The following is a 57,671-nucleotide window of genomic DNA, read 5'->3' on the forward strand; positions in this document are numbered from 1 at the left end:
CGGACGCACCTCTACTGCACCAACTTCCCACAGACCGCCCCCGCCCAGCCGTACAGAGTTTTCGGGGTGGGACGGAGCTACTGCGACTAGATAATCAACTAACACAACAATTGAAAAAACTCAGTCAAGAGTCTGGTAGCACTCTTTTTATGACATTACTAGCGGGTTTTACTGTGTTACTATCTCGTTATAGTCAACAAACAGATGTGGTAATTGGTTCACCCATTGCCAATCGTAACCGCACGGAAATTGAGGGTTTAATCGGCTTTTTTGTGAATAATTTGGTATTGAGGCTCGATCTGTCCCAGGAACCCTCTTTTGAGGATTTTCTGTTCCAGGTACGAGAAGTTACCCAAAACGCCTACGACCATCAAGATTTACCCTTCGAGATGTTAGTCGAAAAATTACAAATTGAGCGGCATTTAGATCGTAATCCTTTAATACAGATAGTTTTTGCCCTTCAGAATGCTCCTAGTTCTCCCTGGGACTTGCCTGGGATAAAAATTGAGGATATACCAGCGGGACGGGATTCGGTACGGCTTGATCTAGAAATTCACCTGTGGGATACACCCGAAGGACTGGGGGGTTTTTGCTCTTATAACAGGGATTTATTTGATGGCTCAACGATCGCCCGTCTATTGGAACATTTTCAGAATATTCTCTGGGCGATTATTGCCAACCCTCAAGAATCGGTAAGCTCGTTACCTTTATTGTCAGAACAGGAACAAAAGCAACTTTTAGTTGATTGGAATCAAACCCAAGCCGATTATCCCCAAGATCAGTGCATTCATCAGTTATTTGAAGCGCAAGTTGAACGAACTCCCGATGCGATCGCCGTAGTCTTTGAGGAGCAATCATTAACCTACAGTGAATTAAATTGTCGCGCTAATCAGTTAGCCCATTATTTACAAACTTTAGGAGTCCGGCCAGAGGTCTTAGTCGGTATTTCCCTAGAACGTTCTTTGGAAATGATTATTGGCTTATTAGCCATTCTCAAGGCCGGTGGTGCTTATCTCCCTCTTGATCCTGACTATCCTACCGAGCGTCTTCAGTTCATGTTAGAAGACAGTCAAGTTCTTTTTTTGATTACCCACAGTTCTTTATTAGCAAAATTGCCTCCCTCTCAAGCGACTCTTATTTGTTTAGATCACATCCAAAAGCAGATTTCTCAATATTCTCCCGATAATCTTCAAAGTGAGTTAACTCCTTCCAATTTAGCTAACGTTATTTACACCTCTGGCTCTACGGGTAAACCTAAAGGGGTGATGGTTGAACATCGGGGCTTAGTTAACTTAGCGAGTTCTCAAATTCAATCTTTTGCAGTCAACCATAACAGTCGTGTGCTGCAATTTGCTTCTTTTAGTTTTGATGCTTGTATTTCAGAAATTTTGATGACCTTTGGTTCTGGAGCGACGCTTTATCTTGCTCAAAAAGATGCTTTGTTGCCAGGTCAGCCATTAATTGAACGGTTAGTAAAGAATGGAATTACTCATGTGACTTTGCCGCCTTCAGCTTTAGTGGTTTTACCCAAGGAATCATTACCCAACTTACAAACCTTAATTGTGGCGGGTGAAGCTTGTCCTCTTGATTTGGTGAAACAATGGTCAGTCGGTAGAAACTTTTTTAATGCCTATGGGCCAACGGAAGCAAGTGTTTGTGCCACGATTGGACAATGTTATCAAGATGATTTAAAGGTCACGATTGGTAAGGCGATCGCTAATGTACAGATTTATATTTTGGATGCCTTTTTACAACCAGTACCCATCGGAGTACCAGGGGAATTATACATTGGTGGAGTCGGAGTTGCGAGGGGTTATCTAAATCGTCCTGAATTAACGGCGGAAAGATTTATTTTTAATCCTTTTGATCCCCCCCTAACCCCCCTTGATAAGGGGGGAGAAGAACCCTCAAAACTCTATAAAACGGGAGACTTAGCCCGTTATTTACCCGATGGCAATGTAGAATTTTTGGGACGTATTGACAATCAGGTAAAAATTCGGGGCTTTCGCATTGAAACGGGGGAAATAGAGGCTGTTTTAAGTCAATATTTCCTCTTAGCGGAAAATGTCGTCGTTGCCAGGGAAGATAATGCTGGGAATAAACGTCTCGTTGCTTACCTGGTTCCTGCCCTGCAAAATGAGGCCCTACCAGAGCAATTAGCCCAATGGCAAAGTGAATATATTAGTGATTGGCAAAGTCTCTATGAAAGAACCTATAGTCAAGGGCAAGACAGCCTAGCTGATCTCACTTTTAATATCACGGGTTGGAATAGCAGTTATACCCGCCAACCCCTTCCTGCTTCAGAAATGCGAGAGTGGGTCGAAAACACTGTCAGTCGCATCCTAGCCTTGCAACCAGAACGCAGTTTAGAAATTGGTTGTGGTACAGGTTTGTTGCTCTCCAGGGTAGCAAAGCATTGTCTTGAATATTGGGCAACGGATTATTCCCAGGGGGCGATAAATTATGTTGAACAGGTTTGCAATGCCGTTGAAGGTTTAGAACAGGTTAAGTTAGTCTGTCAAACGGCGGATAATTTTGAGGGCATTCCCCCGCGTCAATTTGATACCGTCGTCTTAAATTCGATTATTCAGTATTTTCCCAGTGTGGATTATCTGTTACAGGTGCTTGAAGGGGCGATCAACGTCATTGGCGAGCGAGGTCAGATTTTTGTCGGGGATGTGCGGAGTTTACCGCTATTAGAGCCATATCATGGGGCTGTGCAATTAGCCCAAGCTTCTGATTCCAAAACCGTTGAACAATGGCAACAACAGGTGCGTCAAAGTGTAGCAGGTGAAGAAGAACTGGTCATTGATCCCACATTTTTCCTGGCTTTAAAACAACATTTTCCTCAAATTAGCTGGGTAGAAATTCAACCGAAACGGGGTGTAGCTCACAATGAGTTAACCCAATTTCGCTATGATGTCACTCTCCATTTAGAGCCTATCAATAATCAACCATTATTGAGCGGCAATCCAACGGTAATTACTTGGTTAAATTGGCAACTTGACCAATTGTCTTTAACACAAATTAAAGATAAATTATTGACAGACAAACCTGAATTTTGGGGAATTCGTGGTATTCCTAATCAGCGAGTTGAACAGGCTCTCAAAATTTGGGAATGGGTGGAAAATGCCCCTGATGTTGAAACGGTTGAACAACTTAAAAAACTGCTCAAAGAACAAGTAGATACTGGTATTAATCCTGAACAGGTTTGGCAGTTAGCTGAGTCTTTAGGTTACACCGCTCACCTTAGTTGGTGGGAAAGTAGTCAAGAGGGTTCCTTTGATGTCATTTTTCAGCGTGATTCAGGGTCAGAAGCCGTTTCAAAGCTTGCTTTTTGGGATGAAAAAGCCCTTAAAACAAAACCCTGGACTGATTACACCAATAATCCTCTGCGTGGTAAGTTAGTCCAAAAGTTAATTCCTAAAGTACGAGAATTTCTGCAAGAAAAGCTACCCAGTTATATGGTTCCCCAGGCGTTTGTGTTGCTGGATTCCCTTCCTTTGACTCCCAATGGCAAGGTGGATCGTAAAGCATTGCCTTCTCCTGATGCGGCGACTCGTAATTTAGCTAACAGTTTTGTCTTACCCCGCAATCCGATTGAAGCCCAACTTACTCAAATTTGGAGTGAAGTTTTGGGACTGGAACGCATCGGTGTAAAGGACAACTTTTTTGAATTGGGAGGACATTCTCTCTTGGCTACCCAGGTTTTATCAAGAATTAATTCAGCCTTTGGACTTGATCTTTCCGTACAAATTATGTTTGAATCCCCCACAATCGCGGGCATTGCAAGCTATATTCAGGCCGTGGAATGGGCTGCCCAGGATAGCTCAGAGAGAAAGTTAAATCATGAAAATACTGAGGTAGTGGAGTTCTAAGTTATGACAAAAACAATTGTTGAATTTGTTTGCTACTTACAAAGCTTAGGCATTACCCTAGAAGCCGATGAAAACCGCCTCCGCGCTCAGGCTCCTGAAGGTGTTTTAACTGCTACCCTCCGTCAAGAAATTGGCGATCGCAAACCCGAATTACTACAATTTTTACAACAGGCTAAACAGTCTAAAAGTACCGATTATTTGCCCATTCAACCTGTTGCTAGAGACGGCCATTTACCTCTCTCTTTTGCTCAACAGCGTTTATGGTTTTTACATTATCTTTCTCCTGATAGTCGTTCCTACAATACCCTGGAAATATTGCAAATTGAGGGGAATCTCAATCTGACTGTGCTAGAGCAGAGTTTGGGGGAATTAATTAACCGCCATGAAATTTTTAGAACAACATTCCCTACTGTTTCAGGGGAACCTATTCAGGCGATCGCGATGCCTAGTTCTTTTCGCTTAAAAGTTGACAATTATCAAGATTTATCCCCAAATGAACAATCAACCAAAATTCAACAAGTAGCAGAATTGGAAGCAGGACAAGCTTTTGATTTAACGGTGGGGCCACTGATTCAGTTTAAGCTATTGCAATTGAGTCCCCAGAAGTCGGTGCTGCTGTTGAAAATGCACCATATTATCTATGACGGTTGGTCTTTTGGGATTCTGATTCGGGAATTATCGGCTCTATACGAAGCATTTTTAAAGAACTTAGCCAATCCTCTCCCTGCGTTGTCTATTCAGTATGCAGATTTTGCGGTTTGGCAACGTCAATATCTCTCAGGTGAGGTCTTAGATAAACAACTCAATTATTGGCAAGAACAGTTAGCAACAGTCTCTCCTGTTCTTACTTTACCAACGGATAGACCCCGTCCGGCGATACAAACTTTTCAGGGAGGAGTTGAGCGTTTTCAACTGGATCAAAATGTCACTCAAACTCTTAAAAAGTTAGGTCAAGATCAGGTTGCAACCCTCTTTATGACGTTGTTGGCCGCTTTCGGCGTTTTGCTATCTCGTTATAGTGGTCAATCAGATCTGCTGGTAGGTTCTCCGATCGCCAACCGTAATCAAGCAGCGATCGAACCTTTAATTGGCTTTTTTGCTAACACTTTGGCTTTAAGAGTTAACTTATCGGAAAATCCCAGTTTTTTAGAATTATTAAAACAAGTCAAACAGACAACTTTAGAGGGTTATGCTCACCAAGACCTCCCCTTCGAGATGTTGGTAGAAAAACTACAACCTGATCGTGATTTGAGCAGAAATCCTTTAGTACAAGTTATGTTTGCGCTACAAAATATCTCTCAAGATACTTGGAATCTTTCGGGTTTAAGTATTGAAAGTTTATCTTTATCAGTGGAAGAAACCGTCAGATTTGATCTAGAAGTAAACTGCTGGCAAAATTTAGAAGGTTTAGTAATAGATTGGACTTACAGCAGAGATTTATTTGACACTGCAACAATTGCAAGAATGGGAGAACATTTTCAAAACCTACTTCAGGCAATCATACTCAATCCACAAGCTAAAGTTAAAGAAATTCCTTTATTAGAACCCAAGGAACGTGAGCAATTATTAATATCTTGGAATAATACCAAGACTGATTATCCTCAAGAGCAGTGCATTCATCAATTATTTGAAGCGCAAGTTGAACGGACTCCCAAGGCGATCGCTATCGTCTTTGAAACCCAACAATTAACTTACCGTGAATTAAATCATCAAGCTAATCAGTTAGCCCATTATTTACGAACTTTAGGCGTGGGAGCAGAAGTTTTAGTCGGTATTTGCCTAGAACGTTCTTTAGAAATGATTATCGGCTTATTAGCCATTCTCAAGGCTGGCGGTGCTTATCTCCCTCTTGATCCTGACTATCCCCCTGAACGTCTTCTATTTATGTTAGAAGATAGTCAAGCTTCTTTTTTGATTACCCACAGTTCTTTATTAGAAAAATTGCCTGCTTCTCAAGCAACTCTTATTTGTTTAGATCACATCCAAGAGCAGATTTCTCAATATTCTCAAGATAATCTTCAAAGTGAGTTAACTCCTTCCAATTTGGCTAACGTTATTTACACCTCTGGCTCTACGGGTAAGCCTAAAGGGGTGATGGTTGAACATCGGGGCTTAGTTAACTTAGCGAGTTCTCAAATTCAATCTTTTGCAGTCAAAAATAACAGTCGTGTACTGCAATTTGCTTCCTTTAGTTTTGATGCTTGTATTTCAGAAATTTTGATGACCTTTGGTTCTGGAGCGACTCTTTATCTTGCTCAAAAAAATGATTTATTGCCAGGTCAGCCATTAATGGAAAGGTTAGAAAAGAATAAAATTACCCATGTTACTTTACCCCCTTCAGCTTTAGCTGTTTTACCAAAAAAACCGTTACCCAACTTACAAACTTTAATTGTGGCGGGTGAGGCTTGTCCTCTGGATTTAGTCAAACAATGGTCAGTCGGTAGAAACTTTTTCAATGCCTATGGGCCAACGGAAGCAAGTGTTTGTGCCACGATTGGACAATGTTATCAAGATGATTTAAAAGTGACGATTGGTAAGGCGATCGCTAATGTACAGATTTATATTTTGGATGCCTTTTTACAACCAGTACCCATCGGAGTACCAGGGGAATTATACATTGGTGGAGTCGGAGTTGCGAGGGGTTATCTAAATCGTCCTGAATTAACGGCGGAAAGATTTATTTTTAATCCGTTTGATCCCCCCCTAACCCCCCTTGATAAGGGGGGAGATAAATTTGGAGAAAACCTGGATAATGATAAAGAAATATCATCAAAGTTGTATAAAACGGGAGATTTAGCTCGTTATTTACCCGATGGCAATATTGAATATTTAGGACGCATTGACAATCAGGTAAAAATTCGCGGTTTTCGCATTGAGTTAGGAGAAATTGAAGCGGTTCTGAGTCAATGTCCCGATGTGCAAAATACGGCGGTGATTGTCCGTGAAGATACTCCTGGCGATAAACGTTTAGTTGCCTATGTGGTTCTTACTTCTGACTCCCAGATAACTACTAGCGAACTGCGTCAATTCTTGGCTAATCAATTACCCGCCTATCTCGTTCCCAATACCTTTGTTATTTTAGATGATTTGCCCCTAACCCCCAATGGTAAATGCGATCGCCGTTCCTTACCTATACCCGATGATCAGACCAGAAAAAATATTCCTAAAATTGGCCCGCGTAATTTAGTGGAATTACAATTAGCTCAAATCTGGTCAGAGATTTTAGGCATTAATGATATTGGTATTCAGGAAAACTTCTTTGAATTAGGCGGTCATTCTTTGTTAGCAGTCAGTCTGATCAATCGTATTGAACAAAAGTTAGACAAACGTTTACCATTAACCAGTCTTTTTCAAAATGGAACCATAGCAAGTCTAGCCAAATTACTAGCGCAAGAAACAACTCAGCCAGCCTCTTCACCGTTGATTGCTATCCAGTCTCAAGGTGATAAAACTCCATTTTTTGCTGTTCATCCCATTGGTGGTAATGTGCTATGTTATGCCGATTTAGCTCGTAATTTAGGAACGAAACAGCCGTTTTATGGATTACAATCATTAGGGCTAAGTGAATTAGAAAAAACTGTAGCCTCTATTGAAGAAATGGCAATGATTTATATTGAAGCAATACAAACTGTTCAAGCCTCTGGCCCCTACTATTTAGGAGGTTGGTCAATGGGAGGAGTGATAGCTTTTGAAATCGCCCAACAATTATTGACTCAAGGTCAAGAAGTTGCTTTACTGGCTCTAATAGATAGTTATTCTCCCAGTTTACTTAATTCAGTTAATAGGGAGAAAAATTATGCTAATTCCCTGACAGAAGAATTTAATGAAGATCTCAATATTGCCTATTCTTTCATCAGAGATTTAGCAAGTATCTTTAATCAAGAAATCTCTTTCTCTGGGAGTGAACTTGCTCATTTTACATCAGACGAATTACTAGACAAGTTTATTACTTGGAGTCAAGAGACGAATCTTTTGCCGTCAGATTTTGGGAAGCAGCAGGTTAAAAACTGGTTTAAAGTTTTCCAGATTAATCACCAAGCTTTGAGCAGCTATTCTCCCAAGACGTATCTGGGTAGAAGTGTTTTCTTAGGAGCGGAAGACAGTTCTATTAAAAATCCTGGTTGGCATCAAGTAATCAATGACTTGCAATCTCAATGGATTAGCGGCGATCACTATGGTTTAATTAAAAATCCAGTCCTCGCTGAAAAACTCAATAGCTACCTAGCCTAAAACTTTCAAAAAGACCTGATTATTGTTTAAAATGAATGATCGTTCACCGGTCAGAGGACAAGTATGACAACCCAAACAGCTTCTAGTGCCAATGCCCTTGCTTCCTTTAACCAATTTTTAAGGGATGTAAAGGCGATCGCCCAACCCTATTGGTATCCCACTGTATCAAATAAAAGAAGCTTTTCTGAGGTTATTCGTTCCTGGGGAATGCTATCACTGCTTATCTTTTTGATTGTGGGATTAGTCGCCGTCACGGCTTTTAACAGTTTTGTTAATCGTCGTTTAATTGATGTCATTATTCAAGAAAAAGATGCGTCTCAATTTGCCAGTACATTAACTGTCTATGCGATCGGATTAATCTGTGTAACGCTGCTGGCAGGGTTCACTAAAGATATTCGCAAAAAAATTGCCCTAGATTGGTATCAATGGTTAAACACCCAGATTGTAGAGAAATATTTTAGTAATCGTGCCTATTATAAAATTAACTTTCAATCTGACATTGATAACCCCGATCAACGTCTAGCCCAGGAAATTGAACCGATCGCCACAAACGCCATTAGTTTCTCGGCCACTTTTTTGGAAAAAAGTTTGGAAATGCTAACTTTTTTAGCGGTAGTTTGGTCAATTTCTCGACAGATTGCTATTCCGCTACTGTTTTACACGATTATCGGTAATTTTATTGCCGCCTATCTAAATCAAGAATTAAGCAAGATCAATCAGGCACAACTGCAATCAAAAGCAGATTATAACTATGCCTTAACCCATGTTCGGACTCATGCGGAATCTATTGCTTTTTTTCGGGGAGAAAAAGAGGAACAAAATATTATTCAGCGACGTTTTCAGGAAGTTATCAATGATACGAAAAATAAAATTAACTGGGAAAAAGGGAATGAAATTTTTAGTCGGGGCTATCGTTCCGTCATTCAGTTTTTTCCCTTTTTAGTCCTTGGCCCTTTATATATTAAAGGAGAAATTGATTATGGACAAGTTGAGCAAGCTTCATTAGCTAGTTTTATGTTTGCATCGGCCCTGGGAGAATTAATTACAGAATTTGGTACTTCAGGACGTTTTTCTAGTTATGTAGAACGTTTAAATGAATTTTCTAATGCCTTAGAAACTGTGACTAAACAAGCCGATAATGCCAGCACAATTACAACCATAGAAGAAAATCATTTTGCCTTTGAACACGTCACCCTAGAAACCCCTGACTATGAAAAGGTGATTGTTGAGGATTTATCTCTTACTGTTCAAAAAGGTGAAGGATTATTGATTGTCGGGCCCAGTGGTCGAGGTAAAAGTTCTTTATTAAGGGCGATCGCCGGTTTATGGAATGCTGGCACTGGGCGTTTAGTGCGTCCTCCCCTAGAAGAAATTCTCTTTTTGCCCCAACGTCCCTACATTATTTTGGGAACCTTACGCGAACAATTGCTGTATCCTCTAACCAATAGTGAGATGAGCAATACCGAACTTCAAGCAGTATTACAACAAGTCAATTTGCAAAATGTGCTAAATCGGGTGGATGACTTTGACTCCGAAAAACCCTGGGAAAACATTCTCTCCCTCGGTGAACAACAACGCCTAGCCTTTGCTCGATTGTTAGTGAATTCTCCGAGTTTTACCATTTTAGATGAGGCGACCAGTGCCTTAGATTTAACAAATGAGGGCATTTTATACGAGCAATTACAAACTCGCAAGACAACCTTTATTAGTGTGGGTCATCGAGAAAGTTTGTTTAATTACCATCAATGGGTTTTAGAACTTTCTGCTGACTCTAGTTGGGAACTCTTAAGTGTTCAAGATTATCGCCTTAAAAAAGCGCGAGAAATGTTTACTAATGCTCCGAGTAACAATTCCATAACACCCGATATTACTATCGATAATGGATCAGAACCAGAAATAGTCTATTCTCTTGAAGGATTTTCCCATCAGGAAATGAAACTATTAACAGACCTATCACTCTCTAGCATTCGGAGTAAAGCCAGTCGAGGGAAGGTGATTACAGCCAAGGATGGTTTTACCTACCTTTATGACAAAAATCCTCAGATATTAAAGTGGCTCAGAACTTAACTTTAAATGACTCTAACAAAGGGGCGATCGCGCCTCTTTGAACTGAACTTAGTTTTTCTTGTGTTAAGTAGCTGATTATAAATAGGGTTGGCTGAATAAATGTGAAATGTAGGCAAGGTAAGGTTTTTGTGGCTTTTCTCGCTCCCACAGGTGCAAGATTTTGAGAGAATTGTGCTTCCAAACCTTGCGTCTTCATCGGCCCGCGTCCTGTAGGGGCGAAGCATTCGGGCAATAACCTATCGGTGAAACCGTAGATTTTCTATCCGAATGCTTCGCCCGTACTTTTTCAGCAAACCCTAATTAGGGTTTGGTTAATTTTTTAGTATTTTTGCTTGGGGGAAGTCCAGATATTCTTGTTCTGTTAGGGCAAATTCTGGATCAATGATTTTTACTTCATTATAGGTGAGTTGATAGAGTTTGTAAACTAAGTGATCGATCGCCTTTTCTAATTCGCTCGTATCAGCATGGCGATCGCCTTTTTTAGCAGTGAGAACTTTGTCAACAATGTCAATAATTATATTTTTTTGATGTAAATCTGTAGCTATAATAGGTAGCTTTCTAATATTAATTGGTTTAACTTCGGCAAAAGTTCTATTTTCTTCTTGAGTTAACTGTTTATAAATATAATCAATTAACTTTGAATTTAAAATGCCAACAAGAAATTTGTAATCAAAATCTATTTTATATTCTTCTTTAATCTTCAATATGATTACATTATTCATAGCGTAGTATGAATCAGTATCAATAGTCGCAATTACACGATCCGCAGTCTGTCTAATAATAATTTTATCTTCTTCAAAAAGTTCTTTGTATCGCGCCCAATGCAAACACCACCAAGGTAAAATTCCTTTTTTTGTTTCCCGTTTACTTTCCAATTTATCCTTGTATTTTTCCAAATATGACAAGCAATTTGGATAGTCATTGATATTGACTGATTTTGTAGTATATATGACTTTAAAATCACTTTCATATGTGACGTATTTATTGAAATTGCTTCCTACTAATACATTTCTTAATATAGATGGTTCTATTCCAAGCTCATTTGCTTCAGAAGAATGAATTCTGAATATTTTATCACCAGTAGGTTGAATACCGTTTGCAACCTCAAGAGCAATTTCATCAATTAATTTTATACTGCTAGAATTTCTATCGTTAATAGAGGCTAACAATCTATTAACTCCAAAAACTGAAGATGGAGTGTCTAATACATCAATTTTTGAGTATTTAGAAAATTCAGTTTGTTGAAATAGAATATTAGATTTTTTAAATGATCTTAAATCTGCATATTCAATAAAATAATTAGGATTGACTTCTTTCTTAAATAAAAGAATTGTAGTAGGAACCTCTGCATCATCAAAAACATTATCGCCTAAGTTTATTACTAAATCAATTGAAGATAAAGCAAGAAGGTTTCTTCGCGATTTTTCATACTCATTCTGAAACAAAAAATTATTTGGTATAATTAAACAGTTACATGAATTTTCTTTTGCGATTAGCAAAGTTTTTCCGATAAAGTAATTAAAAGTATCTGTCCATCTAGTGTGACAATCTGAATATTCAAGTTTCATAAACTCTTTTTCGATATCGCATAAGATAGCCCCATAAGGAGGATTCCCAATCACCACATCAAACCCAACAAAATCCCCGTCATCATTCAACACTTCAGGAAACTCAAACCGCCATTCTAAAGCATTATTATACAGCCTACCGCTTTCAATATCTGCAATTTCAGCAGTTAGCTTGTCAATCTCATTATTTAACTTAGTTACTTTTTTCTCCCGCGCTTTTTGCTCCGTCTTAGTCTCCTCAAACAATAAACCCTGATTTTCCAGATTATAAAGTTCCCCTTGTAATTGACGTAACTTCACCTTCTTAGGATCACCAATTAATAAATTGGAACTAAAACCAGCCTTAATCTTAGCAATCAGCGTTTCCATCTGCCGCTTTTGTTCCTTATTTTCCGCATTGCGATAAGTCTGTACCGCATTGCGATATTCCTCAATACTAAACTTCTGCTTCTGTAAAACCTGTTTAACATCCACATCCAAAGCAAAGCGACTAATCAAAGAATTACCACACTTGATATTAATATCAATATTTGGCAAAGTTTCTAAATTGCCATCCTCTCGATAATAAGCATTTTTTAAAAGCTCAATCCATAACCGCAACTGACAAATTGTCACGGAATTAGGATTAATATCCACCCCAAATAAACACCCTTCAATAATCGTCTGTTTCTCATGAAATAAGGCTTGCTGTACCCGTTGCTTTTCTTTATTATTCGGATGATAAGCAAATAAAGTCCCCTCATCATCATAAACCAATAACTTATCGTTTCGCACCTCTACCCGATAATCTTTTAGCGACTTACCCGAAGTATCTAATAAAACCCGTAACTCACTCTTAATCGCGATTATCTCATTCAAAGCTGAAACCAAAAAATGTCCCGAACCCACCGCCGGATCACAAATCTTCAGGCTATTAATAATAACATTTGCCTCTCTTTTGTCCTCAATTCGTTCATATAAATCATCTAAAGTTTGACAATTCCAGCCTTTTACTTCATTAAACTTCTGCACGATCGCTCTTCGTATCGTTTCCCGACACATATACATAGTAATAAAACTCGGTGTATAAAAAGAACCGTCCTTATAACCATTAATCTTTTCAAAAATTAACCCCAACACCGAAGCATTAATTAACTTTTCGCTATCTTCTTGAGGATTTTCTAACTCATCTCGATCGAATTTATAAGCATCCAAAAACTCAAACAAATAAGCCAACGCATTTAACTCACCTACTCGCTTATTACCCTGATTATCTTTTAGCACCGTCGCTGTAAAAATGGGTAAAGTTCGCTCCCGCAAATTGCCAATAAAAATCGTTTGCTGTTCCGTCTCCGTTGGTTCAAATAGCGAACTATTTAAATAAGGTACATGAGCAAAAGTCGTTTTAACCTTAGCCTCGCGCTTATTTGTCTCCCTAGCTAACACATCAAAAAACAAACTATCGAGATCATCATAACTGGGAACTTTCGCCAAATTGAGAAAAGCAAAATCTCGATCGCCTTGATGATATTTAATTAACTGCGCTTCCAATAGTTTGAGAAACAAAACCCGATTAATCCAATTAATTGATAACCGCAACGCCACATTATAAAGCCGTTCCTCATCCGTAGTTCCAAACTCTTCAGGATTTTTTAATTGTGCAATTTTATCTAAACTATCCAACCGACTAATCGCATTTTCAATTAGGGAACCATCACAGCGATCGCCTTCTTTCATTTGTCCGATTAACTTCTTCCCTTTATCCTTAATTTCCGTCAAACCGATAATATACAAAAGCTCATTATAAAAAGGCTTATTTAAAGTATTGCTATCATTAACAAAAGGTAACTTAAGTAAATGTTCTGGCGAAAGAATCTTGTAAATATCAAGCAAATCTAAATTTTCCAGTTCTCGCAGATCAAAATGAGTAAATTTAATTTGCTCAATAACTTTAGTGATTGCTGGCTCGGCAATTTGTTGATAGAAAAAATCCGTTTTTGTACTACTCAGTCTCCCTTCTTCAAAATCGCAAAACTGGTTAACTAGAGCCTTATTAGCAAAAAACAACTCCTCAAAAATCTTCGCATCGAAAATAAACCACTCATAAATATTTGTCACGATCAAGTGTTTAATCTCAAGATTTTTATCCGTCACCCTTTCGCGGAGAAAATATAAAACTAACTGCTGAAAAGCCTTAGTGTTGAGATGATCCAGTCTTGGCATTTCTGCATTTATTGTCCGAGTAGGTTTCTTCGTCTCAAAAATGACCCCCACTGGACTTTTAACATCCTGGTTATTATGAATCACCAGATCAATGCGCTCTTTTGTATTGATAAAATAGCGATCAGTATAATAGGTATTTTTTAAAAAATCTATCAGCAAATTTTTATTAAACTCTTCCGACTTTTTGCTGTCACATTGCTCCAACAAGCGCGTCAAATTAGCTTGAAAAACCTGAATTGTTTCAGTATCAGGCTTAATTTTCAAGTACACCCGATTTAAGGCTTGTTTGAGTTCTCGCTTATTGATGATCATAAAAGTTTACCTCTAGGGAAACTACCGACTAATCTTATTATAGCATTGCCAAATGATCGGTTAAAATAAAAGAACAAAAGTTGCAATCGAGGTCAATCTGTCGAAGCCAAGAATTTCTAACAGCAATGGGGAAAAAATCCCCCGTTAAGCTACGCTGTGACGGGGGGAGTATGTCACTGTTGTAATGCTTTTAAGAAGCGTCCCATCGTGGCAAATAAACCCGACTTTTTGGCTTTGTTAGCAGGATTAGAACTATCATCGGGATTATTGCTAGAAGCTTTCAGAATCAGATTTTCTAAAGCTTCGCCCATGGGTTTAGTGGATTGTTCGGAAATTAACTCGTAACCGTCTTCTTTTTCTAGCCAAACTTGCCACAAGGAAGGATAGGAACGATAAACGATCGCTGATTCCAAGGGACGAAAATAATAACAACTTTCTAGGATACTTAAAAATCTTTCTCGCAATTGTCGGGCTGCGTAACCGATACCCACTACCGATACATCTTCTAATTGAGGAATTAGAAGAACTACGGGACGATCTTCGGCCAGGTTACAGAGTTTTTCTACGGAATTAATCTCCACCGAGGAGGGACAAACAACTAAAAAAGCTTCATCTTCGGGCTTAATTTTGTTTTCGATGGGAATAAAACGACTACCTAAATCTCCCAGTTGAAAAACTGTTTCTCCCCAATCCCGTCGAGCTAACATGGCGGCTCCAGTATCGGGAAAAATTACCCTTAAACCAGAACCATAACCGTCAAAAATAGAGGTAAAATCAAGGGCTAAAGCTTGCGCTTGTAGAGCAATTTCTGGAATAACTAATTCCACTTGTATGCGTCTAGCTCCCGATTCTAGAGCCAGTTGGGTGGCGGCTTTCGCTTGCAGGATTGTTTCTTCTAGGGAATTGGGTAGGGTCATTTCAGTTATCAGTTATCAGTTATCAGTTATCAGTTATCAGTGACTACCTCTGGTCGTCGGTGGCTTAAAATCAGAAAGATTTTAATTTTTATAAAAGGTAGGGTTGATTCATGAATGAACCCTACGTCCTGTAGGGGCGAAGCATTCGGGCAATAACCTATCGGTGAAACCGTAGATTTTCTATCCGAATGCTTCGCCCGTACTTTTTGCCGCAAACCCTACTTAAGTTTAGATGAAGTATGACGATATCTGGCATCATCCCCAGCATTAAGATAAATCCTATAAAATACCTTTAGTTTTTAAGAAGAAAGTCGGTAATCGGGGAAAAGGTGAGGAGAGAAAGCTTACGAAAGCTGATAGGAGCCGTGACGTTGGGCATAATAACCGAGAATTGCCGTGACCAGAGGGCGATCGCTTTCCTGAAAAGTCTCGGTATAGTTAATTTCTAGACTACTGATCTGACTTTGGTGATAATCGAATTGTTGGAACTGCTGGGGGGTGAGATGGGTTTCCACACCTTGAACCTGTTGTAAATGGCTGGCTAATTCTCGATAGATAGCCAAGGGCATTCGCGGATAAATAATAGTTTGTTTTTGTTGAATAGCAATCGATCGCACGGGTTTTATTCTCCTGATTCGGGAATATTATAACTGATCGAGGCCTGCGGTGCGGTGGCGGGTTCGGGGACACCATCCCCTAGGCGACGGGTAATAGTTTGACCGTATTGTTCTAAGACAATAGAGGGGTTATCGGGATTAGTATTGATCGCTTTAACTAAAATTAAACCATTAGAGAGGGTAGAACCGGGGATAACTCGACGTTCCGTGGCTTCTCCGGGGGCTTTCACGATCGCCATAGGGGTGGTAGGCAACCGGAGAATGCCCGATACTTGCACTTCTTCCGCTTCCGTCGGTTGCGGTGGTGGTGGCGGCCCTTTCACTATCGGTGGTCTGGGGGTGGGAGGATTGCCCATTGGTGCGGGTGCGGTACCCACCGGAGTCCCAGCCGGGGGTTCTTCCGCCACTGTGATTGTAATATTTGGTTGTACGGGAAAGGGGGCAAAGGGATCCCTGCGACCGCGATTAATTTCTGCCCGTTTTTGGTCGGGATCGGTGGCGGGAATCAATCCAGGTATCCTGAGGGTGGCTGGTTCGGTAGCCGGTTGCCTAGGATTGCTAAAGGCGGGTGGTTGGGCAGCCGGGGGACTGGGAGAGGGGGTGGGGGTTTCTTGGGTAATCGGTGGGGATTGATTAGCTTGGTCAGAAGCTGGACATCCCACCAACAATAAAGCGACACTCCCCACCGATAGGATTAGCGGCAATTTTTTCATGGGGAAACAAAGACAAAATGGCCCGGTCGGACAGCCTTAGATAATAACATAACATTCGTTTCCCAGAAATCTAGGCTGATTACACGGGGAAAGTCAGGAACTTTGCCCCGTTAGTCCAGTTTTAATACTGACTACCGGATTTGCGATGACCGATGGCGGTGACACCGTTACCATCCAAAACTTGACCCCGCTCGACCGTGGCATAGACTAACCAGCGATCGCCGCAGAGTTGTCGCTCTTTGACCGTACACTCTAGATAGGCGAGACTTTCGCTTAAAATCAGACAGCCATTTTCCCCGACTTGGGTTTCTAATTCCGTAAAGACATCGCTGCCGGATTTGATGCAATTGGAAAAATGGCGGCGTAAATTGCGCCCTTCCTTGAGAATATTCAAGGTAAAGGCGGTTCTGGAGTTAATTAGGCGATCGGCGGCTTGTTCGTCAGCAACGGCGATAATTAGCCCCGGGGGGTTAAAACTGGCTTGAGATACCCAAGAGGTCAAGAAACCAGCATGATCCTCGCCCTGACGAGTGGTGAGAACAGAAAGGGAACCGACGATCCGACCAACGGCCTGGGCAGTGCGATCGATTTGTGTTTCGGTCATTCCCTGTTGGGGAACCCGCAATTTTTTGGTTTTTTTCAAGGTCTGGGCGAAGGTTTCTCCGGCTGAATAACCTGCTTGTAAACTGCTTTCTGTGGGGCTAAAACGCACGCGCAAAGACTCAAAACCGAGGCGATAATTGGCATCTTTGAGTTTAGTTTCAATTAAATCTACAGCTTCCCCACTCCAACCGTAGGAACCAAAAACCCCAGCTAATTTAGTTTTTGCTGCCGTGGAAAGAACGATTCCTAAAGCGGTTTGAATTTGGGTAGGAGCGTGACCAGCTAAGGTGGGAGAACCGATAATAAATCCGTCACAATTTTCGATCGCTTGACTAATTTCGGTGGGGGTGGCAAACTCACAATTTATTGATTCTACGGCCAGATCATTTTCTAATAATCCTCGTTCGATCGAGCGGGCGAGGGTGGCAGTATTTCCGTAGGCAGAAGCATATAATAAAGCCACTTGTAGGGGTCGAGTTTTTTGTTCTTGACACCAATAGCGATAATCGTGGGCAAGACGACTAAGACTATAACGAATTATCGGACCGTGGGCAGGTGCATAATATTGGGCGGGAAATTCTTTAATTTTGTCGAGGGCTGTTTCTACTGTTTTAGATTGCACGGCATGGAGACAATCAAAATAATAACGACGATCTGCGTCTAATTCTTTCCAATTTTTATCCCAAATATCGTCACTGCACAGATGCACACTAAAGAATTTATCGCTGTATAAAATTTGGGTTTTTTGGTCAAAAGTGCAGATTCCATCAGGCCAGCGGGGGGTAGGGACATTAATAAAACTGAGTTGATGACCCTGCCCTAAATCAAGGATTTCATCGGTTCGTATGCCCAAAATTTGGGCATCAGGCAGGGCATTTTTCAGGGTATTGACGGCAGCTTTAGAACAGAGGATGGTGATTTGATGGGTTTCGGCTAATAATGCCCTTAAAGTGACGATACGGTTGGGATTAACGTGACTTAGAATTAGATAATCAAGACGATGTAAGGGGACATATTGACGAATTTCTTCTAAATAAATTTCGGTGAAGGATTCTCCAGGAGGATCGATTAAGGCGGTTTTATCGCCCCAGATAAGATAGGAATTAGCGGTGGTTCCCCGTTGACGAGCATATTCTATTTCAAATTTTAATCTGTCCCAAGTACGCGAGCGAAAAACCCAAGTTTGATCGGCAATTTCGGCGGTTTGAACATCGCGGGGGCGATTATTGATAGCAGTATTAGCAATTAAGGTAGTAGTGGTCATAGTTGTTAATTTGGGTGTGGGGTGTTGGGTGTGGGGTGTTGGGTGTGGGGTGTGGGGTGTTGGGGGAGTAGGGTTTTAGGGGAAATTACTCTATCTCCCCATTACCCTATTACCCCATTTTCCTATCCCCTTCTCACTGATAACTGATAACTGATAACTGATAACTGATAACTGATAACTGACTAAATTTTGTTGTTTATTTCAGTTAAGTCTTTAACTAAATGTTGACGATAACGCTCAGAAACTTTTTGTTCGGGATCGATACCTTCAAAGGTGGGAGGAAGCCAAACTCTTAACACCATTAATGTGCCGAGAACTATTAGAAAAGCACAGGCGGCTAATACTTGTGTCCAATTAGTTTCTAGGACTCCTCTGACAATTAATTCTCGCAAAACCGAGACGATCGAAACTTCCACAGCAACACCGATAGAAACTCGTTTTTCTTGCAAATAAATAATTAACAATCGGAACAATTCTACTAGAATTAAGAGGAATAAAATATCGGCGGTAATAATCCGAAATTGAATCGGTGGCAGCAGAGACATAAACATTTCTCTGACTTCTAACACCATGAAGCTAAATAAACCAATACAGAGAGAAATGACAATTAAATCTTGAATCATTTCTAAGACTTGTACTACTCTCACCATCATTGGGGAAGGTTTTTTAATTGGTTCGTACATTTTATTGCTCCTAAAATTGATAAAATTTGGTGTTAGGAAAGTGGGGAAGTAGGGTGATGGGAAGAATAAATAAAAATAATCTCCTGCCTCCTGCCTCCTGATAACTGATAACTGATAACTGATAACTGTTAATAATGGTTGCCAACTTTGCGATGATGGACAGCAGTTAAGGTATCTAAACGAGCAACTCGTCCGCTATTAACGGTACAATAAACTACCCAATGATCGCCGCAATCTAAACGACTGGTGACTTGACATTCTATGTAAGCTAAGGCATCGGCTAAAATTGGTGATCCATTGTTAGCAGTGTAGGTTTTAATGCCTTCAAAACGATTGGCACCGGGAGAGAAACGCTTGAGGAAATGTTTCATTAATTTCTGGTAATTATCCTCAGCTAAAACATTTAAAACAAAGGTATCGCTAGGCTGTAAAAAGGATACCATTGCTCGATCTTTAGCCACTGCAATCGCCACACCTAAAGGATTTAAACTTGCTTGTGTCACCCAAGAGGCAATCATGGCACTAGATAAATCGGCTTTTTGGGAAGTAATTAGGTATAATCCGGTGCTAATACGTCCTAGAGCCTTTTCTAAGTCGTTATTAATCGATTTAATTTGTTTAATTGTTTTTTCTCGGCTTAACCATTGGCCGAGGTCGGTTCCTGCTTCATCGGCAATTAAATCGAGGGATTGATTGGTATTGTCTTTAACTAAAAGAGGAGGAAAAGCTTCGATCGCCCCGATTTCCTGTAATTTATTTCTTAAGGGGAAAATTGGTTCATCTTCCCCACCTCCTGACTCAAATAATCCCACCGCTTGTTTGCCATTAATTGAAGCAATAATCGTGCTTAAAATCGTCTGGTTAATCGGGGAAGATTGGGGAGGCATTCCGATGATAACTCCCTTAGATTGATTGATCAATTCTCTGACTTCGTGGGGATCAGCATTATTCATATCGACTAATTCTGTCACCACATCAGTTTTAGTCAAACCCTGACTAATCATAGTAGCTAAATGTTCGCTTTGTCCGTAATCTTGGGTAAAGAATACAGTCACTAAAGTATCAGCAGAAGTTTGTTCTTGACTCCAAGTTTGATAGCGTCCCACCCAATCAGAAATATGGTGTTTTAATAGGGGTCCGTGACCGGTGGCAATGAGATTAATCTCAAATTTCTCGATCCTTTTAATTGCCCCTAAAACCGAACGAGCATTCGGTCGCATCAGACAGTCATAATAGGTTTGAAAATCGCCTTCTAGCAGGTCTTTTTCTCGATCATAGGTTTGATCGTCACAAAAGTGCATTCCGAAGGCATCACAGGTAAAAAGGGTGGCAGTTTTAGCATCAAAAGTGAAGATAGTATCAGGCCAATGAAGATTAGGGGCCGCAACAAATTCTAAGACATGGCCATTACCTAAATCTAAAGTATCACCACTTTTAACTATTAACTGTTTAAAGGGTCTGTGTACCATGTTTTCGAGGAATTGCATGGCAACTTTTGCCCCCACCACGGTAACTTCTGGGACTAATTCTAAAACTTCTTTGACTAAACCACTGTGGTCGGGTTCGGTGTGACTGATAATTAAATAATCAAGATGATTGATGTGGATTAGTTTAGTTAATTCCTCCAGATAAAGGCGATCGAATTTGCGGTGAGATGTATCAATGAGAGCGGTTTTTTCCCCTTGAATAACAAAAGAGTTATAAGTGGTACCGTTTTCTAAACCAAATTCGATATCAAAGCGATCGCGGTCCCAATCCAAACAGCGCAGGGTAAAAGTATTTTCGGCGATTTCTTGGATTTGTGTGGTTAAACGGCTGGTTTTAGCCGGTTTTGGGGTGATTAAAGCAACCATAATTTCTATCTCCCACAGGATTTGATGCGGAACTGCATTTGCTTAATTCCTATGGTGACTTGCTTTCAGGGATTTGTAAAATACCAATTACTCAAGTCAATGATTAGTTAGATTTATATAACCTTTTCTCTATGGTTGCGGATATTAATTTGAGTGCTGGCCCTACCGAATCAAGACCTGAATACTGATTGTGCATCCTATCCACCGGTTAGCTTAGTCCTCGGTTTTACCTACTGCACTTTTGCCTATTTGTCAAGCTTTTTACATAATTCTTAATATTTCCCTCGTTTTTGCTTTCTCGCTCTCCCGGGGTGTTTTGTTTTCGATGTCAGTCTATGGGTGAACCTGTAACCGCTCAACTAAACTTACTCAAACTTACTTAAAAGCCTGAAAGCTTAGTCATTCGTAGTTCGACAGGCTCACTAACAAGTGGGTCAAGCACTACAGGATTAAACGGCAAACCCTTTATTCCCTGGTCAATGACATCAGGAATTACTTTTCTAATGATGTTAAATGACCCATTGACATCGGCATTTAACAACTGATTTGTTCCCATTTTATAAAGTCCCCTAGTTAACCTTTTTCCCTTAAATAATGGTTTTTCTTCACCATATTTAGGTAACTCATCCCTATCTAAAGCACTGGATTGTGAGGTATAGGATTCTTCAGTTATTATGACTTTTATTCCTTTTAATTGAGCTTTGTAGGTTAACATTTCTATTAATCTATAATGGGGAATATTAACAAATTGTTGATTATTCCTTTTTCCTAGATTAAGAGATTGTTTTATCCGCTCATTATGCCCAATTATTAATGTCCCTATTTGATGAATAATACACCAATCTATTACTCTTTTACTGGCTGTGTGTAGATAATTTTCTACTCGACAGTTTCGTTTATGGGTTAGGAGTATCAATCTCTTAGATGAGTGTTGATTATTTTGGGTTTTCAGTTGAGATTGTAAGTGGGAACGTTGTTTGTTGTAGAAGGTGTTAATTGCTTTTAACGGTCTGCCATTTACCAAAAGAGGTGCTACACCTGTTTGATTTGTAGTTACAGCCATTAAGTTATTAACTCCTAAATCTATCCCAGCTATCTCTTGTTTATCTGTGGTTTCCGACCGTCTTTCATAGACTATTTCAATGACATAACAGCTACTTTTGGGGACAATTCTCACCTCAATTATTTCTCTTCGGGAAGTGGTAATTTTTAAGTCGCTCATAGACAAGTGACAAATTCCTTCTTTTAGAGGTTTTTTATAAATTGATTCCTGAGAATATATTAGCAGGTTTCTTCCTTTGGTTTTGTCCTTATACTTAATAATTTTAGGTTTTCCTAAAAATTTTTCAGGGTGTTTTTTCCAAGCTCTAAAAGCGGCAAAATAACTAATCCAAGCCTGATCTAATCTTCTGATTATCTGCTTGCTCACTTTCGTGGGTAAAGCTAAATAATCTGAGGTTTTAGATACCAGATGATAGAGTTGATTAAAACTCAGTTTTTGGGAGTTTTCAAAGAAATATTGGCGATAATGGTAGTTAGCTAGATTGAACAAATTTTTTGACAAAAAGGCATAATGGTCGATTTCTGACCAGAAGGGATGGTTTTGACTGATAATATGACGTTCAACTAGCTTCATATCTTGATTATACCTGATAACGTTCTTAAAATCTATCGGTGGCCAAAGTTACTTATTTTAGTTACCTAGCTACAGAAATGAGTAGCTTTAAAAAGCTTTAGGTAGGTTTTTGGTTTCTGTGGTTAGCCCTTAACACAAGTCCAGAAAAAGGGTTTCTTCAAGAAACCCTTTTTCTCTGTGTGGCCAGGTTAATTTATCAGTGTGAAATCAGCCGCTATCAGGGTAGGAACAGTCAACAAATTGGCAAATTCAAAGCCACTTCCTAAACCAGCAGCACTACCATTTTGATTGTAGTAGATACTGCCACTGCTGTTACTGTAAACGATAAAAGCACTGCTAGTGGCGACTAAATCATCGTCAGCGACGCTGGCAAATTCAGCCGGTTGACTGAAGCCATTGCCAATGATACTTTGTAAGGCAGTAAAGATGGCTTTACTTAATACTATTTTATCACTGCCGGGGGTGAAATCGCTGATGGCATCGATGCCTAAATTACTACTATTGAAGATAAAATTATCGCTACCATTACCACCAGTAAGTAAATCATCACCAAAACCACCAATTAAGCTATCGTTTCCGTCTTGACCGGTTAATTGATCGTTGCCACCACGACCAGTTAGAGTATTATTAAGGCTATTCCCGGTTAGTCGGTCATTACCGCTATCGCTAATAATATTTTCGATGGTGTTATTTGCCGAAAAAGTCAATTTTAGATTATTGGTAACGGCGGTTTGGACAGCAGTAGTCCCCAAGTTAACTCTTACTGCGGTATTTGTCCCAGTAAAGTCGAGGGTATCGATACCGCCGGTGGTAGTTTCTTGGATGGTATCGCTTGCTAATTGGGTTGAAGCATTGAAACAGTAAATATCGTTACCATTAGCACCAGCGAGGATATTGTTACCGCTATTTCCGGTAATTTTATTGTTAGCAGCGTTACCCGTACCATTAATATTATTACTGCCAATTAGTCTGAGGTTTTCCACATTATTGGGTAAGGTTCGAGTAATGCTGCTTTGTAGGGTGTCAGTAATAATTACCTGTCCAATTGCTTCGTCGGGATTGATGGTAGCATTAACCGCATTTGACAGGGTTACTGTAAAAGCTTCATCAGGTTCATTGAGGTTATCATTGAGGATGGGAATGCTAATAGTAGCGGTGGCAGTATTAGGTGCAATGGTGATAGTTCCAGTTTTGCTAGTGTAATCTACATTGGCGGTAGCGTTAATGGGTGCAGTGGTATAGTTGACGCTAATTGGTTGTGTACTTGGATTATTTACAGTGACGGTGAGGATTGCATTACTATTTTGACCTTCCACCACGGTGATGTCATTGATGGAGAGTTGCGAGGTGACAGTGCTATCGTCATCATTAATCGTACCTTGTCCTTGATTATCGGTTATCGTAACATTACGACCATTGGCTTGTAAGTTACTCAGATTGACGAAGAAAGTCTCGTTATTTTCAACTTTAGTATCGCCATTGACAGCAACAGTAATCGTCTTAGAAGTCTCCCCAACATTGAAGGTTAAGGGAGTAGTAGCAATCGCTGTATAATCATTATCTGCTGTGGTAGCGGTTCCATTGGCTGTAGAGTAATTGAGGGTGACAGATGTATCAACTGGATTGGAAAGGGTGACGGTAAAGACTGCATTGGTAGTCCCGCTATTTCCTTCGCTAACAGTTACGTCATTGATTGAAATAGAGGCACTGTCATCATTATTAATTGTCCCCGTAACTGGAGTAGTCGTACCTATCGTATAATCAGTCCCCGCAGTGAGGGTTAAAGCGACGGTTTCATCCGCTTCAACAGTAGTATCAGCAGTCGGGTCAACTGTTACAGTCGCAGTGGATGAACCAGCAGCAAAGGTGACACTGGTGGGAATAGAAGCGTAATCGGTTCCATTGGTTGCTGTCCCACTAACTGTATAGTTAACAGTTAAAGAATTAGTGGTTACTCCGGTGCGGGTGAAGGTATAGACTAAGTTAGTTGTCCCATCTTCGGTAACACTACTAGGAGCAACCGCAAGGGTGATGGTGGGAAGAGTAGGACTAGAAACATAGCTAAAATAACTAGCAGTTAGACTTAATGCTGTTTGATTACTGATATAAGCAATCAGTTCATCTGCTTCGCTGCCTGGTTTGTTGATGTAGAGCTTAGTAGTGGAACTAGAAACTGTTAAGAGATAGTCACTACTTGAACCCCGTAGCTGAATTGTGTCATCAGTGGTGCTAAAGTCGGTAATTTGCGCGTAGTCGCTAGTACCTTCAGTAGCTGTCAAACCGTCATCATAGAAGGTCTTTGTCGTATCTGCAAGGATAAAGCGATCGTTTCCTGAACCTCCTACTAAATAATCATATTCTCCTGTACCGCCATCTGTTCCTTGTAGGGTGTCATTCCCATTACCACCATAAAGCTGATCATTATCAGCACCCCCATTGAGGACATCATTACCATTCTCTCCATAAATGTAGTCACTACCAGCATTACCTGAAATGGTATCGTTACCCCCTCTACCATAGAGTTGCTCAACAGCTGTACCGCCAAAAATGACATCATTATAATCAGTTCCCTTAAACCCGTTAAAACTCTCAATCGAAGTAAAGGTATCAGTTTCCGTACCGACAGTAATCGTTCCACTCCCAGCGGTGTCGTAGGTCATGGTTAAACCACTACTACCATAGCTGTAGTCAGCATGATAGCGATCACTACCAGCACCACCATTTATCGTGTCATTATCGCCTTCATCGCCGGTAAAGTAATCATCTCCTGAATCACCATTGAGGAGATCATTACCATTACCACCATAAATGTTATCATTACCTACACCCCCATTCAGGACATCATTCCCATTCTCTCCATAAATGTAGTCAGTACCAGCATTACCTGAAATAGTATCGTTACCACCTCCACCTTTGAGTCCATCATAATATTCACTTTCTGTCCCGCCAAAAATGACATCATTATACTCAGTTCCCTTAAACCCGTAAAAACTCTCAATCGAAGTAAAGGTATCAGTTTCCGTACCGACAGTAATCGTCCCACTCCCGGTAGCGGTATTGTAGGTCATGGTTAAACCGCTACTAGCATAGCTGTAGTCAGCCTCATAGCGATCAATCCCACTACCACCATTTATCGTGTCATTACCGTCCTCACCGTCCTCATTGGTAAAGTAATCATTTCCTGCATCACCATTGAGGCTATCATTCCCACTACCACCATAAAGTTGATCATTATCAGCACCCCCATTGAGGACATCATCACCATCTTCTCCATAAATGTAGTCACTACCAGCATTACCTGAAATAGTATCGTTACCACTTCCACCTTTGAGTCCACCATCATAATATTCACTTGCTGTACCGCCAAAAATGACATCATTATACTCAGTTCCCTTAAACCCTTCAAAACTCTCAATCGAAGTAAAGGTATCAGTTTCCGTACCGACAGTAATCGTCCCACTCCCGGTAGTGGTATTGTAGGTCATGGTTAAACCGCTACTAGCACTACTGTAGTCAACCTTATAGCGATCAGTCCCACTACCACCATTTATCGTGTCATTACCTGCATCATTCGTAAAGTAATCACTTCCATCCCCACCGTCAAGAGAGTCATTACCATTACCTCCATAAATATTATCGTTTCCCCCCAAACCACTTAAAGTATCATTGCCATCTAACCCAAAAATATTATCACTTGTAGATGTTCCCGTAATATTATCATTCCCATTAGTCCCCGTAAAATCCGCCTGTTCTACTTGAATAATTTCCCCATTGACTATAATTGTTGTCTGGTCATTCTCTCCTCGTAAAGCGTCTAAGGTTGCCGCATCCAGACTATTACCTTGCACCAACTCCGCAAAAATTGCTCCCTCATCTCCCGCGCTATCTGTCTGATTAATTTGAGCATCCACATAATGCCCAATTTCTTCTAAAATTACATTAACTATCGATGCTGACGAGGCCGTATTTAAAAAAGATGCTGATAGATAAATCTTATTGGTACTGCTGGCATAAGCACCATTCGCCGTCCCCAAAACTTCATCACTGAGTACCTCAATTGGGGGAATTTGACTAAAATTTCGGCTTTGCCACTGTTGTCGTAATTGCGTCGCTTTAACCACATCATAACTTGTGCCAAAAGCGATAGCCAAATTCGCCCAAAAGCCATCAGATTGAGCGAAATTGAACAAAACATCGTCAACAGCAGGAAGAATCGACAAAAGGGTAGAAGTCATGACATTAACAGCAAAAGTTTATTGATAACAGTTTTAGCCTAACAATCCCCAATCTTTCAAGGGGGATATAACAAAAATTAACATTTATTACAAGAAAACGGGTTTCTCGAAGGAACCCGTTTTCTAGATATTAGGATAAGATTATTGGATTCTTGCCAAAGACTGCTTAAATTCTGCGAGAGAATTAGCGGTAGCTGCTAATTTAACAATCTCTTGTAATGTAGATAGTACCGAAACTTTATTCAGGTATTGTTCCACATCTAAAGGAACTTCACCTAAGCGAGCTTGCAAAACTGTTTTGACAAAATCACGAGCATTTTCTAACGCGCCAATTTCCTTACCAATTTCCTTGCCTATTTCCTTACCAATTTCCTTGCCTATTTCCTTACCACGTTCCATTCCTCGTAACTCCATATTACTTACTAAAGGCATGGTTTTTTCCTCCTCAAATTGTTTGATTTTACTTTCTAAACTTGACTGCAATTCAGGGGATAAAGTCATCATATTGTCGATGATTTCAAACAGTTTAATTATCTGTTCCCTCTCGAACTCCTTTTCATACAATCCCCTGATTAACCTCCACTTCCACTGTTCCCGTTCTGGCAGCTTCCCAGTAGTCGCTTTTGTTTTCAGGTGTGCCATGACTATTATAGCAAAGGGATTGCTACTTGCTTCCAATTAGTCACTGATAACTGATAACTGGTAACTGATAACTGAATAGAGTTTGTCAGCGAAACGTTTTTTTGTCTTTGCTGAAGCGGTAATCCGTTTGAGTTCTTTTTCTAGGGATTCGGGAATTTTTGTCCAATCAATCAATTGGTGAACTTCGGGAAAAAAGAAGCTTAAAAACGCTTCAAAATACTCGCTTAATGCTTCTTTCCAGGGTTCATCATAATTAGCGGTTGTTAGGTTCATTGGAGAAGAAAATTACTGAGACTATTGTTCTAAAAGTTGATGCAACTCATCAAAAGAATTAACGGTTAATGCCGATTTCAGTAACTCGTCTAAAATCGATAATACAACAATTTTATCCACAGCTTGCTCAATGTCTATTGGAATGTCACCCAATCGCGTTTTCAGCACCGTTTTAATATAGTTACGAGCATTTTCTAACGCTCCAATTTCCTTACCAATTTCCTTGCCTATTTCCTTACCACGTTCCATTCCTCGTAACTCCATATTACTCATTAAAGGCATGGTTCTTTCCTCCTCAAATTGTTTAATTTTATTCTCTAAACTTGACTGCAATTCAGGGGATAAAGTCATCATATTGTCGATGATTTCAAACAGTTTAATTATCTGTTCCCTCTCGAACTCCTTTTCATATAATCCCCTGATTAACCTCCACTTCCACTGTTCCCGTTGTGGCAGCTTCCCAGTAGTCGCTTTTGTTTTCAGGTGTGCCATGACTATTATAGCAAAGGGATTGCTACTTGCTTCTAGTTCTGACCATCTTTCCTCATAGTCCAGTAATTTAACCGTTGGGAATTTCAAACTCACTTCACAGCCGGCGATAGTATAATTATAGGAATCTGGTCGCCAATTTACTCGTTCATCTCCTAATATAGCGAGACTGATAACCGGTTTCTGATACAAATCAAAGGCCCGATAGTTATAAATATACATCCTCTGAGGGAAATTTTCTTCGTATTGGCTTTGAATTTCAATATGAATCAAAATCCAGACTTCTTCACCCCTGAGTAACCAGACTTTATAGAGTTTGTCAGCGAAACGTTTTTTTGTCTTTGCTGAAGCGGTAATCCGTTTGAGTTCTTTTTCTAGGGATTCGGGAGTTTTTGTCCAATCAATTAATTGGTGAACTTCGGGAAAAAAGAAGCTTAAAAACGCTTCAAAATACTCGCTTAATGCTTCTTTCCAGGGTTCATCATAATTAGCGGTTGTTTGGTTCATTATGACAATTTTAGTGGGTTGTTGTCAGAAGGCGATCGCTAACGTCAAAACTAGGCAGTTAAAGTATTTAACCAATTGATTAAATCTTCAACCGTAGAGAAGTCGAATAAAGCTTCTCCTAATACTTCGACATCATCAATACTTAACTCCATAATTTGAGTTTCTAATAAAGGATTAATCTCCCCTAACTTTCGTTTAAGTTGACGAAGAATCAATGTCTTTTCCCGTTCGATACCGCGTTCAATACCGCGTTCAATACCGCGTTCAATACCGCGTTCAATACCTTGTTCGATACCTTGTTCGATACCTTGACGCATCCAACTGGTGGTAATTTGCATAACTCCCTCCTGTACGGGTTGACTAAATGTGCTAATCTCTTCTTGGAATTGTATCTCTTCCACTGGATTTAGATTGAGATAAGTATCAATAAATCCAGAAATTAATTGCATTCTTGCCGCATCTAATCTTAAAGTAATTAACAAGCGCAGACATTCCGCTTTTACCTTAGCTCGCTCTTTCTCGGCAATGTTCATCCTAGCCATCAAAGCTGAAGCAACCGGATTCGGTTGATTGAGAAAATCTCGCCAATTTAATCGATTTAACTGCACTACTTGATAGTTAAATTCTAATACCTTAAAATCGGGAAAATCGACTACATATTGACTAATCGCTTCTCTTTTTGGCTTTGAATAAGAAAAAATTACAATCGGATAAATCGGTAAGACAAATTTCTCATGAAAGCGAGCAAAATAAGTAAACATTCGCCGATTAAACCAGTTGCGGGAACTTTCCTGCGCCTCGACATGAATCAGAAAAAAAGATTCTTTTCCTCGAAACTTAACTTGTGCGACTAAATCGCTTTCATACCTTTCTCCTTCCGTGACATCGGTAAATACTTCTTTGTCTAAAAAAGTAATCGAGTCTCTATCTAAATAATCCATTACTTGAGGAAAAAATAACTCGATAAATTCGAGAAAAAAGGTGGAGATTAACTCCTTAAATAAGCGATCATGGTCAATATTATTAGTCATGTAATGTCATCTTAACTAATCTGAGCGATGAATGACTACTCTTATCTATTGTATTCTGAAAAGTCGCCTTTGGCAACATATTGTTATGACCTCATCCCTTTAACCTACGAGGAGAGGGGGATGCTTCCCGCAAAAAAACCATTGCTTCAGGGTGTTATAGTGTTGAGACAAGTGCAGCTTTTTACCCCATCTCCTAATCCCTGACTGATAACTGATAACTGGTCACTGATAACTGAATATCCCCCAATAACTAAAGGAAAGATAAAGTTATCGATCGCCCTCCGGAGCCAGTGTCAGAATAAAAGCAGGGAGATGACCAAGGAAAACCGACAACTCTCCATCTTTTTCCCGTCATCGCCCCTAAAATTTATTTGGTTAAGATTTATGCAAACTGCCAATCCTCCTCAAACGGAGAAAAAAGAGCATCCCAGTGGCGATAAACGCTTCAAAGTCCTCGACATCACCATGAAGCGAGCAGGATATAATCAATCAGCCCTGATTGAAGTCCTGCACAAAGCCCAAGAGGCCTTCGGATTCCTAGAAGAAGATGTTCTCCTCTACGTTGCCCGGGCGCTAAAACTGCCCCTCAGTCGCGTCTATGGGGTAGCAACCTTCTATCATCTCTTTTCCCTGAAACCGGCGGGAAAACACACCTGTATCGTCTGTATGGGGACTGCTTGTTATGTCAAAGGCAGCGGCAAAATCCTCGAAGACATCGAAAACAGCTTTGATGTCAAAGTGGGAGAAACCACCGCCGATGGAGAAATTTCCCTAGTGTCGGCCCGTTGTATCGGGGCCTGTGGGATTGCACCGGCCGTGGTCTTCGATGGAGTCGTGGCCCCGAAACAAGATTCGGAAACTGTCTTGGCGAAACTACAGAGTTTCTCCCAGTAATTTTTCACTTTAGTGGATTGAGAAGAATATGGACTTACAAGAATTATTGGCAGTGGCCGCAAAAGAAAAAGCTAGACAAAAAAGCATCCGGGTGCATTGTTGCACTTCCACCGGTTGCCAGGCTGCTAACTCCCTCCAAATCGAAAAAAACCTCGCCACTGCCGTCAAAGAGGCACACCTAGAGGATACAGTCGAAGTGGTGGGGGTCGGTTGTATGGGTTTTTGTGGTCGCGGTCCGTTGGTGGAAGTGGATCCCCAGGATCTCCTATACGAAGAAGTCACCCCGGAAACTGCGGCCAGCATTATTGCGGCCTTAAACGGCGGCAAAACCGAGGTGCAATTAGGGGACTCAAAACATCCCTTTTTCTCCCATCAGGTCAAAATTGTCCGGGAAAATAGCGGTAAAATCGATCCCGATCGCATTGAGGAATATATCGCCGTCGGGGGTTATCAATCTCTCTACAAGGCCCTCTACGAGATGACTCCGGCCCAGGTGGTGGAGGAAATCACCCAAAGCGGTTTGCGCGGCCGGGGCGGTGCGGGTTATCCCACCGGTTTAAAATGGGCGACGGTAGCTAAACAACCGGGTAAACAAAAATACGTTATCTGTAATGCCGATGAGGGGGATCCCGGGGCGTTTATGGACCGTAGTGTTTTGGAAAGTGACCCCCATTTAGTCCTGGAGGGAATGGCGATCGCTGCCTATGCCGTGGGGGCCGATCATGGTTATATCTATGTTAGAGCCGAATATCCCCTAGCGATCGATCGTCTGCAAAAAGCGATTAATCAGGCCAAAAAATTCGGTTTAATGGGTTCCCAAGTATTCGAGTCCACTTTCGATTTTAAGGTGGATATCCGCATCGGAGCGGGAGCTTTTGTCTGTGGAGAGGAAACCGCTCTCATCCATTCTATCGAAGGCGGCCGCGGCACTCCCCGCACCCGTCCCCCCTATCCGGCCCAATCGGGTCTCGATGGTTGTCCCACCCTGATTAATAACGTGGAGTCCTACGCTAATATCTCCGCTATTATCCGCGAGGGAGCCGCTTGGTATGCCAATATCGGTACTGCCAGCAGTAAAGGCACAAAAATCTTCGCTTTAACGGGAAAAATCCGCAATAATGGGCTGATTGAAGTGCCGATGGGTATTAGTCTCCGGGAAATTGTCGAGGAGATGGGGGGGGGTGTTCCCGATGGTCAGGTGAAAGCGGTACAAACCGGCGGCCCCTCTGGGGGTTGTATTCCCGCTAATTTACTCGATACTCCCGTGGATTACGAATCCTTAGCCAAACTCGGTTCGATGATGGGATCCGGGGGTATGGTGGTCATGGACGATACCACCAGCATGGTGGAAGTGGCGAAATTCTATATGGAATTCTGTCGCGAGGAGTCCTGTGGTAAATGTATCCCCTGTCGCACGGGAACAGTACAAATGTTTGAATTATTGGCCAAAATTATCGCTCGAAAGGCCGATATTCACGACCTCGAAAACCTAGAACATCTCTGTCAGATGGTCAAAGAAACCAGTCTTTGTGGTCTTGGTCAAAGCGCTCCCAATCCGATTTTAAGTACCCTAAAGTATTTTAAGGAGGAATATCTGGCTCTGTTACAGGAAATCAAGCACCCCGTCTCTGTTTGAGAATAACTCGATCGAGGCCCAACAGTGTTCGGCCTCAATCAATTTCTTTGGTTATGGGAAGTCTGGTGGGCTGCCGGGTTATCTTGGAGAGAGTTAGCAGTAGTCTCAGGAGACAATAGATTATGACTTGGCGCGGCTCAACCGATACAAAAGATCGCATTTTTGCAGCTTTAGTATATCTTTTACCCTTATATTCGGCTTTTGCCCTCGGTGACTCTATCTTTCAGCAAATTCCTTTTTTAGGAGCGGCCTTAGTAATAGTTTTAACTCCCTTAGCTTTTCTCTATAGTTCTCTGGGAAGCTTTGGCAGTTTAATTATCTTTTTCGTCCTCTTTTTCGCCGTGGTACGCAATCCCCGCATCAGTCATTTTATCCGGTTTAACACCATGCAGGCGATTTTAATCGATATTTTGGTGTCTTTATTGCGATTGGTCTTAGATTTCGTCGCTAGGGGTGGGGCGAATTTAGTGGTAGAAACTCTTTTTAACGTCGTCTTTTTGGGAGCATTTGCCGCCTGTGTTTACAGCATTATACAGTCGGTTATCGGCAAATACGCCGATATTCCCACAATTTCTGAGGCAGCCTATTCCCAAGTGGGAGGTTAGGTCAGCTTGAGTTTGTCCCCTTTTTCGGCTACAGTCTCTCCAGAATCAATGCGTTCGCTGCCAGGCCACATCTATGAGTCCATTTAAACAGACGCTACGGGAACTCAACGCTCAGAAGGGGAAAATAGCCGCTTCTGTGGGCAGAAAAACGCCTAAACGGGTTAATCGTTGGTTTAAATGGCTTTCTCCCGGTCTTTTTGTCAAACGCTGGCTTTTAATCAGTTTAGCCGGCGTTTTTCTCACCTCCTTCGGTTTGGCTATTTGGGTAAAATTAACCCCAGTTAATCGCTTTTTAGAGTTTGTTTCCCAAGCATTAGAAACGACCGCACGTTTAGTCCCCAATTCTGTTTCCGGGCCGCTGGCGGTTTTGCTGGGTGTCTTTTTGTTATTCTGGGGTCAGAGTCGCACCGTCGAAACGATTACAGAAGCACTACAACCAGACGCATCGGAGGAATTAGTCGATCGCCTACGGGCCCATCGTCGTCTCCATCGCGGCCCAAAAATTGTGGCGATCGGTGGCGGTACGGGTTTATCGACGCTTTTACGCGGTTTAAAACAGTATAGTTCCAATATCACCGCTATTGTCACCGTAGCTGATGATGGCGGTTCTTCGGGCCGATTACGTCGGGAAATGGGCATTTTACCCCCGGGGGATATTCGCAATTGTATCGCCGCTTTAGCCGATGAGGAAAAGTTATTAACGGAATTGTTTCAATATCGCTTTCATACCGGGGATGGTTTATCGGGCCACAGTTTTGGTAATTTATTTATCAGCGCTATGACCGAGATTACCGGCGATCTGGAACAGGCGATCGATGCTAGTGCCAAAGTTTTGGCCATTCGCGGTAAAGTGCTACCTGCTACCCTTACCGATGTTAGTCTTTGGGCTAAGTTAGCCGATGGGCGCATTATTGAGGGAGAATCAAAGATAACCGAAGCTATGGGGCAAATTCGTCAGATTGGCTGTCATCCTGCCGATCCAGTCGCTTTACCGGCTGCTTTAGCGGCAATTAAGGAAGCAGATTATATTATCATCGGGCCGGGTAGTCTTTATACCAGTATTATCCCTAATTTGTTGGTTCCCGCAATTCGTCAGGCCCTGGCACAGGTGACAGTCCCCCGCGTCTATGTTTGTAATATTATGACCCAGCCGGGGGAAACGGATAATTATTCGGTGGCAGATCATTTGCGAGCGATCGAAGGAGTCTGCGAAGAACGCGTCTTTGACGCGGTTTTGGCCCAAAGAACTGCACCATCGCCCCAATCTCTACAATTATACGCCCAAGAGCATAGTCATCCTGTCTTTTTAGATCGCGAGGAGGTGGGAAAAATGGGTTATCGCATTGTTTTAGCGAATGTAATGGCAGAAGATGAAGTTACTGCCAAAGTTCGTCACGATCCCCAACGTTTAGCCCGAGTTTTATGGCGCTGGTATGCTAAAAAGTGAATAGCGAGTTGACTAAATGTTTTTATCTAGCTTTGTCAAGTTATAAAATCATATTTTTTGCTTTAATTTGCCGACATTAGCCAAATTTGCTGATTAAAGCCCTAGGAAAAAATTAGCCTAAAAACCATTTCGCCTTATTCTGTGTTATACTCAGATTTTGAAGAGAGATGATTATGCACTACTCTACTAAATCTAATCAAGAGACAGGTGCGACAGTCTATTCCCCAAGCGATGGAAGTGAATTAATTCCTGCTGAGGTTAAACTAGATATAAACGGGCAAAACTATCAATCACTTAATATACCTCTCCCAGAGGGCTATACAGTAGATGATGAAGGAATCATCAATAACTATGGTAGCGAACCCAAGATTTATCTATCAAAATCCCCATCTTTAGAACAGCAAAAATGGTATATTTTGCAAGGAGTAGGGGCGGTTTTGTTGGTTGCTTTGGTGTTATTAATCACCTTTTCCGTTAGCTAGATAAAAACCGTAGGATTGACATTTAAGTTGAGCGAGACAGGAAAACTTTAATTTACACCATAGAGTCTGCATCCCAAGTATCGGGAGCATATATTGGAACCGACTCTATCTATCTGTCCAAATAGTAAATCTGACAGCTGAACTTTTTTACTTTGTTAAACTTGACAATTTTTTTCAGTTTTTTGTGGGTTGCTTCGTGATCAACAATAGAACCACCAATAGAGATAACTTCTCAAAGGAAATTCAACAGGTATGAAATTTAATCCTTCTCTTAGTCAAGAACCTCGCTATCAGGCAATTCCTGTTATGCAGATAACTTCCAAAGAAACCCTTCTCTATTGGTTAGAACGGACAGGAAGATTAAAATTACGTCAATCTGATGCTCATCCCGATTCGCAAATTTTAGAAGAATTAGACGATATTATCGATCCAGATAATTATGCTATAGAAGAAGAAGAAGAAGAAGAATAAATAGTCTTAAGTAGGTGGGTGGAATTAAATATAAGATGAACGTAGGTTGGGTTGAAGCATGAAAACCAACGCCCGCTCATGTTACGCTACCGCTAAACCATCCTACAAATAATTGTGCCTCCCTACTTACTGGGAGTTAGGAGTGAAATTTCAATTATCTAATATTCAGGAGATTAAGAAAGTGGGATCAACGAAAAAAACGGCTTTAATTTACTGTGAAAATCAGTTTGGACGTGTGGATGGAAAAACGGCAGCTGGCTTGATCCGACAATCAGAAATATATACAATTGTTGGTGTGCTGGATAGTTCCTTAGCGGGAAAAGATGCGGGAGAAGCATTAGGAGACAAAAAAAATCATATTCCCATTTTTGCCAATTTACAAACAGCCTTAGAAAAACTTAGAGATGTTCCCAATTGTTATATCTACGGCAAAGCACCCTTAGAAGCGTTTATTCCCCCCCTAGAAAGGCTGCTAATTTTAGAAGCAATGGCAGCAGGAATGGATATTATTAATGGTTTGCATCAATTCTTCTCCGAGGATTTAGAATTTAGGGAGCAAGCTAGTCAGTATGGTGTACAAATTACAGACATTCGTAAACCACCAGAATTAGCTGATCTTCATGTATTTACCGGGCAAATTTCCCAAGTAAATATCCCCGTTATTGCCTTTTTAGGAACCGATTGTGCTTGCGGAAAAATGACCACTGCGGTGGCAGTTAATCAAACTCTCCAAGGCTTGGGTATTAAGTCTGTCTTAGTCGCTACTGGACAAACTAGCTTGATGCAGGGAGCAAGATATGGGGTTTCGATCGATGCTTTGGTTTCTCAATTTGTCATCGGTGAAATTGAAAATGCTGTGGTTCAAGCTTTTGAGCAAGAAAAACCCGATATTATTTTAGTGGAAGGACAAAGTTCTCTGAGTCATCCTGCTTTTATGAGTTCCCTGGGAATTTTGAAAGGAAGTAGGCCCGATGGGATTATTTTACAACATCCACCAGCCCGAAAATTTCGCTGTGATTTTCCTCATTTAGCCATGCCAAAATTACAGGAAGAAATTTCACTAATTGAGGCAATTTCTCCCACTAAAGTTATCGCTATTGCGATTAATCACGAAAATCTCACCGCAGCAGCCACTGAGCGTATTATTGCCAAATATGAGCGAGATTTTCAGTTACCGACTACTGATGTTTTGTTACACGGATGTGAGAAATTAGTCCAAGCTTTATGCGATCGCTTTCCGAAATTAAACCGGAAAATCAAAGGGGAAATTTTAGCTGCAATTCCGGCAATTGGGAGCAAATAGGCTGATGAAAGACCTTTTGCCCAGAATCGAGATTTCTCTCCCGAAAATACGCCATAATGCTCGTTTACTCTGCCAATTATACGGCAGCAAGGGACTTTCTGTGATGGGAGTTTCCAAAGCGATTTTGGGTGATCCCTCGATCGCCTTGGCGATGATTCAAGGTGGAGTCAACTTTATCGCTGACTCTCGAATCGAAAATATTCTCAAAATGAAACAAGCAGGAATAGTGACAACTTTTGTTCTGTTGCGTACTGCCTTGAGTCAAGCAGAATCAGTGGTTAACATTGCAGATATCAGCTTAAATACCGAATTAGCAACAATTCAGGAACTTTCCTATTATGCTCAAGAAAAGCAAAAAATACACCGCATTATTATCATGACGGAGTTAGGGGATTTACGCGAAGGTGTACTGCCGAAAGATCTCGTCAAGTTCATCAAAAAAACCCTCGCTTTTCCCTTTATCAAAATTGTTGGACTGGGTTGTAATTTGGCTTGTTATGGAGGGATTAAACCTGATAGCCATAATATGAGCAAATTATCTGTGTTAACAGATACAATTGAGCAGGAATTTTTAATAAAATTACCGATTATTTCAGGAGGCAATTCTGCTAACTATCAATGGTATCAAAAAAGTAGCGAAGTTGGTCGGATTAATAATCTGCGTTTAGGAGAATCAATTTTATTAGGTTGTGAAACAGTTAATCGACAAGTGATACCTGGCTTATATACCGATGCTTTTCGGTTAATTGCTGAAGTAATCGAATCCAAAGATAAACCATCTCTACCCTCTGGAGAAATTGGTCGAGATGCTTTTGGTAATGTTCCCAGCTTTATCGACCAAGGCATTCACCGTCGAGTTATTATTGCATTAGGAAGACAGGATATTCTTATCTCTGGATTACAAACAAGTCAGGAGATAAAAATATTAGGTTCTAGTAGCGATCATCTAGTTCTTGATAGTCATAACAAGAGGTTAAAAGTAGGAAGCGAAGTCAGTTTTAATCTTGATTACGGAGGACTTTTAACAGCCATGACTTCTCCTTTTATTACTAAAAGTTATGCTCTCAATGCAGTAGCACAATTGTCTTGATCGATGAATAAATATCCACAGATATATTTAGGGTCTGCTGGCTTATCCACCTTGACATCAGGGCCGTAGAGATTTGTACTCAATTACTATCCTATCGCTAAATTCTGGGAAGAAATCAAAATCCCCCTAAATCCTTAACAAATTCCTAATCATCTCGTTTGGCACCATGATAAGCCGCCCCGAGGTATAATTCCCCTACTTTCGGGTTATTGAGTAAATCTTGACCCGATCCCTGAAAACGATCTTGACCACTTTCTAAAACATAACCTCGATCGGACATCATTAGGGCTTTTTTGGCATTCTGTTCCACTAAAATAATTGCAGTTCCCGTCTGATTAATCGCTTTTATCTGTTCAAAAACACTGGTTACTAAGATAGGAGATAAAGCTGCCGAAGGTTCATCGAGAATTAATAAATCCGGTTGCAACATCAGCGCTCTTCCCATGGCTAACATCTGTCTTTCTCCTCCGGATAAAGTGCCAGCTTTCTGACGACGGCGCTCGTCCAAACGCGGAAACATGGCATAAATGCGCTCTTTTAGGGGTTTAATCGCTTTTTTACTGGTAAAAGCCCCCATTTCTAGATTTTCCTCGATGCTCAGGGATGGAAAAACATTAGCAATTTGGGGAACATAACCCATACCGAGGGGAACGATTTGATTAGATTTCCAACCAGTGATATTTTTTCCCTTAAAAGTGATAGTTCCAGCACTGGGTTTTAATAAACCAAAAATTGCCTTAGCGAGGGTGGATTTTCCCGCACCATTGGGACCGATAACCGTGACTAATTCCCCCGGTGCAATGCGAAAGTTAACCCCTTGCAATATGTATAAATCCTGCACATAACCAGCATAAACTTGTTCAACTTCTAAAAGATAATCCATGGTAAGGTAAAAAGGAGATAGGAGAGAGTAATATGAATTATGAATGGGGAAGTGGGAAGCATTTTCAGTAAACAGTAAACTGAAAACTTACATCTGATAACTGATAACTGATAACTGATAAATTAGGGAGTTTTTTGTAAATCGGGACGTTCTTCTGGCAGAATTGCACCTTCGACGGGACATACTTGTAAACAGATACCACAGTCGATACAAGTGGCAAAATCAATCCAATACCAATCGGTTCCTTTAACATTTTTACCAGGTCCCGGATGGATACAAGCAACAGGACAAGCGGAAACGCAATCGGCAACCCCTTCACAAATTCCAGTGACGATCGAATGTGGCACAGTGTTTTCTCCTCTAATTCTTAACATTACTTTACCACTTTTAGGCGCTGCCGTGCCGGGATTGGAATCATTGTTAGGAAACTTTCTCTTAATTCCCTAAAATATTGGGAGTTTTTTCTTGATCTTAGCAAGAAGTAAAATAGAAGTTTTCGCTAGGGTTTTTACTATTCCCTTACGGGAGGACAAGTAGTTAATTTCTTCCTGTAATTTATGATTATTTGTTTGAAGATTATTATGGTTATTTTCTAATTCTCTTAGTGATATTTCCATCTCTTGCATAGTATCATAATCTTGCTGTTGTTTCAGATACATTGTCTGTTGTGCTTCCTGTAATTTTCTTAACTCTAACCAGACTTGATTCTGACTTGATTCGTTCCGTTCACTGAGCGCATACCAGAGAAAATTACTGATTTCTTCCGCCAGTTTTTGATTAACTTCAAAAAACTCGATAATATCAATTTTTTCGGGGGTAATTTTCGGATATAACCTTCTTAAATTTTGGGCGATATCAGAGGAAAAAGCGATGATTCTAGAAGCGGATAAAATGGCATAGTGTTTTTCTAAATCTACTGGTAAATTGCCGTTTTCTTCTGGGAAATCAGAAGCAAGCAAAAGTAGAGAAGGAGTGGTTAAGGGACTGGTATAAAAAGTGGAAATAAATAAATTAGCCTGTAGGCGATCGCAAATAGTTTGGATTTTTCTGGCATCCTTTCCCGTACAATTATAATCGTAGGATTCTGCGGGCCAATATTTAAATTTTTCCCATCGTGGTGCGGTGTTATTTCTATCTAAAATAACAATGTGTTGACTAAATTCTAATTGACTCCAATGCTCTAGAATTGAAGACCAAACCCTGGCTAATTTTCCTTGATCAATTTGAAAAATTACGCCATCAATAACAATAATTGGAGTTTTATTCTGGGAGATAGCTTGAATTGTTTGTAATTTTTCTCGCTCATCCTTATTTAAAATTATGCCTAAATCTTCCATCTTAACTAGATTGGGGTTAATTTCTAGCTCCTTAATTTCTGGGTGAGGAATTTCGTAGATTTTACACACTTGATAATGTTCCTCTAATGCTTGACCATTACTGCCATGTTCTAAACCTTGGAGATTTAAATAATATAACCCTAAAATCTCGGGAATCAAAGCCATTTTTTCCCCTTGACTGCCGATTCTTAACCAAAATTCGTAATCACCAGCACAGTGAAAACTTTCCTGAAAATAACCATACTTATCGTGCAGCATTTTTCGCCACATTGGTTGAGAACCCACACAACAACCTTGACGCATCTGTTGATAGGAGTAATTTGGCCAATTCCAATGTTTTAAAGCTGGGGTGGTGGCAAAAGTATCATTTTTGAGGGTGGTAATTAATTGATCGGCATAAACTAAACTAATCTCTCTATTGTTATCTAGATAATTAGCCATAATTTCCAGAGCATTAAAACAGCGACGATCATCAGTGTTCCCATTGGTGATATAGGAACCCCTAGCTAGTTTAATAGCGCGATTCCAAGCGCAGTAGAGGGTTTCTCGTTCTTGAGTTCTCTGGTAAATAATATTAGGATAATTTTCTTGAAACTCTTGGATAATCTCCGCTTCATTCTCTGGAGAAGCACTATCGATAATAATAATTTCTACTTCTCCCTTTTCATAAAGATTTTGAGTAACTAAATCCTCTAGACAACCCTGGATAAACTCTGCTGATTTATAGGTAGAAACAATTACAGAAACTTTGATCCTCTGCACTGGTATAGAGTTATTCCAACTAGGATTCATTGGCTTATCTGATCGCAATTCAAGACAGAAAATTTTTTGATAATTTTGAAAAAGAAGATTTTAAGACTCTATATTCGATCGGGAGAATTGTCAAGGTGTTATCGACTTTTACTGAAGATACCAGTTTATTTACCTTTTGCTTGTTACTTGACATAATAAAAAACTATAATGGGAAGGCTGTGGAAAATGAGCAACAATGACCGTATCTTCCTCCCTAGACTGGTTAACCCGTGGAACCAGTGATTTATTCCCCCATCAACCCGACTCCCCAGATCCTAGAGAAAATTTAACCCAACTACTGCAAACTACCGATCGCCCTTTAAGAATTAAACTAGGTATTGACCCCACCGGCAGCGATATTCACCTAGGTCATAGTATTCCTTTTCGGAAACTGCGTGCTTTCCAGGATGCCGGTCATGTAGCAGTGGTGATTATTGGTGATTTTACCGCTAGAATCGGCGATCCGACGGGAAAATCGGAAGTTAGAAAACAATTGACGAGCGAAGAAGTGAGAGCTAATGCCGAGAATTATCTGGCACAATTACGCCCAATCTTAGATTTTAACACCCCTAATCGCCTAGAAATTCGCTATAACTCGGAATGGTTGGGGAAATTAGACCTCTCGCAAATTCTCGAACTTCTCTCCACCATGACTGTGGGGCAAATGTTGGCAAAAGAAGGCTTTTCCGAACGCTACGACAAGGAAAACCCGATTTTTCTCCATGAATTTCTCTATCCCTTAATGCAGGGTTATGATTCCGTAGCTGTTGAGGCCGATGTCGAATTGGGAGGAACCGATCAAAAATTTAATATTGCCGTCGGTCGCGATTTACAGAAATATTTCGGCAAAAAACCGCAATTCGGGTTACTTTTACCGATTTTAATCGGAACCGATGGCAGTCAAAAAATGTCCAAATCCCTGAATAATTATGTGGGATTGCGGGAATCGGCCCTGTCCATGTACTCGAAACTGGAAAAAACCCCCGACGCTTTGTTAAAAGATTATTACGAACTATTGACAAATTTGCCTTTAGATGCTATCCCAAGCAATCCGCGGGAGGCACAAAAACAACTGGCGATCGAGGTAGTTGCCCAGTTTCACGGGACAGAGGAGGCATTAAAGGCACAAAAAACGGCGCAGGAGATAGTTCTACAGGGAAATACGGCAGCTGCGGCCTCTGTCCCCGAATTTTCCCTAGCAGCGGTCACTTTTCCCCTAAAACTATTCTATCTTCTCTCGGCCACCGGCTTATGTAAAAGTAGCGGCGAAGGGAGAAGACAGATTCAGGGGGGTGCAGTCAGAATCGATAGCGAGAAAATCACCGATGTGGACAAAAGTTTTGAGACAGCCGAAGCTTTAGCCGGAAAAGTCCTACAGGTGGGCAAAAATAAATTTATTCGCTTTGTAGCTTAAATAAGCGAAAAAGTCCCTATTCGGCGGCTTTTTCCACGATTTCTAACTCAAAATCTCGAAAATGGGCTTTAAACTTTTTACTGAACTCGACGAGGACAGGTAGATTGGCGCTAACCGGTCTGCCACGCCATTCGGTGACAAAAGCTTTCACCCCTCCCTCTAATCCTTTCACGTCAAAAGGATCCGATTTGTGTTCAGGATGATGATAAACTACCACGGACTCAATTACACGAACTCGATCGCCAACTTTCATAAACTCTCTAGCAAAGACAAAGGCCTATTGTATCTTTGAAAACAATCTTATCATTGTACGCGATATCAGTGATCAGTAAACAGTGATCAATTATCAGGGAAATGGGGAGAAAAAAGCTGCCTGCTGCCTGCTCAAGCAAACAAGGTCATTAAACCTAAATAAAGCTTTGCGGGATCGAGGGTGACAACATATACAATGATTGGGGTTTATCGTCAAGCAACCCTAAGCCTATGCCACGCCGTGATGACTTAAAGAAAATCCTAATCTTGGGCGCTGGCCCGATTGTCATCGGACAAGCCTGTGAATTCGACTATTCGGGAACTCAAGCCTGTAAAGCTCTGCGAGAAGAAGGTTATGAGGTAATTTTAGTCAATTCTAACCCCGCCTCGATCATGACCGATCCAGAAATGGCCGATCGCACCTACATTGAACCAATTCTGCCGGAAATTGTCGAGAAAATTATCGCTAAAGAACGTCCTGATGCGATTCTACCGACTATGGGTGGTCAAACTGCCCTCAATACTGCGGTAGCTTTGGCCAAAAGCGGCGTTTTAGAAAAATATAACGTGGAACTGATCGGGGCAAAACTTCCCGCTATTGAAAAAGCCGAAGATAGGGAACTATTCAAAAAAGCGATGGAGAAAATCGGTGTTCCCGTTTGTCCTTCGGGGATTGCCAACAATTTAGAGGAGGCAAAAGCGATCGGTTATCAGATCGGTTCCTATCCTCTCATTATCCGGCCGGCCTTCACTTTAGGGGGAACGGGGGGCGGTATTGCCTATAACCAAGAAGAATTTGAACCGATGGCCCAGTATGGTCTAGATTGTTCGCCTACATCGCAAATTCTCGTCGAAAAATCCCTAATTGGCTGGAAAGAATACGAATTAGAGGTTATGCGCGATCTAGCCGATAACGTGGTGATCATCTGTTCGATCGAAAACTTTGACCCGATGGGGGTTCATACCGGCGACTCGATTACGGTTGCGCCCGCCCAAACCCTAACCGATAAAGAATACCAACGCCTCCGGGACTATTCTAAGGCAATTATTCGGGAAATTGGCGTAGAAACCGGCGGATCGAACATCCAATTCTCCGTTAATCCCACTAACGGCGACGTAATCGTGATCGAGATGAATCCCCGGGTATCCCGTTCTTCGGCCCTGGCATCAAAAGCCACGGGATTCCCGATCGCTAAATTTGCCGCTAAACTAGCAGTAGGCTACACTTTAGACGAAATTCCCAACGATATCACCAAAAAAACCCCGGCTTCCTTTGAACCGACTATCGATTACGTCGTCACCAAAATTCCTCGCTTTGCCTTCGAGAAATTCCCCGGCTCCCAACCGATTCTAACCACCCAGATGAAATCCGTCGGGGAAGCTATGGCTATCGGTCGAACTTTCCAAGAATCCTTTCAAAAAGCCCTGCGCTCCCTAGAAACGGGACGTTTTGGCTTTGGTTGCGATAAAGTCGAAACTCTCCCCCCCCTCTCGGAAGTGCGGGCCAGTTTGCGGACACCTAACCCCGAACGGGTTTATAGTATCTATCATGCTTTTAAATTGGGCATGAATGGGGAGGAAATCCACGAACTAACCGGGATTGATCCCTGGTTCCTCGATAAATTGGCTGATTTGATGGAAACCGAGAAGTTTCTCAAACGAACTCCCCTGAAAAGTCTCAGCCAAGAGAACCTATTCGCTATTAAACAACAGGGTTTTAGCGATCGCCAAATCGCCTTCGCCACCAACAGCAGCGAGGACGAAGTAAGAAGTTATCGCAAGGGTTTGGGTATTGTTCCCGTCTATAAAATGGTGGATACCTGCGCGGCGGAATTTGAGGCCCTGACACCCTACTATTATTCCACCTACGAACAGGTAGAATCGGAAGTTTTACCCTCCGATAAACGCAAAGTGATGATCCTCGGTGGTGGTCCCAATCGCATCGGTCAGGGGATAGAATTTGACTACTGTTGTTGTCATGCCGCTTTTTCCCTCAGTCAAGCCGGTTTTGAGACGATTATGGTCAACTCTAACCCGGAAACTGTCTCCACCGATTACGATACCAGCGATCGCCTTTACTTTGAACCCCTGACTAAAGAAGATGTCTTAAATATCATCGAAGCGGAACAACCAGAGGGTTTAATTATTCAATTCGGTGGGCAAACTCCCTTAAAACTGGCGGTTCCCCTGCAAAAATATTTAGAATCGCCTAATTGTCCCGTAAATACCAAAATTTGGGGAACTTCACCCGATTCGATCGATGCCGCCGAAGATCGGGAACGTTTTGAACAAATCCTCCGACAATTAGATATCCGACAACCCCTCAACGGTATTGCCCGCAATTTCCAAGAATCCCAAGCAGTGGCTCAACGCATCGGTTATCCTGTAGTAGTACGTCCGTCCTACGTTTTAGGCGGTCGGGCAATGGAAATCGTCTATTCCGATAGCGAATTGGAACGCTATATGAAGTATGCGGTACAGATAGAACCGGATCACCCGATTTTAATCGATAAATTCCTCGAAAATGCCATCGAAGTGGATGTGGATGCCCTCTCAGATGCCACGGGAACAGTCGTTATCGGGGGATTAATGGAACATATCGAACAAGCGGGCGTACATTCGGGCGATTCTGCCTGTTCTATCCCCCATACGTCCCTGAGCGCCTCGGTTTTAACCACAATTCGACAATGGACGGTGGAACTAGCGAAAGCGTTAAAAGTAATCGGTTTGATGAATATCCAGTATGCGGTACAGGGAGAGACAGTTTATATCTTAGAAGCGAATCCCCGCGCTAGTCGTACTGTTCCCTACGTTTCCAAAGCAACGGGAGTTCCTTTAGCAAAAGTTGCCTCCCTCGTCATGTCGGGCAAAACCCTGACGGAATTGGGTATCATCAGCGAAGCAATTCCCCGTCATATTGCCGTGAAAGAAGCGGTTTTACCCTTCCAGAAGTTCCCCGGTGCTGATACTCTCCTGGGACCAGAAATGCGTTCTACAGGCGAAGTAATGGGGATTGACAGCGATTTTGGCAAAGCTTTCGCTAAAGCAGAAATGGCCGCCGGCGTGATCTTAGCCACCAGTGGGACCGTTTTTGTCTCGATGAATGATCGCGATAAAACCCCCATGGTCCCCGTAGTTAAGGATCTGCAATCCCTCGGTTTTCGCGTCGTCGCCACTTCCGGAACTCGTAAAGTTTTGTTAGAAAACGGTTGCGAAAATATCGATTTAGTGCTAAAGATTCACGAAGGCCGTCCCGACGTTGTCGATTGGATCAAAAATGACTGGATTCAGTTTATTGTCAATACTCCCAGTGGTGAAGAATCCCAAAACGATGGCCGAAAAATTCGCCGTACTGCCCTCGATTATAAGTTACCAATTATCACCACTATCGCCGGGGCAAAAGCGACGGTAGCGGCCTTAAAATCCCTGCAATCTCAACCTTTAGAGGTGAAAGCTTTACAGGATTATCTCGCCTAATTTCAGTTATCAGTAATCAGTTATCAGTTATCAGTTATCAGTGAGCAGTTATCAGTGAGCAGTTATCAGTTCACTCTTTACTGTTTACTGTTTACTGATCACAGCAAAAAATCTCCCATCACCCCACACCCCACACCCCACTTCCTAATTCCCATGACCGATACTCTAAACGATTATAAAAACCTAATTAGTGAACTGATTAACCGTTATAAAAACCGCGTCGATTTCCTGACAATTCGTCTGGAAGAAGCGCGGGGGACGAATATTCTACTACGTTCCGAACGAGTGGAAACCCTGAGCGAAGGTATTGCTATCGGTGGTCAGGTACGCGCTTGTTATAAAGGAGGTTGGGGATTTGCCAGCTTTAATCAATTATCCAGTTTACAGGAACGATTAGAAGATGCGATCGCTGCTGCCCGTTTAATTGGGGAAGAAGAAACCCTGATTGCTCCGGTAGAACCTGTAATTATCTCCTGTGAATTGCCTTTAACGGGAACGGATCCCCGTTTAGTGCCATTAGCCGATAAAAAAGCCCTCTGCGATCGCTATAATAACCTATTGCGTCAGCACCATGCCAGTATTGCCACCACTTCCGTCCGTTACAGCGATAGTAGTCAACATATTCTTTTAGGCACTTCTGACGGGACTTTAATCGAACAAAAATGGTCAGACTTAGAAATGCGTTTTTCGGCCACCGCTAGGGATGGGGACAGCGTACAAACGGGCCGGGAAACCACAGGATCCCGAAAAGCTTTCGAGGATCTGGTCAATTTAGAAGAACAGGTGCAAGGGTCGGCTAAACGGGCCGTACAAGCCCTAGTTTTGCCCCCTGTCAAGGGCGATACCTACACCATCGTCATCGATCCCATTTTAACCGGTCTGTTCGTCCATGAGGCTTTTGGACACCTTTCCGAGGCAGATATGTTATACGAAAATCCTGACCTTTTGGAGGTGATGAGTATGGGCAAACGTTTTGGACCAGATAACCTGCAAATCTTTGACGGAGCAGGTCCGGAAGGTCATCGGGGCAGTTATTTTTATGACGATGAGGGAACCCCTGCGACGACGACTCAGTTAATTAAAGATGGGGTTTTGGTGGGAAGACTGCATTCGCGGGAAACGGCGGGCAAATTAGGCGAAAAACCGACCGGTAACGCCCGTTGTCTCAATTATCATTATCCGCCCATTGTCCGCATGACCAACACTTGGATTGAACGGGGAACCACTCCCGTTCCAGAGTTATTTTCGGGGATAAAAACGGGAGTTTATGCCCAAAATTGGCAGGGAGGCATGACTAACGGCGAAATGTTCACTTTTAGCGCCGGGGAAGCTTGGATGATTCGCGATGGAGAAATTGCTGAACCGGTTAAAGATGTGACTCTCTCCGGTAATGTCTTTAAAACCCTAGCCAATATTGAGGCAATTGCTGATGATTTCCACTGGGATGAGTCGGGAGGCTGCGGAAAAGGGGGTCAAAGTGGTTTACCCGTCGGCTGCGGTGGCCCCAGTCTCCGTATCCGCGATGTGGTGGTGGGGGGAGAAGCAGATATTTAGTGAACAGTGATCAGTAAACAGTAATCAGCTTCTGAGGGCAAGAGGCTCCAAGAAAGAATCTGGCAATTCTCCTACCTAAAAAGAAGGTTAGAAACTAAGTACATTAAAACCTTTAGCTTAACAAATTAGGGGGGGGCATCTCAATTTTTGGGCGCACGCGGTGCGCCCCTACCATTGGCGCAATAATATTATTGTAGGGGCGAATTGCATTCGCCCTGAGAGCCGAAATCTATCTCATTTTCTCGTCACTGTCTTCAATTTCTTGCTCATCTTGATTGATTTCTTCCTTAAATCCCCGTAAAGTTTTCCCCAAAGCTGCCCCAAATTCGGGTATTTTTTTCGGTCCAAATATCAGGAGAACAACGACAGCAATAATTACTATTTCTGGCCAACCTAATCCAAACATAATCTTTAAAGTAAAAAGTAAAAAAAGAGAAAGGAGTCAGAATTCAGGAGTCGGAAACTTAACGGTGATAACTGATAACTGATAACTGACTCTATGCTGCTACTTCTGCTCGTTTATAAGCTTCGTCGAGGACTTCTGAGAGAGTTGGATGGGTGTGGATGCGGAAAGCGAGTTCATGGACAGATTTACGTTCAGCGATCGCATTGGCCGCTTCTTGAATTAAATCCGATGCGTGGATACCGATAATATGAACACCGAGTAATTCCCCCGTATCCTGACGATAAACGACTTTAGCGATGCCTTCCGTTTCTCCTTCCGCTAAAGCTTTGGAATTTCCCTTAAAATAGGTCTTGACAGAAGCAACCTTATACCCTTCTTGCTGTGCCAAAACTTCTGCTTGCGGTTCCGTTAAACCCACATAACTAATTTCGGGGTGGGTAAAAGCGGCGGCGGGAATACTGCGATAATCGATGGTTTTTGGGCGATTACAGATATTTTCAATGGCTATTACCCCTTGACCCGAAGCAGCGTGAGCTAACATCATTTTACCCGTAGCATCGCCCACAGCCCAGAGATGGGGAATCGGTTCACCGTCCTGAATTACCTGCATTTTGTCATTAACCGCAATAAAACCGCGTTTATCCAGTTCTACCCCGACAAATTCCAGTCCGAGATTCTTTGTCGCTGGGATTCTCCCTGTAGCGACTAAACAAGCATCTACTTCTAAAATTTCGATCGCTTCTTTGCTTTTTGCGTCCACCAGTTCAATGGCCACAGGATTCCCCGGTTTAATACTTTTTGCCAAAACTCCCACATAAGTCTCGATGTCTCTAGGTTTAATCAGAACTCTTTCCGCGATTTTCGAGATTTCTGGGTCAAATCCAGGCATGAGACTATCTAAAGCTTCGATCATCGTCACTTCACAACCCAAAGCGGTGTATATATCCGAAAATTCTAGACCGATATAACCACTACCGATAATTGCAATCCACTTGGGTAAAGTTTCTAATCTAACGGCCTCATCGCTGGTAAAAACCGTTTTATGATCGATCTCGATCCCCGGTGGGACAAAGGGAACCGACCCCGGACAGAGCATAATATCCTTAGCGGTGTAGATTTTTTCGCCACTATCACCGATGACGCTAACTTTTTGCGGGCCGGCGATTTTTCCCCAACCGTGGATAGTATCAACCTTGAGACGTTTAAGACTATTAGTGAGATCGCCTCTAATTTTACTGACAAGGTTGTTAGCATGATCGGCAATGGTCGGACGGTCAAAATTAACGCCACCGATGGCAATACCTAGACTTTTCAGATGGTCCCTATCGGCCAATTCGCGCACTCGTCCCGAGGCTGCCAGTAAAGCTTTAGAGGGAATACAACCTCGATTAACACAGGTTCCTCCCATATCTTTGGCTTCGATAATAGCCGTTTTTAGCCCACATTTGACCGCGTGTAGGGCTGCTCCGTGGCCACCAACTCCAGCACCGATAATAATTAAATCGTAGTCGAATTCACTCATAGTCTCTCTGACTCTCAAAGTTAGCATTATCTCATTTTACGATCCACTGCGATCAAGCTGTGCTATCCCGGTCAAAAACTGGAGCCAGTTTTTAGCTATTAGGTTCTCGTGCATTGAAACTGGGTATTGGCAATTTTAGGACAAAACGTCGGGTGCATCCGGCTCTTCTCGATTTTGTGTGATAATTTTTGCTTATAGAATAGAATCGTGAAATGTCTACTGGGAAAGACTTTTAGGACTATTTTGCTGAAGAAACTATCAGTGCAGACCCCGTTTCCACATAGAAACCAGAAGAGTCCCGATGAGAATCTCCCTTAATCCTCAACTGCTTCTTAAGACATTTTTAATGATTGTCAAGGTGAAGAAAGCCAAAAGTTAATCTAAAATTGGGTTCAAAGGGATGACACTCAGGGAGCTAGAACGAACCAATCAATTAATTCTCTTGCTGGATAAGGATTTAGTCGATTTGTGTAACCCGATCAAATGATAGCAAGTAACAGGAAACTCTAAATCATGCAAAATAATAACATGGAGCAACCCCCATTATCTTCAGATTCTGAAGATAAGAAGGAAAAATATTTTCTATCTTTGAAAATGCTATCTTATCTGTTTGGTTCTCTGGGAACTTTCTCTTTAGGACTACTTCTTTTCTATTATTATTGGCCTCCTCTAGTTGTTTCCTTACCTTTTGGTGCGGCTGTCACATCATTTCTTTTTGGAGTTATGGAAACAGATACTGTACAAAATAAGCTCGATGGTGTTTTTACTTCACCCAGAGTAAAAATAGTAGCTCAGTTAACTGGAGCAGTTGCTGTTTTTACTCTATTCTCAGGATTCGCTTACTTTGCCTTATATAAAGAGTTACAGCGAAGAGACACTGAGCTGAGTATTGACAAAGGGACAAATGATCCTACTTACATTTATTTAGTTCCTAAAAGCTCAGTAAATGAAAATGGAGGTAATACTAGGATATTCGCGGGCAAAATTAATCTTAGTAACGAGTTTGAAATCATTAAAGGAAATGACAAAAATGATGAAGGCAATGTACTTCACCCTATTCTTGTTAAAATTAGAAATGAATGTGCCTATCAAAATGGCTTATGTTCTATTTCCGACAGTATATTTCCAGTGCATATTAACAACACAAAAAATCTCAAATTAACGAATCTTAATACTGTGAACGAGGTAAATATTTGTCCAGGCCATGATTATTTAGAGAAACGAACTCTTCTGATTTCATCTGACTTAAACTTAATAAAATCATTCAAAAAAGATCAAAGTAAAAAGTTTCCAGATAATAGCTATAGGGTTCGCATTAATGAACGATCCAGTCCGGCAATTTGTCCAGACAGTAACTTGACACCCCCTAGTCCTATATTGTTATTTGGCAATAGAGGAATGAACAAAATTCCTATTAGTCGGTTTAGTACATACTACGCTATAGACACAGGAGAAGAAAATTAAAAAAACTTGCTTGAGTCCAAAAATATTCCAGTTTTTAATTCTGCTTTTTTTCCTTTTTGAGGTATGTTAATGAAAAGAGTGTTTCGTTCGTTTTTAACGGTGTCATATTTGGCTTTTCACATTACAGCTGTTTCTTCTCAGTCTTTACCTAAATGGGGGTTAGTATATGGTTCAGATGCTGAGTTTGAGGATGCTCGACGTGAAATTCTCAGGTTTAATGACTCTGATCAGTCAAAAATACCTCCATCCTTTAGACCGTACAAGTCAAAAGCAGCTTTATTTCTTCGTCGAGGAAGTTTTAGAAGTGTTTTGCTATTTTATACGGAACAAGATGCACAAAAAGCCCTACCTACAATAGAAAACACTCTTACAGAGATAGATAAGAGGTCTATGAACGCTCCACCCACATGGCGGAGAGGTTCTTTTGTTGTAAATCTAAATGCCTGGTGTCCAAAATGGAACTCTCAATCCACAAAAAAAGACGGGATAATTCAATATTCTTGTAAATAAAGTATCAAATTGAAAATTTTATCTAAATCGTCAAAACGATTGCCGGCTCTGAATTACAGGCTAATTTGTTTGCCCAGCAGATGCACAATTAGCCCTAAAAATCTGATAGCTCTAATACCAAATTATTGAGATAAACTCTCATTAAGCCAGCGATCGCTGACTAGGGTGTGACACTTAATAATTCTTAGTAATCGCTAAAAGTCTTACTATACAAGAGCTAGAGCAACTGTTGATTTCAACGACTAGGGTGCGGAATGTGGGCTAGAAGAATAGTCATCTTAGGCAGTTCCGACGGTTTTAACTTGAAATAGTCAATACCTCGAGTTAACAACTCAATCAATACTTGGTCATCAGATAGGTTGGCGGGAATACAATGAGCGAAAAACGGAAACCCAAGACTATCCGTCGCTAGATGACGTTTAATCTCTTCTGGTCTAATTCCCCGCCGCTCGCGGCGTATAATAGAAAAATGAGTGAATACATCCATAAGAGCCATAATGTAAGTGTTTTACTATGTCATTTAGTGTTCCCAGCCAAATATCCTAAAGCCGTTTTCGACGAACAGGTAGATAGCTTGTTGAAAGAAGTCTGTCTAGAGATGGAAAAACGATAGGAGATCAAGTTTGTAGAAATTGGAGTGGATAAAGATCCTGTGCATTTTCTGGTGCAATCAGTACCGACCTATGGTGTGACAAGGATAGTGACAATGATTAAAAGTATAAAGGCGAGAGAAATTTTCAAAAAGTGTCCTCAAGTGAAAAAGCAGTTGTGGGGAGGAGAGTTTTGGAGTGATGGATATTACGCAAGTACGGTAGGAAAGCATGGGGATGAAGGTATGATAGCGAGATATGTAAAAGAACAAGATAAAAAATACCTGCAGCTACACCAAAATCTGCAATTGAGTCTATTTTGATTCTGATACCCCGTCCGCTTGCGGCGGGGTAGTTCATTTTTGCCGTTTTTGCATCCTCAAAAATTAGTTAGGTAAGAGGTTACTGAAGCAAGATATGAATACTAATTCTGCATCGTATCCATAGGTTAGTCTAGTCCTAAGTTGGAAAAATTAAACCTGCTGCCAATACTTTGCCAGATGAAAGACCCATCTTTCTCCTACCATAATTTAGGCTCGAAACCAGAATCATTAATAATTTCTACCGTGTCTCCCGATGGTTTAATCACAAATAAACCCTGTTTATAGGCATAACGATCTACTCCTTCGTCTATTTCTATTCCTGCCACTGCACCATAAGCCTGATAGTTCTTATAATGGGGAAATGCTTGTTTAAATCGACTTAATTTTTCTAAAAAATCGTTGACATCATCTTTCGATAAACGAGACTTACATTCTACTAAAACTACCTCGGTTTCATCGACGGCTAAAATGTCAATCTCCATGGCTATTCCTTGCCGTTTTACCCTGGCACGACTGTAGGTTTCTTTAACATCGATACCTTTGCTACGAAATAGGCCAATAACAGCAGGTTCGACTAATTCCTCGACAAATCTTCCCCAGCGAGTGGTTAAACTATCCACAGCACGACTGGTATTAGTCACTGTTTTCTCTAGCTCGGCCAAACGGCGATCTGCTTCGGCCTTAGCTTCAGCGGCCCGGCGATCGTATTCAGCGGCCCGGCGATCGGCTTCGGCCTTGGCTTCAGCAGCCCGGCGATCGTATTCAGCGGCCCGGCGATCGGCTTCGGCAGCCCGGCGATCGGCTTCGGCAGCCCGGCGATCGGCTTCGTCCTTGGCTTCGGCAGCCCGGCGATCGTATTCTTGGCGTGATTGTTCAAACTTTTCGTTAGTTTTCTCAAAAAGTTTATAGATATCTTCGATGGTAATCGGTTGAGACATGGTTATTTGTTTTAATCTTTCTTATTTTACTATAATTGTACTAGCAAAGTACAAGTCATTTTAGGGACGGGTGTTAATTGATCAAGTCAATAGTTATACTAAATCCGTTGAGTAACGCACAGAAAACGGGTTTCTCCGAGAAACCCGTTTTCTACTCATGCAAAAGGCAAAACGGAGAATAAATAATCAGTTTTTAATAACTGGATTTAGTATGAGGACGATATAGCGGGGACGGGAACCACAGTTTCTTCGTTGATCATGGTTTCTAACTGTTGAGCCTGGGATTTGGCTCAATAAATTGATCATTGTAAATAATTGTTACAAATACTTGACTTAAGATATTTCTATGGTGACAGAAACACAGATCAAAGAAAAAGCGCTAGAGTTAGGTTTCCATGGGGTCGGTATTGCTTCTGTGGATAGTCAAGACTTGGCGGTATCCCATCTAAAAAGCTGGTTAGAGCGGGGTTATCACGCTGATATGGATTGGATGACTAACCCGAAACGACAGGATATCAAAACTCTTTGGCCGGAAGTGCGATCGCTAATTTGTCTCGCCCTTAACTACTACACCCCCCAGCAACACAGTCAGGAACAAAACCATGGCAAAATTTCCCGTTATGCTTGGGGACGGGATTATCACAAAGTATTAAGTAAAAAATTAAAAGCCCTCAGTCAATGGTTAGAAAGTCAGGGGGAGCAAATTCAAACCCGTTACTATGTGGACACTGGACCAGTACAGGATAAGGTTTGGGCGCAAAGAGCAGGGATCGGCTGGATTGCCAAGAATGGTAACTTAATTACCCGTAATTACGGCAGTTGGGTCTTTTTAGGGGAAATATTAACTAATTTACCTTTAGAACCCGATCGACCCCATAGCGCCCATTGTGGCACCTGTAGCCGTTGTTTAAGTGCTTGTCCCACCCAAGCAATAGTTAGTCCCTCTGTGGTGGATGCTAATCGCTGTATTGCATACCATACCATCGAAAATCGTGCTGTAACTTTGCCTACAGAAATTGCCAAGAATTTACAGGGTTGGGTCGCTGGCTGCGATATCTGTCAAGATGTCTGTCCTTGGAATCAACGTTTTGCCCAAGTTACCGACGTGGAGGATTTTCAACCTCGTCCGGAAAACCTCTCGCCAAAGTTGGAGGAATTAGCTAATCTAACTATAGAGGAGTGGGATCGTCGTTTTATCTCGTCAGCCCTACGTCGAATTAAACCCCAGCAGTGGCGACGTAATGCCCAAGCTAATTTAGCCCATTCCCCTCACCCCCCACAAGATGACAATTAAAGTAGTAGTGTTCGATTTTGATGGTACTATCGCCGATACCCACGATACTTTCGTGGAGATTGTCAATCGTTTGGCTAAAAATTTTGGTTATCAACCCGTCAATGAGGAAGATTTGGCCAGACTAAAAAACCTTAGTTCCCAAGAAATTATTAAACAATCCCAAGTTTCTCCCGTTAAAATCCCTTTTTTACTCTATCGAGTTAAACGGGAATTAAATAAACAAATTGACTGCCTGAAACCCTTTCATGGCTGGCATCCCTGCCTTGCTACTCTTAAAGAAAGAGGCTATAGATTAGGAATAATCACTTCTAATACCAAAGAAAATGTCACCATATTTTTAGGTAATAATCAACTCTTAAATTTATTTGATTTTATCTGTTCGGGAACGCCTTTATTCGGCAAACACAAAATTATCGATCGCCTGATCCGACAAAATAAATTCTGTCCCGATGAAATGATTTATGTCGGCGATGAAACCAGAGATATTACTGCTGCCCAAAAAAGTCGAGTGCAAGTGGTGGCCGTCGCTTGGGGCTTTAATTCCCCTCAAATTCTCACCCAATTTAACCCCGATCATCTCATTCACCATCCCCTAGAATTATTGGATATTTTAGATAGGGCTGGCTGAAAAAGTTTTTCCTGGGGGGTAGGGCATTTGTACTAAAATACCCAATACTCAGTTTAAATATAGACTTCGATCGATGGGGGCGGAGAGACTCGAACTCTCACGAGCTTATAAGGCTCAACGGATTTTAAGTCCGTAGCGTCTACCATTCCGCCACGCCCCCGTTATTTAACCGACAATTTTTTATCATATCACAAATAATTTAATTGGCAAGAGTATTTTCAGTAAATTATTTTAGTCCGCCAATTCGATCGCCGCAAAGGGGGAAAGACAGGGTAAAATAATCAGCAGGTGAATTGCAGTTCACCGACAGCCATTGATAAAAATCAATCCTTATGCAATCAATTCTGACGCAAGAAACCATTATCATCGCCCTGATCTACCTATCTCTCAGTGTCTTGTATTTGCTCGTCATTCCCGCCGTTATCTACTACTACCTCAATACGCGCTGGTATGTGGCATCTTCTTGGGAAAGAGGGTTTATGTACTTTCTGATGAGCTTTTTCTTTCCCGGGATGCTGTTGTTAAGTCCTTTCCTTAACTTCCGTCCCCAACGTCGTACCCTCAAAGCTTAAGTTATCAACCCAAAAAAACCCATGAGACGCATTGATGTCATCGGGATCGGTATAGGGATGTTTGCTGTGGGCGGCATCCTCTACATTATCCTGCAAAAAACCGGTTTAGATAGTGCTTCGGCGGGAATTTGGAGTCAAGCGGTGTTGGTGGGTGGTGTCATCGGTTGGATTTTTACCTATCTGTTTCGAGTCGCCACCGATAATATGACCTACGGCCAACAGCGCAAGGATTACGAAGATGCCGTCTTTAAAAAACGTCTGGAAGCGATGACTCCCGAAGAAATCGCCCAAATGCAGCGGGAGATTGAAGAAGAAAAAACTAAATAAAGCAGTTAAAACTGATTTATCTGGCATCTGGGCTTGATAATAGCCCAATTTATCTGATTTAGTCCTTAAAGTCTTTAAATAATCGGTGGGAAATAATTCCACTGCTGTGTAGTTCTGTGAAATTAAAACAATCCTATGATGAGGCGTTTGTCAAGAGAACTAATGTTAAGATTGTTTGAGAAGGTCATGAAAGAAGCAATAGAAAAAGTCGTTTTAGCAATTAGGGGATAAAATTTCCGTCAAGAATAAAAATATTTGTTCCCTATCAAGTTGCGTCGATCTATGATACGGATAATCTATTTTTGTAGAAGCGTTATTTATGAATCAAAATCAGAGCGAGAACTGGGGCGGAAACAGAGAGCTAGATTACGATCGATTCTACAATGCTTGTGACCCTCTCAAACCCGGTGGTGATTCGGTAGTAGTGATGGCGGCTTAATCCTTTGCTTTGCTGTGCATTGTAGTCATGGATAAAATACCAAAGGGTTCCCCAACGTGATTCTCCATTTTTTTAGAGAAAGATAGACTCTCTCTCACCAGGCGAGAACGCCAATTCAAAAATGAAACGCATCAACCTCAAGAGTTGACAAAGAAAGGCTCATCAGGTACTGTCTGATCATTAACAAAAACAAATCAGACCCAAAATGAGCCACCAACATCTTAACATAGAACAAAGAAACTTGCTCTACCAACTTAGTCAGGAGGGAAATTTATCTCAACGGCAAATGGCCGTCTGGCTCGGATGTCATCAAAGCACAATATCACGGGAATTAAAAAGGAATCAAAGTTCTCTTGGCTGCTATCTACCTGACACAGCACAAGCTGAAAGCGAGACAAGGCGAAAAAATGCCAAACAACCCTTTAAAAATGTCAGCGAGTCAGCCTTAGAGTTGGTCAAAGAAGGATTGAAAGATTATCATAGTCCCGAACAAATAGCAGGTCGTCTGAAAAGAGCCAGTCAAGAATCTCTCAGTCACGAAACCATCTATCAAATGATCTATCAGAACTATCACGGATGTGGAGAGTACCAGAAATATTTACGCCGGGGGCTTTGTCAAAGAAAGAGTCGAGGCGGAGCAAAAAGTAAGCGTGGAGGGATTCCAGGGCGTGTAGATATCAGCGAGCGACCAGTAATTGCTGACCAGAAAACTGAAATCGGTCATTGGGAAAGTGACACAATGATTGGAGGCAATCATGGCTCTTCGTTACCCTTTATGCTAAATCAACAGACAAGATGCCAAGACAACATACTTCTAACCCAAAAATTCCGAAAGTTTCTAAAGCCATAGCCTCTCCGTTTTATTAGTTTAAGTTTATTGTTGATTCCCTCGACCACCCCATTAGTTGTCCTTCGCTCGAAATAACTAATGATTTCTCCAAACCAGTTTCGGATTGTTTGACAACTCTTGGTAAAAACACTGGAGGATTTTGCCAACCAGTCCGAGATGGATAGCAGTCCTTCTGTCGGATTCTCTGAGGTTTCATAAATCTTTCTAAATTCTTCCTTTAACTCGTGCATCTTTTTCAAATTTGGGAAATTTTCTTTGATAGCTTCTAGTTTGATTTTTTGGGTTTCCGTTAAATCTTTTTCATTTTTTAACAAGCTATATTTACTTCGCTTTAAAACTTCTAGCTTCGCTTCTTTTTCCGCTTTCTGTTTTTTATTTCTCTGCGCTTCTACGGCTCTTTTTTCTGCTTTTCTTTGTTCGTCTAACTCTTGATTAATTTGTTTCATTACAT

At 41.4% G+C, this 57,671-nt stretch carries 41 protein-coding genes, 1 tRNA gene and 2 pseudogenes (2 of these 44 cut by a window edge); 22 read left to right on the forward strand and 22 right to left on the reverse strand.

Going from position 1 to position 57,671, the window contains the following annotated elements; genetic code table 11:
- The 3 genes from ACQY1X_RS12545 to ACQY1X_RS12555 form a co-directional block, all read left to right on the forward strand.
- Window positions 1-3,878 carry the end of an amino acid adenylation domain-containing protein gene (locus ACQY1X_RS12545; RefSeq protein ID WP_430014745.1) on the forward strand. Its footprint begins 5,287 nt before the window's first position, so 3,878 of the gene's 9,165 nt are visible here — the last part of the coding sequence; its start codon lies beyond the left edge, outside the window; it ends in the stop codon at window positions 3,876-3,878.
- A 3-nt stretch (window positions 3,879-3,881) separates the two neighbouring features.
- Complete coding sequence (locus ACQY1X_RS12550; RefSeq protein WP_430014746.1) at window positions 3,882-8,108, forward strand: amino acid adenylation domain-containing protein; 4,227 nt, start codon at window positions 3,882-3,884, stop codon at window positions 8,106-8,108.
- Window positions 8,109-8,171: 63 nt separating this feature from the next.
- Window positions 8,172-10,175 (forward strand): ABC transporter ATP-binding protein/permease, encoded by a 2,004-nt coding sequence (locus tag ACQY1X_RS12555; protein ID WP_430012850.1) that lies wholly within the window; start codon window positions 8,172-8,174, stop codon window positions 10,173-10,175.
- A gap of 311 nt (window positions 10,176-10,486) precedes the next feature.
- Here ACQY1X_RS12555 and ACQY1X_RS12560 read toward each other — a convergent pair whose 3' ends face one another.
- The 13 genes from ACQY1X_RS12560 to ACQY1X_RS12620 form a co-directional block, all read right to left on the reverse strand.
- Window positions 10,487-14,257, reverse strand: a complete 3,771-nt coding sequence (locus tag ACQY1X_RS12560; protein WP_430014747.1) for a DUF7149 domain-containing protein — start codon at window positions 14,255-14,257, stop codon at window positions 10,487-10,489.
- Between the two features lie 173 nt (window positions 14,258-14,430).
- On the reverse strand, window positions 14,431-15,174 hold the full coding sequence (locus tag ACQY1X_RS12565) for a DUF1995 family protein (RefSeq protein WP_430014748.1): 744 nt from the start codon (window positions 15,172-15,174) through the stop codon (window positions 14,431-14,433).
- 344 nt (window positions 15,175-15,518) lie between these two features.
- Window positions 15,519-15,791, reverse strand: coding sequence for a hypothetical protein (locus tag ACQY1X_RS12570; protein ID WP_194033480.1), 273 nt, complete (start codon window positions 15,789-15,791; stop codon window positions 15,519-15,521).
- A gap of 5 nt (window positions 15,792-15,796) precedes the next feature.
- Entirely contained in the window at window positions 15,797-16,504 is a 708-nt protein-coding gene (locus tag ACQY1X_RS12575; protein ID WP_430012853.1) for a hypothetical protein, read from the reverse strand.
- Between the two features lie 121 nt (window positions 16,505-16,625).
- Window positions 16,626-18,371, reverse strand: a complete 1,746-nt coding sequence (locus ACQY1X_RS12580; protein ID WP_430014749.1) for a diflavin flavoprotein — start codon at window positions 18,369-18,371, stop codon at window positions 16,626-16,628.
- Window positions 18,372-18,553: 182 nt separating this feature from the next.
- Complete coding sequence (locus ACQY1X_RS12585) at window positions 18,554-19,054, reverse strand: phosphate-starvation-inducible PsiE family protein (protein ID WP_430012855.1); 501 nt, start codon at window positions 19,052-19,054, stop codon at window positions 18,554-18,556.
- A 128-nt stretch (window positions 19,055-19,182) separates the two neighbouring features.
- Window positions 19,183-20,907 (reverse strand): diflavin flavoprotein, encoded by a 1,725-nt coding sequence (locus ACQY1X_RS12590; RefSeq protein ID WP_430014750.1) that lies wholly within the window; start codon window positions 20,905-20,907, stop codon window positions 19,183-19,185.
- Window positions 20,908-21,286: 379 nt separating this feature from the next.
- Window positions 21,287-22,543, reverse strand: a complete 1,257-nt coding sequence (locus ACQY1X_RS12595; RefSeq protein WP_430014751.1) for an RNA-guided endonuclease InsQ/TnpB family protein — start codon at window positions 22,541-22,543, stop codon at window positions 21,287-21,289.
- 188 nt (window positions 22,544-22,731) lie between these two features.
- Complete coding sequence (locus tag ACQY1X_RS12600) at window positions 22,732-26,778, reverse strand: beta strand repeat-containing protein (protein ID WP_430014752.1); 4,047 nt, start codon at window positions 26,776-26,778, stop codon at window positions 22,732-22,734.
- A 141-nt stretch (window positions 26,779-26,919) separates the two neighbouring features.
- Window positions 26,920-27,420 carry a hypothetical protein gene (locus ACQY1X_RS12605; RefSeq protein WP_430014753.1) on the reverse strand — a complete coding sequence of 167 codons (501 nt, stop codon included), beginning with the start codon at window positions 27,418-27,420 and terminating at the stop codon, window positions 26,920-26,922.
- A gap of 36 nt (window positions 27,421-27,456) precedes the next feature.
- A complete protein-coding gene (locus ACQY1X_RS12610) occupies window positions 27,457-27,693 on the reverse strand; it encodes a hypothetical protein (RefSeq protein WP_430012859.1) in 237 nt (78 codons plus the stop codon).
- Window positions 27,694-27,714: 21 nt separating this feature from the next.
- Window positions 27,715-28,689, reverse strand: a complete 975-nt coding sequence (locus ACQY1X_RS12615; RefSeq protein WP_430014754.1) for a hypothetical protein — start codon at window positions 28,687-28,689, stop codon at window positions 27,715-27,717.
- A 50-nt stretch (window positions 28,690-28,739) separates the two neighbouring features.
- Entirely contained in the window at window positions 28,740-29,720 is a 981-nt protein-coding gene (locus tag ACQY1X_RS12620; RefSeq protein WP_430014755.1) for an Rpn family recombination-promoting nuclease/putative transposase, read from the reverse strand.
- A gap of 384 nt (window positions 29,721-30,104) precedes the next feature.
- Here ACQY1X_RS12620 and hoxE point away from each other — a divergent pair, with 384 nt between their 5' ends.
- The 8 genes from hoxE (at window position 30,105) to ACQY1X_RS12660 (ending at window position 37,648) form a co-directional block, all read left to right on the forward strand.
- On the forward strand, window positions 30,105-30,614 hold the full coding sequence (gene hoxE / locus ACQY1X_RS12625) for a bidirectional hydrogenase complex protein HoxE (RefSeq protein WP_002774001.1): 510 nt from the start codon (window positions 30,105-30,107) through the stop codon (window positions 30,612-30,614).
- Window positions 30,615-30,642: 28 nt separating this feature from the next.
- Window positions 30,643-32,250 (forward strand): NADH-quinone oxidoreductase subunit NuoF, encoded by a 1,608-nt coding sequence (gene nuoF / locus ACQY1X_RS12630; RefSeq protein ID WP_430014756.1) that lies wholly within the window; start codon window positions 30,643-30,645, stop codon window positions 32,248-32,250.
- Window positions 32,251-32,372: 122 nt separating this feature from the next.
- Window positions 32,373-32,855, forward strand: coding sequence for a Tic20 family protein (locus ACQY1X_RS12635; RefSeq protein WP_004158278.1), 483 nt, complete (start codon window positions 32,373-32,375; stop codon window positions 32,853-32,855).
- 73 nt (window positions 32,856-32,928) lie between these two features.
- Complete coding sequence (locus ACQY1X_RS12640) at window positions 32,929-34,302, forward strand: gluconeogenesis factor YvcK family protein (protein ID WP_002734499.1); 1,374 nt, start codon at window positions 32,929-32,931, stop codon at window positions 34,300-34,302.
- Between the two features lie 173 nt (window positions 34,303-34,475).
- Window positions 34,476-34,784 carry a photosystem II assembly protein Psb34 gene (gene psb34 / locus ACQY1X_RS12645; protein WP_002734380.1) on the forward strand — a complete coding sequence of 103 codons (309 nt, stop codon included), beginning with the start codon at window positions 34,476-34,478 and terminating at the stop codon, window positions 34,782-34,784.
- Between the two features lie 252 nt (window positions 34,785-35,036).
- Window positions 35,037-35,255 carry a DUF3134 family protein gene (locus ACQY1X_RS12650; protein ID WP_193977127.1) on the forward strand — a complete coding sequence of 73 codons (219 nt, stop codon included), beginning with the start codon at window positions 35,037-35,039 and terminating at the stop codon, window positions 35,253-35,255.
- 142 nt (window positions 35,256-35,397) lie between these two features.
- Window positions 35,398-36,558: a DUF1611 domain-containing protein gene (locus ACQY1X_RS12655; RefSeq protein WP_430014757.1), complete on the forward strand. Its 1,161-nt coding sequence runs from the start codon at window positions 35,398-35,400 to the stop codon at window positions 36,556-36,558.
- 4 nt (window positions 36,559-36,562) lie between these two features.
- Complete coding sequence (locus ACQY1X_RS12660; RefSeq protein WP_002732697.1) at window positions 36,563-37,648, forward strand: alanine/ornithine racemase family PLP-dependent enzyme; 1,086 nt, start codon at window positions 36,563-36,565, stop codon at window positions 37,646-37,648.
- Between the two features lie 145 nt (window positions 37,649-37,793).
- Here the strand turns inward: ACQY1X_RS12660 and ACQY1X_RS12665 are convergent, their stop codons facing one another.
- From ACQY1X_RS12665 to ACQY1X_RS12675, 3 genes are all read right to left on the reverse strand, one after another.
- Window positions 37,794-38,531, reverse strand: coding sequence for an ABC transporter ATP-binding protein (locus tag ACQY1X_RS12665; protein ID WP_069475200.1), 738 nt, complete (start codon window positions 38,529-38,531; stop codon window positions 37,794-37,796).
- Window positions 38,532-38,653: 122 nt separating this feature from the next.
- Complete coding sequence (locus ACQY1X_RS12670; protein ID WP_016516721.1) at window positions 38,654-38,878, reverse strand: indolepyruvate ferredoxin oxidoreductase subunit alpha; 225 nt, start codon at window positions 38,876-38,878, stop codon at window positions 38,654-38,656.
- A 96-nt stretch (window positions 38,879-38,974) separates the two neighbouring features.
- Window positions 38,975-40,660, reverse strand: coding sequence for a glycosyltransferase (locus ACQY1X_RS12675; RefSeq protein WP_430012864.1), 1,686 nt, complete (start codon window positions 40,658-40,660; stop codon window positions 38,975-38,977).
- 196 nt (window positions 40,661-40,856) lie between these two features.
- Between ACQY1X_RS12675 and tyrS the strand changes: the two genes are divergently transcribed.
- Window positions 40,857-42,074, forward strand: coding sequence for a tyrosine--tRNA ligase (gene tyrS / locus ACQY1X_RS12680; protein ID WP_430014758.1), 1,218 nt, complete (start codon window positions 40,857-40,859; stop codon window positions 42,072-42,074).
- A 16-nt stretch (window positions 42,075-42,090) separates the two neighbouring features.
- Here tyrS and ACQY1X_RS12685 read toward each other — a convergent pair whose 3' ends face one another.
- Window positions 42,091-42,327 carry a ferredoxin-thioredoxin reductase variable chain gene (locus ACQY1X_RS12685; RefSeq protein ID WP_002732972.1) on the reverse strand — a complete coding sequence of 79 codons (237 nt, stop codon included), beginning with the start codon at window positions 42,325-42,327 and terminating at the stop codon, window positions 42,091-42,093.
- Between the two features lie 230 nt (window positions 42,328-42,557).
- Here ACQY1X_RS12685 and carB point away from each other — a divergent pair, with 230 nt between their 5' ends.
- Together carB and ACQY1X_RS12695 are read left to right on the forward strand one after the other, a co-directional pair.
- Window positions 42,558-45,803 carry a carbamoyl-phosphate synthase large subunit gene (carB, locus tag ACQY1X_RS12690; protein ID WP_430012866.1) on the forward strand — a complete coding sequence of 1,082 codons (3,246 nt, stop codon included), beginning with the start codon at window positions 42,558-42,560 and terminating at the stop codon, window positions 45,801-45,803.
- Window positions 45,804-45,956: 153 nt separating this feature from the next.
- Window positions 45,957-47,357 carry a TldD/PmbA family protein gene (locus ACQY1X_RS12695; RefSeq protein WP_430014759.1) on the forward strand — a complete coding sequence of 467 codons (1,401 nt, stop codon included), beginning with the start codon at window positions 45,957-45,959 and terminating at the stop codon, window positions 47,355-47,357.
- 229 nt (window positions 47,358-47,586) lie between these two features.
- On the opposite strand, the gene tatA is transcribed toward ACQY1X_RS12695, so the two are convergent.
- Window positions 47,587-47,763 carry a twin-arginine translocase TatA/TatE family subunit gene (tatA, locus tag ACQY1X_RS12700; protein WP_002733416.1) on the reverse strand — a complete coding sequence of 59 codons (177 nt, stop codon included), beginning with the start codon at window positions 47,761-47,763 and terminating at the stop codon, window positions 47,587-47,589.
- Window positions 47,764-47,854: 91 nt separating this feature from the next.
- On the reverse strand, window positions 47,855-49,285 hold the full coding sequence (lpdA, locus tag ACQY1X_RS12705; protein ID WP_430012868.1) for a dihydrolipoyl dehydrogenase: 1,431 nt from the start codon (window positions 49,283-49,285) through the stop codon (window positions 47,855-47,857).
- Between the two features lie 513 nt (window positions 49,286-49,798).
- Here lpdA and ACQY1X_RS12710 point away from each other — a divergent pair.
- The 3 genes and pseudogenes from ACQY1X_RS12710 to tnpA all read left to right on the forward strand — a co-directional run bounded on the left by ACQY1X_RS12710 (window position 49,799) and on the right by tnpA (window position 52,172).
- Window positions 49,799-50,749: a hypothetical protein gene (locus ACQY1X_RS12710; RefSeq protein ID WP_430012869.1), complete on the forward strand. Its 951-nt coding sequence runs from the start codon at window positions 49,799-49,801 to the stop codon at window positions 50,747-50,749.
- Between the two features lie 69 nt (window positions 50,750-50,818).
- Entirely contained in the window at window positions 50,819-51,259 is a 441-nt protein-coding gene (locus ACQY1X_RS12715; RefSeq protein ID WP_430012870.1) for a hypothetical protein, read from the forward strand.
- Between the two features lie 469 nt (window positions 51,260-51,728).
- Window positions 51,729-52,172: pseudogene (gene tnpA, locus ACQY1X_RS12720) on the forward strand (IS200/IS605 family transposase).
- A gap of 197 nt (window positions 52,173-52,369) precedes the next feature.
- Here the strand turns inward: tnpA and ACQY1X_RS12725 are convergent.
- Window positions 52,370-53,110 carry a DUF3782 domain-containing protein gene (locus tag ACQY1X_RS12725; RefSeq protein ID WP_430012871.1) on the reverse strand — a complete coding sequence of 247 codons (741 nt, stop codon included), beginning with the start codon at window positions 53,108-53,110 and terminating at the stop codon, window positions 52,370-52,372.
- A gap of 346 nt (window positions 53,111-53,456) precedes the next feature.
- Between ACQY1X_RS12725 and queG the strand changes: the two genes are divergently transcribed.
- Together queG and ACQY1X_RS12735 are read left to right on the forward strand one after the other, a co-directional pair.
- Window positions 53,457-54,404 carry a tRNA epoxyqueuosine(34) reductase QueG gene (gene queG / locus ACQY1X_RS12730; protein WP_430012872.1) on the forward strand — a complete coding sequence of 316 codons (948 nt, stop codon included), beginning with the start codon at window positions 53,457-53,459 and terminating at the stop codon, window positions 54,402-54,404.
- Entirely contained in the window at window positions 54,394-55,032 is a 639-nt protein-coding gene (locus ACQY1X_RS12735; RefSeq protein WP_016516729.1) for an HAD-IA family hydrolase, read from the forward strand. Before queG ends, ACQY1X_RS12735 begins: the two co-directional genes overlap by 11 nt.
- 74 nt (window positions 55,033-55,106) lie before the next feature.
- Here ACQY1X_RS12735 and ACQY1X_RS12740 read toward each other — a convergent pair.
- A tRNA-Leu gene (locus ACQY1X_RS12740) sits at window positions 55,107-55,192 on the reverse strand.
- A 172-nt stretch (window positions 55,193-55,364) separates the two neighbouring features.
- On the opposite strand from ACQY1X_RS12740, the gene ndhL reads away from it, so the two are divergent.
- From ndhL to ACQY1X_RS12755, 3 genes and pseudogenes are all read left to right on the forward strand, one after another.
- Window positions 55,365-55,604 carry an NAD(P)H-quinone oxidoreductase subunit L gene (gene ndhL / locus ACQY1X_RS12745; RefSeq protein WP_002732218.1) on the forward strand — a complete coding sequence of 80 codons (240 nt, stop codon included), beginning with the start codon at window positions 55,365-55,367 and terminating at the stop codon, window positions 55,602-55,604.
- Window positions 55,605-55,625: 21 nt separating this feature from the next.
- Entirely contained in the window at window positions 55,626-55,931 is a 306-nt protein-coding gene (locus tag ACQY1X_RS12750; RefSeq protein ID WP_002733819.1) for a DUF3007 family protein, read from the forward strand.
- A 644-nt stretch (window positions 55,932-56,575) separates the two neighbouring features.
- Window positions 56,576-57,127: pseudogene (locus ACQY1X_RS12755) on the forward strand (IS30-like element ISMae39 family transposase); the annotation flags it as partial.
- A gap of 26 nt (window positions 57,128-57,153) precedes the next feature.
- On the opposite strand, the gene ACQY1X_RS12760 reads toward ACQY1X_RS12755, so the two are convergent.
- On the reverse strand, window positions 57,154-57,671 hold the final stretch of the coding sequence (locus ACQY1X_RS12760) for an ISL3 family transposase (RefSeq protein WP_430012873.1). Its footprint extends 697 nt past the window's final position; only the last 518 of its 1,215 coding nucleotides appear in the window; the start codon falls outside the window, past its right edge; its stop codon occupies window positions 57,154-57,156.

Source organism: Microcystis protocystis FBCC-A270 (assembly GCF_050500235.1).
Classification (GTDB): Bacteria; Cyanobacteriota; Cyanobacteriia; order Cyanobacteriales; family Microcystaceae; genus Microcystis; species Microcystis ichthyoblabe_A.

Excerpts from the sequence above, each read along its gene's own strand:
- ACQY1X_RS12550 (WP_430014746.1), top strand. The coding sequence starts at position 3,882 with ATGACAAAAACAATTGTTGAATTTGTTTGCTACTTACAAAGCTTAGGC.
- ACQY1X_RS12555 (WP_430012850.1), top strand. The coding sequence starts at position 8,172 with ATGACAACCCAAACAGCTTCTAGTGCCAATGCCCTTGCTTCCTTTAAC.
- ACQY1X_RS12560 (WP_430014747.1), bottom strand. The coding sequence starts at position 14,257 with ATGATCATCAATAAGCGAGAACTCAAACAAGCCTTAAATCGGGTGTAC.
- ACQY1X_RS12565 (WP_430014748.1), bottom strand. The coding sequence starts at position 15,174 with ATGACCCTACCCAATTCCCTAGAAGAAACAATCCTGCAAGCGAAAGCC.
- ACQY1X_RS12575 (WP_430012853.1), bottom strand. The coding sequence starts at position 16,504 with ATGAAAAAATTGCCGCTAATCCTATCGGTGGGGAGTGTCGCTTTATTG.
- ACQY1X_RS12580 (WP_430014749.1), bottom strand. The coding sequence starts at position 18,371 with ATGACCACTACTACCTTAATTGCTAATACTGCTATCAATAATCGCCCC.
- ACQY1X_RS12585 (WP_430012855.1), bottom strand. The coding sequence starts at position 19,054 with ATGTACGAACCAATTAAAAAACCTTCCCCAATGATGGTGAGAGTAGTA.
- ACQY1X_RS12590 (WP_430014750.1), bottom strand. The coding sequence starts at position 20,907 with ATGGTTGCTTTAATCACCCCAAAACCGGCTAAAACCAGCCGTTTAACC.
- ACQY1X_RS12595 (WP_430014751.1), bottom strand. The coding sequence starts at position 22,543 with ATGAAGCTAGTTGAACGTCATATTATCAGTCAAAACCATCCCTTCTGG.
- ACQY1X_RS12600 (WP_430014752.1), bottom strand. The coding sequence starts at position 26,778 with ATGACTTCTACCCTTTTGTCGATTCTTCCTGCTGTTGACGATGTTTTG.
- ACQY1X_RS12605 (WP_430014753.1), bottom strand. The coding sequence starts at position 27,420 with ATGGCACACCTGAAAACAAAAGCGACTACTGGGAAGCTGCCAGAACGG.
- ACQY1X_RS12610 (WP_430012859.1), bottom strand. The coding sequence starts at position 27,693 with ATGAACCTAACAACCGCTAATTATGATGAACCCTGGAAAGAAGCATTA.
- ACQY1X_RS12615 (WP_430014754.1), bottom strand. The coding sequence starts at position 28,689 with ATGAACCAAACAACCGCTAATTATGATGAACCCTGGAAAGAAGCATTA.
- ACQY1X_RS12620 (WP_430014755.1), bottom strand. The coding sequence starts at position 29,720 with ATGACTAATAATATTGACCATGATCGCTTATTTAAGGAGTTAATCTCC.
- hoxE (WP_002774001.1), top strand. The coding sequence starts at position 30,105 with ATGCAAACTGCCAATCCTCCTCAAACGGAGAAAAAAGAGCATCCCAGT.
- nuoF (WP_430014756.1), top strand. The coding sequence starts at position 30,643 with ATGGACTTACAAGAATTATTGGCAGTGGCCGCAAAAGAAAAAGCTAGA.
- ACQY1X_RS12635 (WP_004158278.1), top strand. The coding sequence starts at position 32,373 with ATGACTTGGCGCGGCTCAACCGATACAAAAGATCGCATTTTTGCAGCT.
- ACQY1X_RS12640 (WP_002734499.1), top strand. The coding sequence starts at position 32,929 with ATGAGTCCATTTAAACAGACGCTACGGGAACTCAACGCTCAGAAGGGG.
- psb34 (WP_002734380.1), top strand. The coding sequence starts at position 34,476 with ATGCACTACTCTACTAAATCTAATCAAGAGACAGGTGCGACAGTCTAT.
- ACQY1X_RS12650 (WP_193977127.1), top strand. The coding sequence starts at position 35,037 with ATGAAATTTAATCCTTCTCTTAGTCAAGAACCTCGCTATCAGGCAATT.
- ACQY1X_RS12660 (WP_002732697.1), top strand. The coding sequence starts at position 36,563 with ATGAAAGACCTTTTGCCCAGAATCGAGATTTCTCTCCCGAAAATACGC.
- ACQY1X_RS12665 (WP_069475200.1), bottom strand. The coding sequence starts at position 38,531 with ATGGATTATCTTTTAGAAGTTGAACAAGTTTATGCTGGTTATGTGCAG.
- ACQY1X_RS12675 (WP_430012864.1), bottom strand. The coding sequence starts at position 40,660 with ATGAATCCTAGTTGGAATAACTCTATACCAGTGCAGAGGATCAAAGTT.
- tyrS (WP_430014758.1), top strand. The coding sequence starts at position 40,857 with ATGACCGTATCTTCCTCCCTAGACTGGTTAACCCGTGGAACCAGTGAT.
- ACQY1X_RS12685 (WP_002732972.1), bottom strand. The coding sequence starts at position 42,327 with ATGAAAGTTGGCGATCGAGTTCGTGTAATTGAGTCCGTGGTAGTTTAT.
- carB (WP_430012866.1), top strand. The coding sequence starts at position 42,558 with ATGCCACGCCGTGATGACTTAAAGAAAATCCTAATCTTGGGCGCTGGC.
- ACQY1X_RS12695 (WP_430014759.1), top strand. The coding sequence starts at position 45,957 with ATGACCGATACTCTAAACGATTATAAAAACCTAATTAGTGAACTGATT.
- tatA (WP_002733416.1), bottom strand. The coding sequence starts at position 47,763 with ATGTTTGGATTAGGTTGGCCAGAAATAGTAATTATTGCTGTCGTTGTT.
- lpdA (WP_430012868.1), bottom strand. The coding sequence starts at position 49,285 with ATGAGTGAATTCGACTACGATTTAATTATTATCGGTGCTGGAGTTGGT.
- ACQY1X_RS12710 (WP_430012869.1), top strand. The coding sequence starts at position 49,799 with ATGCAAAATAATAACATGGAGCAACCCCCATTATCTTCAGATTCTGAA.
- ACQY1X_RS12715 (WP_430012870.1), top strand. The coding sequence starts at position 50,819 with ATGAAAAGAGTGTTTCGTTCGTTTTTAACGGTGTCATATTTGGCTTTT.
- ACQY1X_RS12725 (WP_430012871.1), bottom strand. The coding sequence starts at position 53,110 with ATGTCTCAACCGATTACCATCGAAGATATCTATAAACTTTTTGAGAAA.
- queG (WP_430012872.1), top strand. The coding sequence starts at position 53,457 with ATGGTGACAGAAACACAGATCAAAGAAAAAGCGCTAGAGTTAGGTTTC.
- ACQY1X_RS12735 (WP_016516729.1), top strand. The coding sequence starts at position 54,394 with ATGACAATTAAAGTAGTAGTGTTCGATTTTGATGGTACTATCGCCGAT.
- ndhL (WP_002732218.1), top strand. The coding sequence starts at position 55,365 with ATGCAATCAATTCTGACGCAAGAAACCATTATCATCGCCCTGATCTAC.
- ACQY1X_RS12750 (WP_002733819.1), top strand. The coding sequence starts at position 55,626 with ATGAGACGCATTGATGTCATCGGGATCGGTATAGGGATGTTTGCTGTG.